Here is a 57,671-nt window from a genome sequence, read left to right as displayed (position 1 = left end):
ACATCGGTACCGACTTCACCGGACGTGTCAGCTCGACAGCGGGCACGCTACGTCTCCTTTGTCCGCTCTCAAGACCCCAGATCTGTTCGTCGGGCAGCCTAGCGGTCACTATTGCCGGCCGCCAATGGCCAACCGGTCGCCCCTGCGGTACTACTTGTCGAACCGTCGTCGCCACCCGCCGCCAGAACGCCAACCCGGCGGCGAACGGGCCGCCGACCGCTCCACCCCGGCCTCGCCGACACCCGGCCGTCCGGGGTCTTCGCCGCCGAGGTCCCCATCCCCCGCGTAGGGCAGCACCCCGGGTTGCCGGTTCGGGAGTTGCCCCAGGTCAGCGGGTCGCTCGGCCGGTACACCACCGGCCGCCGGGGCAGGGAAACGCCGTCAAGTGCCCGAAAGCCCCAACCGCTCCAACTTGGACAGGCCGGTCGCCCCAGCCATCGAACGGACGGCGCGCCCCGTATCCTCTGCTCGTTCGCGCGCAGTAACGAGCGAGGGTTACGGATCACGATGAAAATGTGAGGTTCATCACGGTCAGGAGTCTTGCGCATATGTAGGGTGGTGCGGATTGCCCCCGGGGTCGCCACCGCCAACCCTCGCGACGGACGCAGCGCCCACAGAAGGCGCGATGTCCACAATGGGCAATCCACGGAGACGTATGTGATCAGCGGAGACGGGTCGAATGCCGGGTAACTTGGATCTGACCGCCGAATTCAGGATGCCGAAGTCCGCGTTTCGTGTACCACAGCAGCGATCGAACGATCGCCAACGAAACGGGCACGTGCGTCCGGCGTACGCGCCGGTCCCGCTACCCCCGACGGACCACGAGAAGTACCTCTACCGGAGCAGGCGGCTCTGGATCTTGATGCTGAGCTCGTTGGTCAGCTTCGGTTGCCTCATGGTCAGCCAGGTGCTTCTGCTCAGGCTGTCGCCGTACCTGTGGATCCTCGTCCCGTTCACCGTTTTCACGGTCATTTATTATCTTATTTCGTTGGTAGTGAACGCGTTCACGCCGCGCTTCCGGCTCGACCGGCACAAGACCCTGGTGAAGGACTGGAAGCCGGACCGCTACCCGACGGTCGACGTATTCCTGCCCGTCTGCGGTGAACCGCCACACGTGCTCTCCAACACCTGGGCGAACGTGCGCGACATGGCGGCGCACTACCCCGGACGGGTCGAGGTGCACGTACTCGACGACTCGCCCGAGGACGATCTCTACCGGCTGGCCGTGGCGTTCGGGTTCAGCTACCAGCGGCGCCCCAACCGTGGCTGGTTCAAGAAGGCCGGCAACATGCGGCACGCGTTCGAACGTACGGGGAACGACTTCATCCTGATCCTCGACGCGGACTTCGCCCCCCGCCACGACATGCTCGACGAGATGCTGCCGTACTTCGACGCCGAACCGGACCTGGGCATCCTCCAGTCGCCGCAGTTCTTCCGGGTGCACGGCGGGCAGGGCTGGCTCGAACGCGGCGCCGGTGCCGTACAGGAGCTGTTCTACCGATCGGTCCAGGTCTCCCGTAACCACCACCAGGCGGCGATCTGCGTCGGCAGCTGCGCCGTCTACCGGCGGGCGGCGCTGGACACCATCGGCGGTACCGCGCTGATCGAACACTCCGAGGACGTGCACACCGGCTTCAACCTGCGGATGAAGGGGTGGCGGCTGCGCTACATCCCGGTGGCGCTCGCCGCCGGACTGTGCCCGGCCGACATCGACTCCTTCTACACCCAGCAGTACCGCTGGTGTGCCGGCTCGATGAGCCTGCTCGGATCACGGAAGTTCTGGCAGACCCCGCTGGGCTTCCGCGGACGGCTGTCGTACATCTCGGGCTTCTGCTACTACGTGCACACGGCCCTGTTCACCTTCGTCGCCCCCATCCTGCCGGTGGTCCTGTTGCTGGCCATGCCCGAGGCGATCGCGCTGACGAACTACCTGCTGGTCCTGCCCAGCGTGGTCTACAACCTGCTGATCTTCCCGAGGTGGCACCGCACCCGGTTCGGCTTCGAGGTGTTCGGGGTCAAGCTCATCTACGGCTGGGCGCACGCCTTCGCCATCATCGACATCCTGCGCCGCCGGCCGATGGGGTGGCAGCCGACCGGCGGCAAGGCCAAGAAGACCAAGACCCGCCGACTCTGGCGCGGTCTGCGCTACTGGAGTGCCGGCATCGGCTTCGTCTGGACCGGGCTGGCGGTCTTCCGGATGTTGACGGCGAACCCGCTCGACTTCGTGCCGATCTTCGCCACCGGCGTCTTCTTCCTGGCCATCGCCCTGCTGCCGCTGCTCGTCGACCCACACGAGGACACCGAGGTCATCCTGTGAAGACCAAGCATGTGGTCGTTGGTGCGCTCATCATCGCCACGGCGGTGGTGGAGTTCACCGTGTTGCGCAAGGTGGACATCCGAGCCGACCTACCGGCCGGCGTCCCCCAGGCCGAGGCCGTGGTGTCGCCCACCGGGCCGCCGCCCGCGTACGACGTGACCGCCCTGCGCGCCGCCACCAAGGACTACCTGGGCGTGGCGCTCAAGGGCGGGGTCGGCGACCTGTCCCAGTTCAAGACCTTCACCGGGCGGATCGACAAGCAGCCGAACCTCATCACCATCTACGAGAGCTTCGACGACGGCTTCGCCGCCGCCCAGGTCCGTCTCGCGCACAACGCCGGCGTGATGTCCGTGATCCGGTGGGAACCGTTCGACGTGCCGCTCAAGGACATCGCCGCCGGCAAGCACGACGCGTACATCACCGAGTTCGCCCGCGCCGTACGCCGGCTGAACCTGCCGATCGTGCTGACGTTCGCGCACGAGATGAACGGCGACTGGTACTCGTGGGGGCCCAAGAAGAACACCGCCGCCGACTTCGTCGCCGCCTGGCGGCACACCCACGACATCTTCCGCCAGCAGGACGCCACCAACGTCATCTGGACCTGGACACCGAACGTCATCGGACCCGTACCGCACGTGAAGCTCAAACCCCTCTACCCGGGCGACGAGTACGTCGACTGGCTCGGCGTCGACGGCTACTACACGCTCAAGGGACCGAAGACCTTCGAGACGCTGTTCGGGCCCACCATCCGCCAGATCCGTACCTTCTCCACGAAGCCCCTGCTGATCGTGGAGACCGGGGCGGAGCCGGGGTCCGGGCGCCCGAACCAGATCAAGGACCTGCTCTCGACCGTCGCCACCCGACCCGACATCATCGGGGTCGTCTACTTCAACATCAACGGCTCGGGCAAGTGGAACATCGACGCCGACAGGTCGGCGCTGGAGTCGTTCCGCAAGCAGGCGGCGACCGCCACGTTCGGCTTCGACATCAGGAAGGGCTCGTGACCCTCACGATGGACTCGAAGGAGTCGACGTCGGTGGCACCGCAGTCCCCGAAACGGCGTCGCGAGCCCTCGCGTACCACCGACGGCAGCGACCTCAGGCCCGCCGCGTCACTGCTGGCAGCCGTACCGGCGGTGGTGATGCTCGCGCTGGCGTACTGGGGCGCCGCCGGCCGGGAGATGTGGAACAACGAGTACGCGACCTGGCACGCGGTCACGCTCGACCTTGCCGACCTGCGTCGGTTGCTCGGCTTCACCGACCTCGTGCACACCGAGTACTACCTGCTCCTGCGCGGCGTCACCGCGCTCTTCGGCGACTCCCCGCTCGCGTTGCGGGCACCGTCGATCGTCGCCATGGTCGTCGCCGCGGCCCTGGTCACGCTGATCGGACGCCGGCTGTGGGACACCCCGACCGGGGTGGTCGCCGGCCTGCTCTTCGCGGTGCTGCCGACCGTGACGCGCTACGCGCAGGAGGCCCGTTCCTACGCGCTCGTCACGATGGGCGTGGCACTCGCCAGCTGGCTGCTGCTGCGCGCCTGGGAACGCCCCACCCGTACCCGATGGGCCCTGTACGGGGTCGTGCTCGCGCTCACCGGCCTGCTGCACTTCGTCGCCTTCATGGTCCTCGCCGCGCACCTGTACCTGGTCTTCAGCAGCCGTCCGGTGAGCAGCACCGGGGAGCCGACCCCGGACCCGCGCCGTTTCCAGTGGCTCGGCGCGATCGGTTCCGCCGCCCTGGCGGTCATCCCGCTGCTCGCCCTCGCCGAGAAGCAGTCCGGATCCATCTCGTGGATCAAGGCCGACGTGGCGGCGGTACGTGGTTTCCCCGGACTGCTGTTCGGATCGTGGCAGCTCGCCGCGCTGGTCTGCGGGCTCGGCGTGCTCGCCATCGCGATCGCCCGCCAGCGTCGGTCGGTGGTCTGGATGCTCCTGATCTGGGCCGCGCTGCCGCCGCTGGTCGGCTACGCGACCTTCACCTGGCTACACCTGTTCCTGCCCCGGTACTTCGTCTTCACCCTGCCCGCGTGGTGCCTGCTCGCGGCGATCACCGCAACCGAGTCGGCGCGGGCCCTGACCCGATGGCGGGTACGCACCATGTGGGTGCTGGGCATGGCCGTGCTGCTGCCCGTCGCGGCGTTTCTCTCCCTCCCGCAGCAGCAGGAGGTGCGCAGCAGCCCGGTGGCCGGGCAGCCGAGCTACCGGTCCGCGCTCGACCACATCCGGGACCGGGCCCAGCCCGGCGACGGCGTCGCGTTCAACGACGTGTTCGGCAAGCTGTCCGACCTGGCCCGCGAGGCGAAGGACTACGAGTGGCGCCGGCAGGACGCTCCCCGGGACGTCTTCCTGCAATACTCCGGGGCGCAGCGGGGCTCGTTCTCCGCGCTGGAGTGCACCGACTCGGCGGCCTGTCTCGGCGACACCAAGCGGATCTGGCTGATCGTGGTCAACTACGCCGACGACCCGTTCGACGGCCTGTCGGCCGAACGGGCCGACCTGTTCAAGCTCCGGTTCGCCATCGGCGAGCAGCAGCGGTTCGGGCAGGTACGGGTGGTCCAGCTCACCCGCACGTACTGAGCGAGCGGCTGACGGAGGGTCCCGGCGAGGTCGCGCGGCTCGGGTGGGTGCCCGGCGTCGCGCGGGCCTGTTCCGGCGCGGCGTCGGGCACCGGTCGGGCCCGCTCCGGGAAGTCGCGACACGCCGGCTCCCACCAGGGGACGCCTGACCGGTGATCGTCGACTTTGGACAAATTACCTACAATTCCTATCCTGTGGTGAACTCGGCAGGGGGATGGCCTTGGCTCGTCAGGAACGGCCCGTGGATCCGACCGCCGGACCGCTCTCGTCCTTCGCGTACGAGCTGCGCAAACTTCGCGCCGAAACCGGTAATCTGACCTACCGCAGGTTGGCCGGGCTGGCCGGCTACAGCCCGTCGACGCTCTCCGCCGCCGCCAGCGGAACCCGCCAACCGAGCCTCGACGTGGTGCTCGCCTACGTCGGGGCCTGTGGCGGGGACACCGCGCAATGGCGCCAGCGCTGGCTCGACCTGGACGCGGCACTGCGAGCCGCCGCTCCCACCGCCGCGAGCGACCCGCCCACGGCGCCGACCGAAACCGGTCCCGCCGAAAGCGGCGAGCAGCCGCAGCCGGCAACCCCGGAACAGCCGGCACCCCTCCCAGCGGCCGACGCCGAGATCCCCACGACCGACCCCGGGCGGGCGGATGCCGAGCCGGGCAACCCCGGACGACCGCCCGCCGAGCCGACCGACCCCGGACAGGCGGACGGCCACGGCGGCGTACCCCGACGACGCAAGGTCCGACGATGGCTGGCGCTGGCCGGGGTCGCGGTCGCCGGTCTCGCCGGCACGGCCGCCGTCGTGCCTTCCATGACCGGGGTACGGTGGCCGTCCGGCGCCGAGCCGACAGCCCACGCCCCCACCACCGCCCCGACCACGGCCACCGCCTGCCCGCCACCGGCGGCGAACCCGACGTTCACCGCCGTCACCTACGGCAGCGGGGCGCACGTACGGGGAGAACCCCGGCGCGACACCCGGATCATGTTCACCCTTCCGCCCGGCTGCACGGTCGGCTTCACCGGCTACTGCCTGGGCGAGAAGATCTCCGACTCCACCGCCCACACCCCCGATGTCCGGTGGTTCGCCCTCGCCGGCGGCGGATACGTCGCCTCCGGCGTGGTGCACGGAAACCCGCCGGCCGACCTCGGGCCGTCCCGGTGTGCGGGCGACCGGCCCGGCCCGGCCTCGATCACCCTCATGATCGCCCCCGATACGAGCGGGCCGGACCGGCTCCGGGTGAGCGCCACCGGCACCCACCTGGAGATCGTCGGGTTCGCCGCCTACTACGCGGACGACCCCGCGCTGCCGGCCGACCGCCGGTGGCACCAGCTCGCGCTGACCGGCACGGCCACCCCGGCCTTCGAGGTCACCTGGCCGCTGGACCGGCTACCCGCCCGGCCCGGACCCGGCGACGGGATTCCGGTGGCGGCTGTCGCCTGCCTCGGCGGTGGTGCACCGACCGACGTGGTCGACCTCCGGCTGGCCCGTGCCGACGGCACCGGCGCCCCGGAGCCGTTCGAGCCAACCGCCGACCAACTGCTGGCGGCACGCCGGACCGCCTGCCTCTACCCCTGAGATCGGGCGGACGGCCCAGCGGGACGGCTCCCACCGGGCCACCCGCCGGACGTGCGGGCTCAGCAGCCCTGACGGCCGGAGCGGATCCAGTACGTGCTGTCGGCCCAGTCGATCTCGCCGTACGCGTTGACGCAGTTGTTCGCCGTGCCGGTGACCCCGCGGGGCCCGGCGTAGTAGGCGTAGCTGCCCTCGTCCTTGCTCGACACGGCGGTCGCGGTGCAGGTACCCGACCCCGCCCCGGAGGTTTCCGCACACCGGGTGATCTGCACCGAGGTACGCACCGAGACGCCGTTTGCCGTGCCACGGTGGTACATGCAGGCGCTGTTCGTGCCGCCGTTGCTGCTGTTGTAGTAGATGACCAGCTCGGCGACCGGGTTGCTCACCGGCCACGCGTAGCTGTACGTGATGGTCCCCGAGCAGGCCACCGCAGCCTGCGACGGTGCCGCCGCGCCGACCAGCACCGTGCCGAAGGTGACCAGTGCCAGCAGGGCTCCGAACGCTCTGCGCAGGATCATGTCGTCCGCTCCTCCGGGACGGAGATGGATGAGTGCCGTCCCGATGTCCATTCCACGAAGCGGCGACATTGTTCGCCACACCGACCAGCGGCGGTCAATCAACGTCGAACAATTTTCCCCGGCCGTACGTCTCCAGCAGGCGCAGCCAGATCTCGCTGACGGTCGGGTACGCGGGCACGGCGTGCCACAGCCGGTCGAGCGGCACCTCGCCGACGATCGCGATCGTCGCCGCGTGCAGCAGCTCGGCCACGTCCGGGCCGACGAAGGTGACGCCGAGCACGACCTCACGTCGCGTGTCGACCACCATCCGGGCGGTGCCCGCGTAGCCGTCGGCGTACACGCTGGCCCCCGCGACCCGGCCCATGTCGTAGTCGACCACCCGGACGTCGTAGCCCGCCTCGCGCGCCGCCGACGCGGTCAGCCCGACGGCGGCGACCTCCGGGTCGCTGAAGGTGACCTGCGGCACCGCCCGGTGGTCGGCGGTCGCGACGTGGGCGCCCCACGGTGCGTCCGAGACGCCCGACCCGGTGGCCCGGGCCGAGATGACGTCGCCGGCCGCCCGAGCCTGGTACTTGCCCTGGTGGGTGAGGAGCGCGCGGTGGTTGACGTCGCCGACGGCGTACAGCCAGTCGAAGCCGGGTACGAGCATCGTGTCGTCGGTGCCGATCCAGTCGCCCGGGGTGAGTCCGATCGTGTCCAGGCCGATGTCACCGGTGCGCGGCGTACGGCCGGTCGCGACCAGCAGCTCGCGGGCGGTGACCGTGGGCCCGCCCTCGGTTTCGACGGTCACGCCGTCCTCCTCGCGGGTCACCCGCGCGAGCCGGGTGTCGAGCAGCACGGTGACGCCCCGCTCCCGCAGCGCCTTCGCGACCGCCTCACCGGCGAACGGTTCCATGCCCCGAAGCAGTCCGCCGCGGGAGATCAGGGTGACCGTCGTACCGAAGCCCGCGTAGGCGGTCGCCATCTCGACACCGACAACACCGCCGCCGACTATCACGAGGCTCGCCGGAACCGTCTCGGCGCTCGTCGCCTCGCGGCTCGTCCACGGCCGGGCGTCGGCCAGCCCGGCGACCTCCGGGAGGTACGCATCCGAGCCGGTGCACACCGCCACCGCGTGACGTGCGGTGAGTACGCTCGCCCGGCCGTCCGGGGCGGTGACGGTGACCTGCTTCGGGCCGGTGATCCGCCCGTGCCCGCGTACCAGCGAGATGCCCGCACCCTCGACCCACTGCACCTGGCCCTCGTCGGACCAGTTGCTCGCGACCGTGTCGCGGCGGGCGAGCACGGCCGGCACGTCGAGTTCGCCGGTCACGGCCTGCGCCGCACCGGGAACCTGCCGGGCGGCACGCAGTGCCTGCGCGGAGCGCAACAACGCCTTCGAGGGCATGCAGGCCCAGTACGAGCAATCGCCCCCGACGAGTTCGTGCTCCACCAGTACGGCACGCAGGCCGCCCTGCACGGCCCGGTCCGCCACGTTCTCGCCGACCGCACCGGCGCCGAGCACGATGAGGTCATATTCGGCTGATTCCATTGCCCTACCCTCTCAGGTCCGGGGTCCGGTCAGCCGACAGAGCCGCGCTCGACGCCGCCCGAGCCGCGCCGAGGCGACGAGCACCCGGCCCCGCTCGCGCCGCCCGCCCGCCGGCCCGGACAACCCGACAGGTGGTTCGTTCGAGAGCCGAACCCACGACGATTGCACCAGAGGGTTGATACAAGTACGCGACGATGCTTAACTTGTTGCAACCGAGTGGTACAAGTGGGGAGAGTAGATGGATCGCGGGCGACTTCTGCGGCTTGCCGGCCTGTCCACCGGTCTACTGGTGGCGATCCTGTTGTCAGCCGGTTCGGAGCCCGGTGTCGGTCCGGCTGCCGCGATGCCCGTGATGGCCGCGATTCTCACCGCGGGTTTGTTGGCGGCGGACCGTACGGTGCCCCGGCCGGCCAACATCGGTGTGCGGACAGCACGTCTGGTACGGCGCCGCACGCTCGACATCGTGCCGATCGGGCCGGCCGCCGGGGTGGTCGCGCTCGTGGTCGGCCTGACCGGCCTGCTCTGCATCACCGGTGCCGCGTCAACGCCGCACAGTTTCTCGCCGATAGCGTCGCCGAACCCGGACGATGGACGGCACATCGGATGCATCTCCGGAGGTGTGACCCAATCAGGTCCGTGGCCGGGTTGGTACTACGCGATCCCGGTGCTCACGACGGTCGCGGTGGCGATCGTGGTGGCGGTCATCGCCCTGCGCGGGGTCGTCGCGCGCCCCCTGACCGACTCCGCCGCGCACTCGGGCGAGACCTACCGTCGCCGGACCGCGTCCGCGATCGTTGCCGCCCTCGGCCTCCTCGTCGCCGTGCCGCTGGCCGGTGCCGCCTACTTCACCCACTCGGTGCTCGGCCAGCCGCTCGTCTGTCAGGAACCGGTGATGCCGCAGACCCGACCCTGGCTCATCGCGCTGCTGATCATCGCGTTGACCGCCGCCGCCTACTACGCGGCACGACTGGTGTTCCCGACCCCCGCCCGGTCCGAACTCCGGTCAACGTCCATGGTCATCCGATGAGCGCAGAACCACTGATCACCATCGACCCGAGTCAACCGGTGCCGCCGTACGTGCAGATCCGGGCCCAGATCGCCGACCTCGTAGTCGCCGGCGAGTTGGCGGAAGGCACCCGGCTACCGCCGGTACGACAGCTCGCCGCCGACCTCGGGTTGGCCACCGGCACCGTCGCGCGGGCGTACCAGGAACTGGAAGCCGGCGGCTATGTGACCACGCGCCGGGGCGGCGGCACCCGCGTCGCCCCCCAACCGGGCGCCACCAGCCGGCGCCGAGCCGCGATCGTCCAGCAGCGTGCCCGCGAGTACGTCGACAGCCTGCGTCGGCTCGGCGTCAACGCCGACGAGGCCGTCGCCGCCGTACGGGACGCGCTCGGCGAGCGTTGAGCAACTGTCCGCAGGGGAGCTGGAACCACGAATAAGGCTTCTCAGTCCTTCAGGAGCTGTCGCGCGATGACGATCCGCTGCACTTGATTCGTGCCCTCGTAGATCTGGGTGATCTTGGCATCCCGCATCATTCGCTCCAGCGGGTAGTCGCGGGTGTAGCCGTAGCCGCCGAGCAACTGCACCGCGTCGGTGGTGATCTCCATGGCCGCGTCCGAGGCGAAGCACTTCGCCGCCGCGCCGAAGTAGGTCAGGTCGGCGTCGCCGCGCTCGGACTTGCCGGCCGCCGCGTACGTCAGCTCGCGGGCGGCGGCCAGCTTCATGCCCATGTCCGCGAGCATGAACTGGACGCCCTGGAACTCCGCCACCGGCTTGCCGAACTGCCTGCGCTCCTTGACGTACCCGAGGGCGTAGTCGAGGGCGCCCTGGGCGATGCCGAGCGCCTGGGCGGCGATGGTGACGCGGGTGTGGTCCAGGGTGCGCATGGCGGTGCCGAAGCCGGTGCCGGGAGCGCCGATCAACCGGTCGGCGGGAATCCGTACGTTGTCGAGGTAGACCTCGCGGGTCGGCGAGCCCTTGATGCCGAGTTTCTTCTCCGGGGCGCCGAAGCTGACCCCGGCGTCGGAGCGCTCCACCACGAACGCGGAGATGCCGCGCGAGCGGGCGCTCGGGTCGGTCACCGCGAAGACGGTGTAGTACTCCGAGACGCCGGCGTTGGTGATCCAGCGCTTCACACCGTCGAGCACGTAGTGGTCGCCGTCGAGCACCGCGCGGGTGGTCATCGAGGCCGCGTCGCTGCCCGCCTCCGGCTCGGAGAGGCAGTACGAGAACATCGCCTCGCCCCGGGCGACCGGTGGCAGGTAGCGCGCCTTCAGCTCGTCCGAGCCGGCCAGCAGCAGCGGCATGGTGCCCAGCTTGTTCACCGCCGGGATCAGCGAGGACGAGGCGCAGGCGCGGGCCACCTCCTCGATCACGATCGCGGTGGCGAGCGCGTCGGCACCGGCGCCGCCGTACTGCTCGGGGATGTGCGGGGCGTGGAAGTCGGCGGCCCGCAGTGCCTCGTACGACGTCTTCGGGAACTCGCCGGTCTCGTCGGCCTCGGCGGCGTACGGCGCGACCTTGGCGTCACAGACGGCCCGGACCGCCTCCCGGATCGCCCGGTGTTCCTCGGGCAGTTGGTAGACGTCGAACGCTTCGGTGCTCATCGCGGCCCTCCCCTGGGGAACACTTCCGTGAACCCAGTTGTACCGCGCGCGGGTGGGGCGGGGCTACTGAACGGTAATAAAGTTCACTAGCCCCGCCCCCGGTGGGCCCCGGTCCAACCGGGGCCCACCGGTGTGTCCTACCGGGTGTCGCGGGTCAGCCGACCAGCGACCGCACCGGGATACCGGCCGTACGCAGCTCCCGGACCAGGTCGCCCAGGTACGGGTGCTCGTCGGACTGGAGCCCGTCCGGGTTCGGGATGACCACGAAGGTCGAACCGTTGGCGACCGACGCGCGGGCGTCACCGGTGTACTTCCCGATCACGGCCTCGGCCTTGGCCTGGTCGGCGGCGGCCACCTCGATGGTGATCGGCCGCCACTGGCCGCCCAGGTTCTCCGGCGCGGGCGCGGCGGCAGCCGCGGCCCGGTCCGGCGACACCGCGTCGGTCATCCGGCGCAGCGTCTTCGGCGCGTCACCGGACGGGTAGAGCAGGGCGTTGGCGACCAGGTGCAGGCCGCTCTCGTTGTACGCCCGGAACAGCGGGTTGAACGCGAAGAGCACCGCGTGCCCGTCGCCGGTCGGCTCGTCGACCAGCGCGACCGTGCCCTTGAGCAGGTCCTCGCCGACGGTGTAGCCGTTGTGCCAGAACCGGTCGTCCGACGGGTAGGTGAGGACGTTCACACCGGTCGTGCTCGGCCGCAGGACCGAGTCGCCGTTGTTGAACTCGAAGTCCTCCGCCGGCCGACCCAGTGCCACCGGGCTGTCGTGGTCCACGTCCACCCGCAGGTGCGAGCCGACCATGGTGTAACCCGCCGGCTTGGTCACCTCGGTGGTCGAGGTGAGCCCGGCCGAACGGGCCATCCGGGTGCCCTGGTTGCGCAGCCCGACGTAGGTGCCGCCGGCCGAGATCCAGGCCCGCAGGTTGGCCTGGCCGGTGGCGGTGAGCCCACCGGTGGCGTTGCTGCCGTCCGGCACCAGCAGGGTGGTCCGGCCGGTGAAGACCTCGGTGTTGTCGTTGATGTCGGCGGTGGTCACCGGGGTCAGGTCGAGACCCCACTGGTTGCCGAGCACGAACCGGGCCTCGCCGTACGAGCCGGAGGTGGTGTTGATCCCGGTGCCGGCGAACAGGCCGACGTCGGGCTGGGTGAGCTTGACGCCCGTGGCCGGCTGGCGGCTCGGGTACAGGGTCACGCCGTACGAGGCGGCGAGCTTGTCCAGCTTCGGGGTGAGCCGGGCGGACCGCATGCCGACCAGGTTGGTGTTCAGGTCACGGACCAGCGGGACGCCCTTGTCGAGCAGCGCGAAGGTGAACTCCGCGGCCCCGGCCGAGTCGAGCTTCCACGAGTACGATCCGCCGTCCGGCACGATCGAGGTGGTGCCGCCGCGGATCTCCTTGACCCGGTTGACCTTGGGGAACACCACGTCGCCGGTGGTGATCGTGTTGATCCCCATCAGCAGCGGGTTGCTCCAAGACGACACGTCGTAGAAGTACGGGAACGGGGTGTACGGGTCCTCGCCCAGGGTCGCCTGGATCCAGTGCTTCTGCGGCTGGTCCATCTTGATCCAGTACGCGCCCGCGGGCACCACCACGTCGGTCGCGCTACGCCCGCCGAAGACCTTCGCCGTCGGTACGGTCACCGGCTCCTTGAGCTCGTAGACCTCGACGTCCATCTTCCGCAGCCGCTCGACCAGCGCCCGGACGTCGGCGAGCTGCCGGTCCGGAAGCAGGAAGTACGACTTGATGTTGGTGTCCGGCACCGGGAACTGGACCTCGTTGGTGGGCTGTACCACCTCGTTCGGCTCCAGCGTGCCGGCCGCGCCCTCGGCCAGGGCGTCCTTCCAGATCTTGTAGTAGCTGTCCAACACCTCGCGCTTGTTCGCCGCGGCCCAGCCGAGCGTCGACCACTGCGTGTTGAACTGCTGCTGCACCCGGTCCTGGACCGCCGAGGAGCTGCCCTTCTCGAAGGTCATGCCGGCGGCGCCGAACCCGGTGGCCGGGACGGTGTCGCCGTAACCCATGAAGAACATGTCATAGGTGTCGTAGTTGAAGTAACACTCGGTGGTGACCGTGGCGGTGCAGGCGCCGTTGTAGCCGAAGCCCGCCTTGTTGGCCTCGCCGATCCGGTTGATCCAGTCGACTACCTCACCGGAGATCTCGTGGTGGATCGGGTCGGCGTTCGGCGGGAAGAAGTACTCCCGGCCGCCCATCTCGTGCGCGTCGATGTAGACCTGCGGCGGGTACTCCCGCAGCATCTCCAGCTTCGCGTCGGTCTCCGGCTGGGTCCGGGCGAACCAGTCCCGGTTCAGGTCGAAGCCGTAGTCGTTCTGCCGCCGGTTGGCGTCGCGCCCGTCCGGGTTCTGGGTCGGCACAATGACCGTGACCAGTTCCTGGTTGCGCTTCTCCACGTCACAGGAGAGCCCGGCGGCCAACTCGTACAGGGTCTTCAGGGCGGCGTCGGCGCCGCTCTTCTCGCCGCCGTGCACGTTGCCGGTGACCCAGACGATCGCCGGACCGCGCTGGGCGATACCGGCGGCCTTGGCCGGGGTGGTCACGCGCGGGTCGCGCAGGTCCTTGATCCCCTCGACGATCGCGTCGAGGGCGGCGGGCTTGACGTTGGCCGAGTTCGAGACGATCGCGTACGGCAGGGTCTGGCCGGTGACGCTGGTCGCCATGGTGCCGGTGATGACCCGGTCGGAAGCCGCGTCGACCGCGCCGAGGTAGGAGCGGATCTCGTCGTCGGTGACCACCCGCTCCTGCCCGACGCCGAGCGGGAAGCCGAGTGCGGTCTCCGGGCTGGGTACCGAGTCCAACCGGGCGGTCGGGTCGGGCACGCAGGCCGGCGCCGGGGCGGCCGCCCCGGCGGCGCTAACGTTGAGCAGGGGTAGGAGCGAGGTCGCCAGGGCGATTGCCGCCCCGGCGGCCAGCCGGCGGCGGGCCGGCAGGTAGATAGCGCGGGATCTTCTCATGTAGTACTTTTGTCCCCTTCTGCGAAGCGTGCGTCAGGTGGATCGGAGCCTAAGTCCCTTACATAGAGGGGGCAAGATCAATTTGGGCGAGATGGGCATCGGGCGAACGGCCGCACCGGGCGACCGACGCACACCCACGGTTACGTCGCACGGGATTGTGAAGATGCCGACCGAACGGGCGGCGGCCCCGCCCGGCCGCGTAAGCTCTGCCTCTGTCGTTGCCCGCGTAGTCGGCATTCCAGCCGGACCCTCGCAGTAGCGCACGAAAAAGGTAATACCAACTGTTCTGTCCCAATTGGCGTCGTGGTGACGCCGCCCTGCCCACCGCGACGCAAGGAAGCGCCGCCCAGTGCGAGCGGAGAGAAAAGGCGTGACAATCCCGTACCCGAGCACACAACCCAAGCCGGCAATCGTCGCGGTGAGCCCTCCTTCCGGCGCGGCGCGGCCGCGGCTGACCTTTCTCGGCACCGGCTACCTGGGCGCGACGTACGCCATCTGCTTCGCCGAACTCGGCTATGAGGTAATCGGGTTCGATGTCGACGCGGACAAGATCGCCAAGCTGTCCGGCGGCCAAGTTCCCTTCCACGAGCCCGGCCTCGACGAGCTGCTGCGGCGCAACCTGGCCGCCGGCCGGCTCCGCTTCAGCACCTCGTACCAGGAGACCGCCGAATTCGGCGACGTCCACTTCATCTGCGTCGGCACCCCGCAACGGGCCGACGGCATGGGCGCCGACCTGTCGTACGTCGAGACCTCGGTCACCGGGCTCGCCCAGCACCTGAACCGCAAGGCCCTGATCGTCGGGAAGTCGACCGTACCGGTCGGCACCGCCGAGTGGATCGAGCAGCTGGTCGGCAAGCACATCCCGGCCGACCTGGGCGTCGAGGTCGCGTGGAGCCCGGAGTTCCTCCAGGAGGGCTTCGCCGTCGAGGACGTGCTGCGCCCCAACCGGATCGTCGTCGGGGTCAAGAGCGAGTGGGCCAACGGCATGCTCTACGCCGCCCACAAGGGCGTCTTCGACCTGGCCGCCACCGAGGACCGCGAGGTTCCCCTGGTGGTCACCGACTTCGCCACCGCCGAACTGGTCAAGGTCGCGGCCAACGCCTTCCTCGCCACCAAGATCTCGTTCATCAACGCGATGGCCGAGGTCTGCGAGGTCGCCGGCGGCGACGTCACCCAGCTCGCCCGCGCGATCGGCTACGACCCGCGCATCGGCAACCGGTTCCTCCAGGCCGGCGTCGGCTTCGGCGGCGGCTGCCTACCCAAGGACATCCGGGCGTTCCAGGCCCGTGCCCAGGAACTGGGTGCCGGCGAGGCGCTCCGGTTCCTGCACGAGGTCGACCTGATCAACCTGCGGCGCCGTACCCGGGTATTGCAGTTGTCCGCCGAACTGCTCGGCCGCCGCTACGGCCCGGCCGGTCCCGACCTGTCCGGCACCCGGATCGCGGTCCTCGGCGCCACCTTCAAGCCCAACTCCGACGACGTACGCGACGCCCCGTCGCTGGCGGTGGCGGCACTGCTCGCCAAGGCCGGCGCCGACGTGCGGATCTTCGACCCCGAGGGCATGGACAACGCCCGCCGGGCCCAGCCCGACCTGAACTACGAGGCCAGTATGAACGACGCCGTCACCGGCGCCGACCTGGTCTGCGTGCTCACCGAATGGGCCGACTTCCGCAACGCCGACCCGGTCGCCCTCGGTGAACTCGCCGCCGGTCGCCGGGTGGTCGACGGCCGCAACTGCCTCGACTCCGGACTGTGGACCCAGGCCGGCTGGGAATACCGGGGCATGGGTCGCCCCTGACCCGCAGGCGCCACTCCCGGACGTGAAACTACTCGGCCGGTCACGGATCCAATCGGATCCGTGACCGGCTTTTTCCGATCTCCCACCGGCGAGGGTCTGTTCAACGGTTGCCTGTTTTCGGCATGCTTCCAGTTGAGTCCACATTGCTGGGGCCGCCGGCTCGGGAGGTTGCATGAGTACGTACCGGTGCTCTTCGTGCGGCCGGGAGCTCGAAGCCGCTCCCCGCTGCCCGCACTGCGGGGCTGAGCAGGGCCAGTGGGCGGACGACCTGGCCAAGATCGAACGCTCCATCGCCGAGATCAAGATGCGCGACGCGGCGATTGCCAGCGAACAGCGCCAGCTCGCCGCCAAAATGCAGGCTGCCCTGTTCCAGCGGGACATCCTCACCCACGCCAACGACGAACGACTCAAACAGGCGACCAAACCGCGACGGGTGCTGCGCCGCCGCGCCGCGCGGCGCCCCCCGACCGCCGAACCCGGCCTGCCGCCCCCGCCCCGGGCACCCCGGTCCGCACCCACCGGCACGAGCGGCGCCGAATCTCCGCCGCCACCCCCGCCACCGCCACCCCCGCCACCGCCGCGCACCGCACCGGGCGGGATCCGCCGGCCCACCGGCCGCCCCGGTCCCGACCAGCCCGCGCCCAACCAGCCGGAAGCCTCCACCCGCGAGGTGCAGAACATCCTGCTCGGTCTCGGTGCGCTGCTGCTCGGCGTCGCCGCGGTCGCCTTCGCCGCCGTCGCGATCAGCTCCCAGAGCGACTTCAGCCGGGTGGTGATCCTGCTCAGCGCCACCGCGTTGATGCTGGTCGCACCCCTGGTGGTGGCCAGGCGCGGGCTCACCGCCACGGCCGAGACGATCGCCGCCGTCGGCCTGCTCCTGGTGCCACTGAACGGGTACGCCGTCTGGGCCATCGACGCGATCCGGTCCAGTGGCCTCTCCGGCACCTTCTTCGCCGGCCTGACCTGCCTCGTCACCGCCGGAATCGGCTGGGTGTACGGCAGCGTCACCGGCCTGCACGTCGGCCGGTACGCCACCGTGATCGTCGCGCAACCGGTGCTGCCCCTGCTGGCGTACGGGTGGATCAACGGGGCGACCGGCTGGGCACTGGTACTGGCCGCGGTCGCCGCGATCGACCTGCTCCTGGCCCGGATGTTCACCCGCGACGGCCGGCTGGTGGCCCCACCGCCGCCGGCACCCCGACGCCCCACGACACCCCGTACCGGCGCCGCGCCCGAGGACGACGCCCCGCCCGGCGGTGACCCGCGACGGCGTACCGACGACGACCCGGACGCCCTGCTGGACCGGCCGGAGTCCGCCCCGGAGGAGGCGGACGCCGTACTGATCGTGCCTGGCGAGCGAGAGGGACGAAACCGGGTAGCCCGCGAGCCGGAGCAGCCCGACCCGCCGAGGACCGCCCGGACCGCCGCCTGGACCGCCAGTGCCACCGCCGTCCCGAGCACCCCGTGGCTGCGGGAACTCACCTGGGCCCTGCACGGTGTGGCGGTCGGCGCCGCCCTGCTCTACGCGGTGATCGCCCTGGTCGGCACCGAGACCGTACCGGGCGCGTTCCGGGCCGGCGTGGTGCTGGTGCTGGCCGCCGCGATCGGCCTGGCCGGCGCGTTCATGATCGGCCGGGCACCGCTGCCCGCACTCGCCGCCGGCATCCTGACCCTCGCGGTGATCGGTGCCGCCGGGCGGATCGCCGCCGTCGCCCTGCCCGGCCGGGCCCTGCTGCTCATCGCCCTCGTCGTCGCCCTCACCGGGCTGGGCGTACGCGCCGTACCGGCGGCCGCCCGACGCGGCCCACAGCTCGCCTCGGCGGTCGCACTGGTCGTCATCGGGGTGGTCGTCGCCGGCGGTGCCCTGCGCGCGGCACTCGCCCCGATCCAGGCCGCCCTGCCGGTCTGGCGGGCCGACCTCACCGACTACTCCGCGACCCTCGCCGACACCGTCGGCCCGGCCGCCTGGCAACTCGCCGCGACCGCCTTCCTGCTCACCATCGCCGCGGTGCTCGCGCTGCCGGCGGAGGTACGCCGGGAGTTCGCCGTCACCGGCGCCGCGCTGACCGCCCTGGCCGCCCCGGCCTCGCTCGGCCTGCCCTGGATCGCCGCCCCGTGGCCACCGGTCCTCGCCGCCATCGCCATCGGCGTCGTCGGCCTCACCGCCGACACCCGGCGGGGCGCACTGGCGCACGTGGTCGCCGCCGCGGTGGTCGGACTGGCCGGAGCCGGTGCGGCGGCGTCCCGGCCCAGCCTCACCGCCGCGGTGCTGCTCACCCTGGCCGTCGCCGGGCTGCTGATCAGCCTGGCGCCCCGGGTACCGTCCGTCACCCTCGGCGAGTCGGCCCACCTGGTGACCTCCTGGGCCGCCGGTGGAGCGGCGTTCGCCCTGCCCGGCGCGGTCGCCGCGTTCGTCGCCTCGACCGTACCGGTGGACCCGACACCGACCGCCGCGTCCGTGCGCGACGCCACCGAGCCGGTGCTCGCGGCCAGCTACCTGGCCGTCTGCGCGACCCTGCTGTACGCGGCCATCGCCCAGGTGTCACTACGGCACATCAGCCTGCCGCTGACCATCGGCACCGGCTTCGGCGCGCTCGCCGTCACCGCCGCCGCCTTCGGCGCGCCCGGAGCCACGGTCGCCGACGCGTGGGTCGGTGCGCTGCTCATGGTCGCCGCCGTCCTGCTCTTCCTCGCCCCGTCGATCGACTCCGGGCGCCGGGCCGACCGGCTGCTCGACGGCTCCGACCTCGCCGCCGCCGCGGCCACCGCCGGCCTGGTCGGGGCACTCGCCCGGATCGCCGGCATCCTCGCCCCCGGCGCCGAACTCGCCGCCGCCGCCGGGCTCGTCCTGGTCGTCGCGGTCGGTGTACGGGCGCTGCCCGAGCACTGGCGCCGTGGCCCGATCCTCGGCGTCGCCCTCAGCGCCGGCGTGATCGCCCTGATCGCCGGCTACACCGCGATCAGCGGCGGGCTGCGGGTGCTGGCCACCCCGGGCCGGATCTGGGAAGCCGACCTGAACGCCTGGCCGGTGGGCGGTGCCGGCGCCAGCGCCTGGCAGGCACCGATCGCCCTGGTCCTGCTCGCCGCGGCCGCAGCGGCAGCACTGCCCCGCCCGTGGAAGTACGACGTCGCCGGGGTCTGTGTCGGGCTCGCCACCATCGGCACCCCGGCCGCGCTCGGCCTGCCCTGGTGGTCCCCGATCGTGGTCGGCGGGGCGGTCGCCACCGCGTACGGGATGGCCGCCGCCGCAGCCGCGGACCCCCGCGCCGGACTGACCCGGGCCACCGTCGCCGCCGTCGTCGCCCTGCACGCGGTCGGCGCCAGCCTGGTCCGGCCCTGGACCACCGCCGCCGCCCTCGGGGTGGTCGCCCTGGTCGGGCTCGTGGTCGCGGTGCTCGCCCGGGTGCTCGGCAACTACGCCGACCAACCCGACCTCGCCCGCCGGGAGACCGACGACCCCGATGACGACGATCTCGGGTACGACGAGACCGACCGCTCCCCCACCGCACGCCCCGAACCGATAGACGACCTGCCACCACACCTCGGCCAGATCGGCGGTGCCGCCGCCGGTGGCGCCCTACTCGCCCTGCCCGGTGCGTTCGCCGCCCTGGCCGCCGCCCTCGGCTCCTCGGCCGACATCGTGCTGACCAGTGCCCTGGCCGCGTCGAGCCTCGGCGTCGCCCTGCTCACCCTCGCCCGCCGCCGGGTGCCGCGCTACCTGCCGTACGCGACCCTCGGAGTGGTCGGCGGGGCCACCATCACCGCCCTCGCCTCCATCCCCACCGACCTGCCCACCGGCGTCTACGCCGCTGCCGCCGCGCTGCTCGGCGTACTCGCCGAACTGGCCCGGTCGGCGACCCCACCACCGGGCTCCGGAGCCCGGCCGATCCGGCGCTGGTCGGTGATGCTCGGCGGCGCCGTACGCCGGATGCCGGACCAACCGCGCGGACGCTGGGCGATCAACCCGGCGATGGGCGCGCTGGCCGCCGCCGTGGTGCCGACCCTGGTCGCCGTGGCGACGCTGGGACCGGTCCTGGTCGCCGCGCTGGTCGAGCCGTACCAGGTGCTCTCCGGAATCTGGGAGGGTGCGCCGGAGGCGATCGCCAACCCGACCGGCAGCGCGGTCAACGCCACCCACGTGCTCGCCGCCCTGCTGCTGACGGTCGCGGCGGCACTGGCCGCGACCGGCTTCACCGGCGGCCGACCCGCCCGCGCGATCCCGGTCGTGCTGCCCGGAGCGGCGATCACGGTGCTGATCGCGCCGATCTCGCTCGGGCTGGGCTGGCCGAACAGCACCATGGCCGCGCTCGCCGTGTTCACCATCGCGATGCTCGGCCTGGCACTCACCCCGCCGCCGCCGGGCGTGGAACGGGCCCGGTCGCTGCGGCTGGCCCGGAGCCTGGTCTTCGCCATCGGGCTGGCGGCCGGCGGTGCCGGACTCGCCGGTGCCCTGGCCACCCGCGAGTTGACCCTGTTCACGCTCGGTGCGGCGGTCGTGGTCGGCGGGGTCGGCGCGCTCGCCGGACGGACCCAGGCGGCCCGGATCCTCGGCTGGCTGTTCGCCTCGGTGATGGCACAGCTCTTCGTCTTCACCGTCGGGGTGGTCGTCGGGCTGGACCCGGTCTGGTCGGCGTTCGGCGTACTCGGGGTCGGGGCGGCGCTGCTACTGCTCGCCGCGACCCTGCCGAGGCTGCGCCAACCGGAGTCGCTGCGCGAGGCGGCCACCGTCGAGTGGACCGGGTACGGTGCCGCGCTCATCGCCGGCGCGCTGGCCTTCGACTCGCCCCGGCACATCGCCGCCCTGCTCGCCGCCTGGGGTGCCGTACTCGGGGTGGCCGCCACCCGGCCGGGGCGTCGGGTGGTCGCCCGGCGGATCCTGTTCTGGGCCGCGGTGGGCTGCGAGATCACCGCCTGGTGGTTGCTGATGAGCGTCGCCGACGTGGCCCTACCGGAGGCGTACACGCTGCCGTTCGCGGCGCTCGCGCTGCTGGTCGGCATCCTGGAACTGCGCCAACGCACCGACCTGAGCAGTTGGGTCGCGTACGGTCCGGCCCTGGTCGCCGCGTTCCTGCCGACGCTGGTGATCGTCCTGTTCAGCTCGGGCGGCGACCTGCGTCAGGTCCTGCTCCTGCTCGGCGGCGTCGCGGTGCTGATCTTCGGCTCGTGGCGGCGACAGCAGGCGCCGGTGATCGTCGGCGCGGCGGTGACCGTGATCGCCACCCTGCACCTGCTGACCGTGTTCGGCCCGTGGCTGGTGCTGATCCCCGTCGGCATAGTGCTCCTGGTCCTCGGCGGCAGCACCGAACGCCGTACCCAGGCCCAACAACGCCTCCGCGGCGCCCTACGCAACATGCGCTAACCCCCTCCCCCTCCCCCCGCGCGTCGCTCTAGCCGTCGATCTAGGGCAAATGGTGGTGATCGGAGATCCACTAACACGTATTTGCCCTAGATCGGCGAGGGGTCCCGGGCGCGGGGGCACCACACCAGGGGGTTTAGGGGGTGAGGGTGGCTTGGAGGGCTTTTTCCTTCTGCTCGACCAGGGTCTCCAGGGACTCGGCGAACGCAACCACTCTGGCCTGCAAGGCTTCGTCGGCGGTGGCGAGGATGCGTACGGCGAGCAGCCCCGCGTTGCGCGCGTTGCCGATCGACACGGTCGCCACCGGGATGCCGGCCGGCATCTGCACGATCGAGTAGAGCGAGTCGACGCCGTCGAGGTGCTTGAGCGGCACCGGGACGCCGATCACCGGCAGCGGGGTAACCGAGGCGACCATGCCCGGCAGGGCGGCGGCCCCACCCGCACCGGCGATGATCACCTTCAGGCCACGGCCGGCGGCCCGCTGGCCGTACTCGATCATTTTGACCGGCGTACGGTGCGCCGAGACGACGCGGACCTCGTAACCGATGCCGAACTCGTCCAGCACGTCGGCGGCGGCCTTCATGGTGGGCCAGTCCGAGTCGCTGCCCATGATCAGGCCAACCCGAATCGTCGCCGCTTCCGCAGCCGTCATCGCCCCTCCTGGAGCCACTGTGCGGCGCGCGCGGCGCGGGCGCGTACCTGTTCGAGATCGTCACCGAGCACGGTGACGTGGCCGATTTTCCGACCGGGGCGGACCTGCTTGCCGTAGAGGTGCACCTTGGCGCCGGGGTCGGTGGCGAAGAGGTGGTGCAGCCGCTCGTCGATCGAGATGCCGCCCTCGGCCCCGCCGAGCACGTTCGCCATCACCACCACCGGCGCGGTCAGCGCGGTGTCGCCCATCGGGTAGTCGAGCACCGCCCGCAGGTGCTGCTCGAACTGCGAGGTCCTGGCTCCCTCGATGGTCCAGTGCCCGGAGTTGTGCGGCCGCATGGCCAGCTCGTTCACCACCAGCGCCGGACCGCCGTCGGGACCGGTCACCTCGAAGAGTTCGACCGCGAGCAGGCCGACCACGTCGAGCGTGGTGGCGATGTCGATCGCCAACTGCTGGGCGGCCAGGGCCAGCGACTCCGGCAGGCCGGGGGCCGGGGCGAGCACCTCGACGCAGATGCCGTCCCGCTGCACGGTCTCCACCACCGGGTACGCCGCCACCTGCCCGAACGGCGAGCGGGCCACCTGTACGGCCAGCTCGCGGCGCAGCGGCACCCGCTCTTCCACTATCAGTTGGGCGCCGCCGTCGAGCAGCTTCGTCACCCGGGCCGCCCCGTCGGCGGCGTTCGCCACGACCCAGACGCCACGCCCGTCGTAGCCGCCCCGGGCCGCCTTCAGCACCACCGGCCAGCCGACCTCGTCACCGAACCCGGTCAGGTCGGTCGGGTCGGTCACCGGCCGCCAGCGCGGCACGGGTGCACCGAGCGCGCTGAGCCGCTCCCGCATCGCCCGCTTGTCCTGCGCATAGAGCAGGGCGTCGGCCGACGGATAGAGCGTCACCTCCTCGGCGGCCAGGGCGCGGATGTGTTCGCTGGGCACGTGCTCGTGGTCGAAGGTGACCACGTCGCAGCCCTTGGCGAAGATCCGCAGCGCGGAGAGGTCGGTGTGGTCGCCGTACCGGACGTCGGCGGCGACCAGCGCGGCACCGTCCTCCGGGGTCTGGGCGAGGACACGCAGCGACTGGCCGAGGGCGATCGCGGCCTGGTGGGTCATCCGGGCGAGCTGACCGCCCCCCACCATGCCGACAACGGGCAGACCGGTTCGGGAATCCATAACGCCGGCAAGCCTAGCGGGCGGTGGTGCCGCCGGCCGCCGCACCCGGTGCGCGGGTGCGGCGGCGTCCGCCGGCTACCGGCGGGAAAGCTGGGCGATAAGGTCTTCCACCGTACGGACAGGGCGATCACAGACGAAACCCCGGCAGACGTACGCCGTGGAGCCGCCCTCCAGCAGCGGCCGGTCCGCCAGCAGCGGCACCCCCTCCTGGTCCGGGGCGCCAGCCACCACCACCGCCCCCGGCGGGGCGTGCCGGCGAGCCGCCGCCACCAGCGGGTCACCGACCGGATCGGTGGTGACGATCGCCACCTCGTACGGGCCGGAGAGCAACGCCTCACCGCTCGCGGCGGCGTACCCGGTGAACCGGGCGTGCCGGGCCACTATCGGTGCCACCGTCGCCAGCGCCGCCTCGGCCACCTCCCGGTAGCGCGGCTCACCGGTCAACGCCGAGTACGCCACCAGCCCCGCCACCACCGCCGACAGCCCCGACGGGGTGGCGTTGTCGGTCGGGTCGGCCGGGCGGGTGATCAGCTTCTCGGCGTCGTCGGCCGTGTCGTAGAACCCGCCCCGGCCGGTGGCGAAGTGCGCCAGCGCGACGTCCAGCAACTGCCCCGCCAGGGTCAGCCAGCGGCCCTCGCCGGTGAGCTGGTGCACCGCGCAGAACGCCTCGGCCACCGCGCCGTAGTCCTCCAGCACCCCGGCCGGCTCGCCGACCCTCCCGTCCCGGGAGACGCGGCGCAGCCGCCCGTCGACCATGTGCCGCTCCGCCAGCACCCCGGCGAGGTCCCGCGCGGCGGTGGCGGTCACCGGGTCGCCGGTCAGGGTCGCGTACTCGACCAGGGCGGTGATCGCCAGCCCGTTCCAGGCGGCCACCACCTTGTCGTCCCGGGCCGGCTGCGGGCGCAGATCGCGTACGGCCCGCAGCTCGGTGCGTACGCGCTGCCAGCGGTCGGCCACCTCGGGGTCGACGTCGTCGATGTCGCGGGCGAGTTCGAGCACGCTGGTGCCGTGTTCAAAGCTCCCGGTGTCGGTCACCCTGAACAGGTCGGCGGCGAAGCGGCCGTCGTCGGTGCCGAGCGCCTCGATGAGCTGGGCCGGGGTCCAGGCGTACGTGGCGCCCTCCACCCCGTCGGTGTCGGCGTCCAGGGCGGAGGCCAGCCCACCGGCCTCGGTGCCGAGATCGTCCAGCAGGAAGGCCGCGGTCTCGCCCGCGATCCGCCGCGCCAACCGGTCCCCGGTGAGCCGCCAGAGCTGGGTGTAGACCCGCAGCAGCAGGGCGTTGTCGTAGAGCATCTTCTCGAAGTGCGGCACGGTCCAGTGCCCGTCGACCGAGTAGCGGGCGAAACCACCGGCCAACTGGTCATAGATGCCGCCCCGGGCCATCGCCTCGGCGGTGTGCCGGACGATCTCCAGCGTGCGTTCGGAACCGGTCCGCTGGTGGTGCCGGAGCTGGAACAGCAGGTTCATGTGCGGTGGGAACTTCGGGGCACCGCCGAAGCCGCCGTTGACGGAGTCGTACTCCCGGCCCAGCTGGTCGGCGGCGGCGTCGAGCAGCTCGGCGGTGAGCGGGGCGGTCGGACCGCCGACGGCCTGGGCGCCACCGATCGCCTCGACCACCGCGGCGCCCCGCTGCAACACCGCCTCGCGCTGGTCCCGCCACGCTGTGGTGACCGATTCCAGCAGCCGGACGAAATTGGCCCGGGGAAAGTACGTGCCGCAGAAGAACGGCGTGCCGTCCGGCGCGGCGAGTACGGTCATCGGCCAGCCGCCCTGCCCGGTCATCGCCTGGGTGGCGGTCATGTAGACCGCGTCGACGTCCGGCCGCTCCTCCCGGTCCACTTTGATCGACACGAAGTTGTCGTTGAGCAGCTTCCCGACCGCCGGGTCCTCGAACGACTCGTGCGCCATCACGTGGCACCAGTGGCAGGCCGCGTACCCGACCGAGATCAGCACGGGTACGTCGCGGCGCCTCGCCTCGGCGAACGCCTCGTCGGACCACGGCCACCAGTCAACCGGGTTGTCCGCGTGCTGGAGCAGGTACGGGCTGGTCGCGCTCGCCAGTCGATTCACCCGACGACCATATCCAGCGGTTGCCGGCGGCGGGCGACTGTCCCCCCGGCTGCTACGACACGCCGTCGGCGCGCAGCGGGAAGATCCGGGCCTGCTGGGAGCTGTGGAGCTGGGTCTGCAACACCGTGACGATCTTGTCCGATCCCATCGGGCGGAAGAAGTGGTAGCCCTGGGCGGCGGTGCAGCCGAGTTCGGCCAGGGCGGCCCGCTGGTCGGCGGTTTCCACGCCCTCGGCGACCACTCGCAGGCCGAGTTCGCGGCCCAGTCCTACGGTGGACCGGACGATCGCGGCGGCCTCCGGCGAGTCGGCCATCGCCATCACGAAGGAGCGGTCCACCTTCAGCTCGTCCACCGGAACCCGGGTCAGGAAGGTGAGCGACGAGAAGCCGGTGCCGAAGTCGTCCACCGCCAACTGGATACCCATCGCCCGGAGTTCGGAGAGCACCTCGTCGATCACGCCCAGCTCGCTCATCACCACCGTTTCGGTGATCTCCAGGACCAGCCGGTGGGCCGGCACCTGGTGCCGGCGCAGCGACTCGGCCACCTCCGAGGGGAGCCGGGGGTCGAGCAGGCTGCGAGCGGAGAGGTTGATCGAGATGGGTACGTCGAGCCCGTGCCGGGCCCAGTCGGCGGCCACCGCGAGGGCCTTGTCGATGACGTACCGGGTGAACGGGCCGAGCAGTTCGCTGCCCTCGACGGTGCGGACGAAGTCGACCGGGCCGAGCCGGCCGCGCCGTGGATGCCGCCAGCGGATCAGCGCCTCCACCCCGGTCGGCGCACCGGTGGCGAGGTCGACGGCCGGCTGAAGGGCGAGCATGAGCTGGTCGTCGGCGGCGAGCGCCTCGCGCAGCTCGGCCAGCAGCGCGAGCTGGTCGGTGCTGGCCGCGTCCTGGGTGCTGTCGTAGCTGGCGATACTGCCGCCACCGGCCTTGGCCTGGTACATCGCGATGTCGGCCCGGCGCAGCAGCTCGGTCATGTCGGCGGTGCCCGCACCGGCCACCACCACGCCGACCGACGCCTCGACCGACATCCGTACGCCGGCCACCTCGGTCGGGAGGGCGAGTTCCTCCACGATCTCGCGAGCCCGGCGCAGCGGGTACGGCAACGAGGCGGGCCATTCGCCGAAGACGCTGAGTTCGGTGGCCACCGGCAGTTGCAGCGCCGGCACCGCGGGCGTCGGCAGCGGGGTGGCCGGCAGGGACGTGACGAGCAGCGCGAACTCGTCGCCGCCGAGCCGGCCGAGCACCTCGCCGTCGCGGCGCAACTCCTGTAGCCGGCGGGCGGTCACCTGGAGCAACTCGTCCCCGGCGGCGTGGCCGAGGGTGTCGTTGACCTCTTTGAAGTTGTTGATGTCGAGCAGGAGCAGCGCCACCGGGTGGTCGTGGCCGAGCCGGTGCAGCGCCAGGTCACCCTTGCTCAGCATCGCCGCGCGGTTGACCAGTTTGGTCAGTGGATCGTGCACCGCCTCGTACGACGACTGGGCGGCCATGATGCGCAGTTCCTGGTGGGTGGCGGCGTCGTGCAGCGCGGCGGCCAGGGCGTCGGCGAACGCCGAGAGCACGTCCCGGTCGCGCTCGCCGGGCAGCACCGAGCGGGGGAACCGTACCCGGAGTTCGCCGACCGGTTTGGCGCCGACTTCGAGCGGGCGGGTCAGCAGGTGGGGGCCGCTCTCGGCCTCGGGTGCCCCGGTCAGGTCGTGCTCGGTGGCCGGTTCGCCGCCCCCGCCGCCGTAGTGCCGCCACCGGCCGCCGTCGCGCGCCACGTGGAGGTCGACCCGGTCGGCGCCGAAGACGGCGAGCGCTCCCTGTACCCCGGCGGTGGCGACGTCGCGCTCGTCGAGCTGGTTCAGCGCGCCGGTGGCCTCGGCAAAGGCCCGCCAGGTCCGACGTTCGTCGTCGGCCCGCAGGCGCTGGCTGTACGTCTGTTGGAGCAGCCACCACAGTGGTGGCAGGAGCAGCAGCCAGCGGAGGCTGTGTTCGAGAATGGTGATGACGGCCAGGCCGACGAGCACGTTGCCGACGAACATCGGCAGCTTGCCGCGCAGCGCGCGCAACAGCAGCGGTCCCATCGGCAGCCGGTGCCGCAGCGACATGGTCAGCGCGGCCAGCCACCCGCTCACGAGCAGGTAGGTCAGCGAGCCCAGGAGGAGCGCGCCGGCGAGCGCGGGCGTCAGTGCGGCGCCGAGCGGCGCACCGAATGCCGTGGTGACGGCGGTGGCCAGGGCGACGGCGGCGGTCAGCGAGCCGGCGATGTGCAAGATCTCGACTATCGAGCGCCGATCGGAGAAGATCGACAAGAGTCCCCAGCCGAGACCGGTGCCGACCAGCGTGGCGGCCGGCAGCCAGCCGGCGGGTGCCAGGTAGAGACCGATGACGAACGCGGCCTCGCCCCAGGTGACGCTGACCGTGCCGGCGGCGACCCGGAAGCGGAGCCGGGCCAGTTGGGCGAGCGCCAGCACACCGGCCACGATGGCCAGCCGGGCCAGCGGGTGGACGGCGTCGAGCGGGTCGTCCGGTGGCAGGTCGGCCGGGACGGCAAGCCCGACCGCTGCGGCGGCGAGCGCGGCGGCCAGCACGGCGGCGGTGAGGACGAGCATCCGCCGAGGCGTTTCGGAGATGCCGACCGGGGCCGTGGTCCGTGAGGCGACCGGTCGGCCGGCTGTCACGGGCTGCCTCCGCCCGCCGTCCGTCGACGCGGCGCCTGCTCGGGCCGCGCACCGCGTCGGGCGTCGGGTCTGACTCTCATCGGCGCCCCCTCCCGCGCACGGTGCGGGGACTTTTGGTCCCCGGCGGAAGGCTAAGCCAAACCGGTTTGACGCAACAGGGGGCGCCCGGCCGGTTTAGCCGGGATCATGCCACCGAATGACCGTTACCGTGCAGGTGGGAGGCCCTGGGAACGCTTCCATCAGATTCCTCGGCCAAGTCCGCTTCGACCGCTGCCGGAACGGACGAATCGACCCGACCGGGCGCATCGTCGGGGCCCTGGTCGGGGAACCGCTCCGGCAACCGGCGCAGTCGCGCGTTCATGTTGCGGATCAACAGAACCGTGGCGATGGCCAACACCACGATCAGGAACAGGCCCATCGGGCCGGCCAGGCCACCGGTCCGGGTGTCCCCGAAGTTGTTCGCCGCGAGCACGTCAACAGCGGTCAGCATGGCTGGGATCCTTCGATAGGCGAGCTGTCACCACAGTACGCCCCGGCCAGGTCAGCGGGCACGGGCGGTCTCGCGTACTCCGGCGAACAGGTCGGATTCCGGCATCGGGGTCTCCACCAGCGACTTGACCAACTGGAAGTCCTCGGTCGGCCAGGCCCGCTGCTGGATCTCCATCGGCACCTGGAAGAAGAAGCCGTCCGGGTCGATCTGGGTGGCGTGCGCCCGCAGCGCGTCGTCGCGCACCGGGAAGAACTCCGCGCAGTCCACCCGGGTGGTGATCCGGGGCCCCTTGTCCGGACGGTCCTCCCAGTTCTTGAGCCAGTCCGCGTACGGCGACTCCCGGCCGGCCGCCAGCACCGCCTCGTGCAGGGCCATGAACCGGGCCTTGGAGAAGCCGATGTCGTAGTAGAGCTTCAGCGGCTGCCAGGCCGGCCCCAGCTCCGGGTACTGATCGGGGTCACCGGCGGCCTCGAAGGCGGCCACGGTGATCCGGTGGCACATGATGTGGTCGGGGTGCGGGTAACCGCCGTCCTCCGGGTAGGTGGTCACCACCTGCGGACGGAACTCCCGCATCAGCCGGACCAGCGAACCGGTCGCCACGGCCACGTCCTGTAGGGCGAAGCACCCCTCGGGCAGCGGCGGCAGCGGATCGCCCTCGGGCAGCCCGGAGTCGACGAACCCCAGCCATGCCTGCTCGACGCCGAGGATGGACCGGGCGGCGTCCATCTCCCCCCGGCGGATGTCGGCGATGTTCGCCCAGACGTCCGGCCGGTCCAGCTTGGGGTTCAGCACGCTGCCCCGCTCACCGCCGGTGCAGGTCGCGACGAGCACACTCACGCCCTCGGCGACGTATTTCGCCATGGTCGCCGCACCCTTGCTGGACTCGTCGTCCGGGTGTGCGTGTACGGCCATGAGACGCAGTTGCTCTGCCAACGAATGCTCCTCGTCCGTGCTGCCGCCGAGCCCCCGCGGCTCGACCGGCTGACCTGCCGGTATCGTTCGGTAACCGCTTGCGAAAGATGGACTCTGCCATTCTGGCCGATGCCACCGACAACGCCCCGCAGGAGATGTGCCCGGTGACCGAGACGAACGCCACTCGTTCCTCCGACGCGCCGGTCTTCCCCGCTGGCCGGTACGGACACCGGCGCGCGCCCCGACGTCGCCGGCCGTGGCTCAGCGCACTGCTGGCGATCGCCCTGCTGGCCGTCCTGGGACTGGCTGCTACCCGGCTGTACCGACAGTACGGCGACCCCACCTACGACGCCCAGGTGATCACCTACACCGACATTACCGACAGCCGGTTGCGGTTGGTGTTCCGGGTAACCGTACCGGCGGGTGGTTCGGCGATCTGCGCGGTACGCGCCCGTTCCCGCGACGGTGCCGAGGTCGCCCGCGAAGAGGTACGGGTCGACGCCCCGCCCGGCGAGCGCCAGCCGGTGGTCGAGCACCAGCTCACGACCACCGCCGAGGCCATGATCGGCGAGGTGCTGCGCTGCCGGGCGGCCGACTGAGCCGCGCCGGGTCGGTCCCGGACCAACCCGGATCGGAGGGGCCCCGAACAGCGGCTCTGTGCCGATCGGGGTTGTTCAGTTCGGTTCGGCAATAAATCATCACCCGTCCGGTGTGTATCGCACTGGTAACTTGGTACTTCGTCCCTGTCCGCAGCAGTCCGTTTACCCAAGGAGATCGTCTGTGTCCACGACCGACCGCGAGGCGCCCGCCACCTGGCTGTCCCAGGACGCGCACGACCGCCTGCAGGCCGAGCTCAACGAGTTGATCGCCGGCCGGCCGGTGATCGCCGCGGAGATCAACGCCCGCCGTGAAGAAGGCGATCTGCGGGAGAACGGCGGATACCACGCCGCCCGCGAGGAGCAGGGCAAGCAGGAGGGGCGCATCCGCTACCTCCAGGAACTGCTGCGCACCGCCTCCGTGGGTGAGGCACCCAACGCCGACTCGGTCGCCCCCGGCACCGTCGTCACGATCCACTTCGACGACGACGAGGAGGACAAGGAGACCTTCCTGCTCGGCTCCCGGGAGATCGCGGCCACCACCGACCTGACGGTCTACAGCCCGGAGTCCGCCCTCGGCAAGGCCATCCTCGGCAGCCGCGCCGGCCAGACGGTCACGTACACGGCGCCGAGCGGCGCGGACATCAAAGTCACCGTGGTCGGCTTCGAGCCGTTCGCCGGCTGACCGTCGACCCGTAGCGCGAGATCGACCGGGATCGGAAACTCCCGATCCCGGTCGAACAGCCCGAGGCCGACACGAACAGCTCGAACAGCTCGAAGCCATCATGAACCGGCCGGGCGGCGGTCCTAGTCGGCCGTCTCGCCGAACGCCACCTGGTACCCGCTGGCCCGCAACGCGCTGATCAGCCGGTCGCTGTGCTCCGCCCCCCTGGTCTCCACCGAGAGGGCCACCTCGACCTCGCCGAGGCGCAGGTGCGGATTCTGCCGCTGGTGCACCACGTCGACCACGTTGCCCCGGTGCTCGGCGATCTGGCTGAGCAGCAGCGCGAGCTGCCCCGGCCGGTCGTTGCAGCGCACCGTGAGCCGCAGGTAGCGTCCGGCCGCGGCAAGCCCGTGCTCGATCACCCGCAGCATCAGCAGCGGGTCGATGTTGCCGCCGGAGAGCACCGCGACCACCGGCGTCTCCACCTCCACCGCACCCGCCAGCAGCGCCGCCACCCCGGCCGCGCCGGCCGGCTCGACCACCTGTTTGCCCCGCTCCAGCAGCATCAGCAGGGCCCGGGAGATGTCCTCCTCGGAGACCGTCACCACCTCGTCGACCAGCTTGCTCACGTGCGCAAAGGTGAGATCACCGGGCCGCCCCACGGCGATGCCGTCGGCGATGGTGGTGAATGCCGGCAGCCGTACCGGCCGGCCGGCGAGCAGTGAGGGCGGGAAGGCCGCCGCGCCGGCCGCCTGCACCCCGATCACCCGTACGTCGGGGCGGAGCGCCTTGACCGCGACCGCGATGCCGGACACCAGGCCGCCACCACCGACCCCGGCGATGATCGTCTTCACGTCCGGGCACTGCTCCAGGATCTCCAGCGCGACAGTGCCCTGGCCGGCGATCACGTCCGGGTGGTCGAACGGGTGGATGAACACCGCCCCGGTACGGTCGGCGAAGTCACGGGCCGCGACGAGGGACTCGTCCACGGTGTTGCCGACCAGCTCGATCCGGGCGCCGTAGCCCTTGGTCGCCGCCACCTTGGGCAGCGGCGCGCCGACCGGCATGAAGACCGTCGAGTTGATGCCGAGCAGCCCGGCGGCGAGCGCCACGCCCTGGGCGTGGTTGCCCGCACTCGCCGCGACCACCCCACCGGCTCGCTCGGCCTCCGACAACCGGGCGATCCGCACGTACGCACCACGCACCTTGTACGAACCGGCCCGTTGCAGGTGCTCGCACTTGAGCCAGGCCGTCCCGCCGAGCGCGGCACTGAGCGGCCGGGACGGCTCCAGCGGGGTGGTCCGGGTGATGCCGGCAAGCAGTTCCCGCGCGGCGTGCACGTCGGCAAGGCCGACCAGGTCCGTCATGTCCCGATCGTCGCACCCCACGCCGGAGCGGTCGCCGGGGGCGGCCCGGCGATGCCCGGCATCACAGTCGGGGCACCGGCATGGTCGGGCCCGCCGCCGGAGAGGAACGCCCGGCCGGCCCCGGAAGCCGGCGGCACGGTTGGGCCGCTGGCACGGTCGGGGTGGCGCTGCCGGTCAGCTGATGGGTTGCGGCACCCGGGGCCAGCCGGGGGCGTGCCGGGGCCACGGTGCGGCCATCTCGAACTGGCCGGCCACGCCGAGCAGCAGCAGCTCCGAACCCGGCGGACCGACGAGCTGCACCCCGACCGGGAGCCCGTCCGGTCGCAGGCCGACCGGGACCACCAGCGACGGCAGGCCGGCGATGTTCCACGGTGCGGCGTACGGCGCGTACCGGATGTTGGTCATCATGTTGGCCCGCCAGGAGCGCCCGGCCCATCCCTCCGCCCGCGGCGGGGTCGCCGCCAGCGCCGGGGTGAGCAGCAGGTCGACCGAGTTGTCGGTGAAGAACCCGATTGACCGCTCCCGCCAGCCGGCCCGGTCGGACTCCCGGACGTAACCCCGCCGGTACGCCCAGTCGCCGAGCCCGACGTGCCGTCGGCTGCGCTGCTGGAGCGCCCGCCGGTCGAGTCCGGCCAGTTCGGCGTCGCGGGCGGCGGCGGCCAGCCAGGTGGCGATGCCGCGCAGGCCGAGTGAGGTCGAGTAGACCGGGTCGGCGGTGACGGTGTCGTGCCCGGCCGCGGCGAGCAGCCGGGCACCGGCGGCGACCGCGTCGGTGTTGGGCGCGTCCGGGCGTACGCCGCTGACGGGTGAGCGCAGCGAGACCGCCACCCGGAGCCGCTGCGGCGGCACCAGCTTGTCCGGCCGCCGGCCGGCGAGTACGGCGAAGCCGATCGCGGCGTCGGCGACGGTGGTGGCGAGGATGCCGTGTTCGGTCAGCCCGAACCAGTCGTCCGCGCCGAGTTGGCAGGGCACCACCCCGGAGCCGGGCTTGAGCCCGACCAGCCCGCAGCAGGCGGCGGGGATGCGCAGCGAGCCGAGCCCGTCGTTGCCGTGCGCGATCGGCACCAGCCCGGAGGCGACCGCGGCCGCCGCACCGCCGGACGAGCCGCCCGGGGTGCGGTCGAGGTGCCACGGGTTGCGGGTGACCGCGCTCTGGTCGTCGGTCGATCCCCAGAGGCCCAGTTCCGGCATCCGGGTCACGCCGACGATCACCGCACCGGCCCCGCGCAGCCGCCGGACCACCTCGTGGTCGGACTCGGCGACCGCGGTACGGGCCGCGGCGGAGCCGTTCCAGGTGGGCAGGCCGGCGACGGCGGTGTTCTCCTTGACCGCGATCGGCACCCCGGCCAGTGGCAGGTTGGCCAGGTCGTCCTGCTCGTCGACCTTCTCCGCCTCGACGATCGCCTCGCCGCCCCGGACCACCCGGAACGCGGCGAGGTCGGCATCGCTGCGGGCGATGTGGTCGAGGTGGTCCGCCACCACCTGGGTGGCGGACGCGTCACCACGGCGGACCGCTCGGGCGATCTGCTTCGCGGTCGCGCCGACCCAGGACGGCCTGAGCTCCTGCACTCCCCACCCCTCCCGAAAGGTCAGCCGAGCGCCTGCTCCAAATCGGCGAGCAGGTCGTCAGCCGTTTCGATGCCGACAGACAGTCGCACGAGATCGGCGGGAACTTCAAGCGGCGAGCCGGCGGCACTCGCATGTGTCATCCGACCGGGGTGTTCGATCAGTGATTCGACCCCGCCCAGCGACTCGGCGAGCACAAACAGCTTGGTCCGGTTGCAAATGTCGATCGCCTGTGCCTCGCCGCCGGCCGCCCGGAACGAGATCATGCCGCCGAACCGGCGCATCTGCTTGGCCGCCACCTCGTGACCGGGGTGGTCGGGCAGGCCGGGGTAGCGAACCTCGGCGACGGCCCGGTGCGCGACGAGGTAGTCGACGATCCGCTCGGCGTTGTCGCAGTGCCGGTCCATCCGTACGCCGAGGGTCTTGATCCCGCGCAGGGTGAGCCAGGCGTCGAACGGGCCGGGTACGGCGCCCATCGCGTTCTGGTGGTACATCAACTCCTCGCCGAGGGCGCGGTCGGCGGCGATCAGCGCCCCGCCGATCACGTCCGAGTGGCCGCCGAGGTACTTGGTGGTGGAGTGCACGACCACGTCGGCTCCGAGCGCCAGCGGCTGCTGAAGGTACGGCGAGGCGAACGTGTTGTCGACCACGAGCAGGGCCTGCGCGTCGTGTGCGATCGAGGCGAGGGTCGACAGGTCGGCGATGTTGAGCAGCGGGTTGGTCGGCGTCTCCACCCAGATGACCTTGGTCTGGCCGGGGCGGATCGCGGCCCGTACGGCGTCCGGGTCGGAGAGCTTCGCCGCGGTCCAGTTCAGCCCCCACCGGTGCAGCACCTTGGCGAAGAGCCGGTAGGTGCCGCCGTACGCGTCGTCCGGGATGACCACGTGGTCACCGGGCCGGCAGACCGTACGCAGCAGGGTGTCCTCGGCGGCGAGACCGCTGGCGAAGGCGAGCGCGACCGGGCCGCCCTCGATGGCGGCGAGGCATTCTTGCAGGGCAGTGCGGGTCGGGTTGGCCGACCGGCTGTACTCGTAGCCCAGTCGCGGCGCCCCGACCTCGTCCTGGGCGTAGGTGCTGGTCGCGTATATGGGTGGAACCACCGCGCCGGTCTGCGGATCAGGTTCCTGACCGGCGTGGATGGAGAGCGTCTCGAAGCCGTAGTTCATTGTGGTGACGTTAGTCTGCCCCCGTGAAGCCTTGCGTGTTCTGTGGCATTGTCGCGGGCTCCGTACCGGCCTTCACCGTCGCCGACGAGCCGGACGGGGTCGCGTTTCTGGACACCAGACCGGTTTTCCGGGGTCACGTGCTGGTCGTACCACGCGCACATTGCGAGGTTCTAGCTGATCTGCCTGTTTCTTCGCTTTCTGGATACTTCGGGCTGGTACAGCGAATCGCCGTCGCGGTCGAGACCGGACTCGGCTCCGGCGGCACCTTCGTGGCCATGAACAACCGCGTCTCCCAGTCCGTCCCCCACCTGCACACCCACGTGGTTCCCCGGACCAGGGGCGACGGCCTGCGCGGCTTCTTCTGGCCCCGAACCACCTACGACGACGCCGACTCGGCGACCGGCTACGCGGCCCGGATCGCCGCCGCACTCACGGCCGCCTGAGGCCCGCCCGAACCGCCGGGCCAGAGGCCGCCGGGCCGCCTGAGGCGACCGGCGGCGGGTAGTCCGGGGGTACGGGAGGAGCGGGTAAGGATCCCGACCCGCACGGCGTTACACCCGGCAGAGGTACGAGAGGAGACCTACCGTGTTCCTACGGCGAATGAAGGCCAGCCTGCCCAGCCCCGACCAGGTGCTGCCCGGGCGCGGTTTCCCGATCCCGGTGGCCGACCGGCACGCCGTCCTCGGCACGCCGTTGCAGGGCCCCTGGCCCGAGGGCAGCCAGATCGCCGTCTTCGGCATGGGCTGTTTCTGGGGTGCCGAGCGGATGTTCTGGACGCTTCCGGGTGTGATCTCCACCTCCGTCGGTTACGCCGGCGGACAGACCCCGAACCCCACGTACGAGGAGGTCTGCTCGGGCTTCACCGGGCACACCGAGGCCGTTCAGGTGGTCTACGACCCCACGAAGATCAGCTACGAGGACCTGCTCAAGGTCTTCTGGGAGAACCACGACCCGACCCAGGGCATGCGCCAGGGCAACGACGTGGGCACCCAGTACCGCTCGGCGATCTACACCACGACGCCGGAGCAGTCGAAGGTGGCACAGGAGTCCCGCGAGGCGTTCGCCCCGGTGGTGGCGAAGGCGGGCCTGCCGGAGATCACCACCGAGATCGGCGAGCTGGGTGACTACTACTACGCCGAGGACTACCACCAGCAGTACCTGGCACCGACCAAGAATCCGGACGGCTACTGCAACCACGGCCCGAACGGAATGAGCTGCCCGGTCGGTGTGGCGCGCGTGAGCTGACGCGCACGTCAAGCAGCAACACCCGAGGGGCGCCCTCCAGAGGGCGCCCCTTCGGCAACCTAAGGCTCTTTCACCAGAACATCGAATGCGTCGGGCGCGTAGAAGCGACGGCCAGACCCGCCAGCAGCGGCGTCAACCTCGGCAAGGATCCCCAGGTGAACCATCTGCTGGACAAGTCCATTGGCGCGACCATAAGAGATTCCAAGGTGCTTCTCAACATCTCGAACGGTGAAGGCCGTCCGGGCAATAGCGAAGTCGACCAGCGTATGCGCGGTATCAGCCCTCAGCGGAGACTTTCGAATACGCTCCTTGAACGACTCCTGGACCGCCACCAATGCTTTCATACGTTCATGCGTGGTATTCGCGGACGACTCAAGGCCGGTGGCGAAGAACCTTACGTACGGGTCCCACGCCCCTTCAGTACTGACGGCAAGTAACCGGTCGTAGTACTCCGACCGTCGGGCTTCGAACCACGGTGAAACCGTGAGCGTGGGTTCGAGGAGGACGCCTTGCTTCAGCAGGTGCGCCACAATGAGGAACCGACCGATACGGCCGTTCCCGCCATGAAACGGGTGAAGCGTTTCAAACTGATAGTGGGCAAGCGCTGCCGCCACCACAGGATCGGTCTCCTGCATCACTTCGCTGTCGGTCATCCAATCGAGAAGACCACGCAGATTCGCGGTGAGATCCAAACCCGGTGGCGACGGAACGAACCGAGCCGAATGCGCCGCCAGCGCGCCTGGCGGGGCATTCATTCGCTGACCGACGACTACCTGATGGTTGCGAACGGCTCCGGAGTTGGCGGTCTCGCCCCGGGTGCCCCTGACGAGCATCGCTTGCAGTTGCTCCAGCATTCCCACCGTCAAGGGCATACCTTCTTCTATCCAATCGAAGGCAGCGTCACCCATGCGAACGTAGTTCAGGACCTCGCGTAGATCTAGAGTCGTCGGTCGTTCCTCGTTAGCGATGAGGACTTCGCCCAACGGTGCGTAGGTGCCCTCCAGTGCCGACGTACTCTGCGCCTCAGCCTGTAGCGCAGGCCGTCTAAAGATTCGTGGGTCCGGCAGGCGTCGCGCCGTACTGTCGAGAGCTCCGAGCGCCGCGCGTGCGTCGGCAACCATCCGGTAGGTCCGCGCACTGAGGTCCGGAGGTAGCTTGGGCAGCGGATGCGGCACGAACGCCACGTGTTCCCACTCACCGTGGCGGGGATCGACACCATTGATCCTGACGAGGTCTCCGGGCGCCTGGGAAGTGAAGATCGAAACGTCCACCATGCCATCATACGTAGGCTTGCCAGACATCTGCACGTTGACTGACATTCCCCGCATTGCAATGAACGGCCAGATCACTGACATGGACAGGGCTGCCGTGTCACTGAACCGAGATGCGGTCACATAGTCCCAGGCCCGCCTCCAACCACCCGTAACCGGGGCCACCCGGCTCCGGCCCGGGTGGCCCCAAATTCTGTACAGACTTCGCGCCAGTAAGTGCCTATACTTCGAGCATGACCGTCGTGCCGTTCACTGACGCCCGCAATCGCCTGTCGGAGCTCATCGACGAGGTGACCAGGACGCACGAGCGGGTGGAGATCACCAGACACGGCCACCCGGCCGCAGTCCTGATCTCGGCCGATGATCTCGCGGCGCTGGAAGAGACCCTGGAAGTTCTGTCCAGCGCGGAGGCCATGCGACAGCTCGCCGAGTCCCGTGCGGCCATTGAAGCCGGTGACGTCCTCGACGCCGACGAGCTCGCGTCGTTGATCGCCAAGCGGTCGAAGAAGGCACGGTGACCGATCCGGACCCCGGCCGCTATCGGCTCCAGGTGGCGGGACCCGCAGCACGCGCGCTGGCCGGGCGGATGCCGGAAAAGGTCGCCGCGGCCGTCTACGAGTTCATCACCACGGCGCTTGTGGAAAATCCGCACCGCGTCGGCAAACGACTACTCCTTCCGCCGTTCGAAGGCACCTGGTCAGCCCGGCGCGGCACGTACCGCGTCCTCTACGAGATCGACGAGGACGACCTCGTCGTGACGGTGACGGCAATCGAACACCGCGCGGACGCATACCGGTCGCGCTGACTCACCGCCAGATGCCGACCGAGACACATACACGGAGCCTCTGCCCCAAACGGCATGATCTGCCCGTGGGCGTGGCCGGTACCGGCTCCTGATCAGTGATCTAAAACCATTGGCGGGACGGCCCTCGGGTGGTTAACGTGGCCGTACACGTGAGAGGAGGTGGTCCAAGCTTTGTGTAGCAACGGGACTCGTGAGGTGGCTGTCCGCTAGCCGCTGTCCTTGACAGTGCAACATCGTCGAGACCGTGTGGCAGCGGTGCGGCGAAACCCAGGCAGCCACCCGACCCCCGGGGTGCCGGCTTTGTCCAGCCGGCCCGCGCAACCGCGCGGAAGCCCCGGGGGTCGTTCCATATCCAGCGTGATCCCATCTCCGACCGGGAGGCCCCGGTGACCCGTGAACTGGTGGTTCTGGGCACCGCCAGCCAGGTACCCACCCGGCAGCGCAACCACAACGGTTACCTGCTGCGCTGGGACAACGAGATGATCATGTTCGACCCCGGCGAGGGCAGCCAACGGCAGATGCTCCGGGCCGGGATCTCGGCCACCGACCTGACCCGGATCTGCATCACCCACTTCCACGGCGACCACTGCCTCGGCCTGCCCGGCATGATCCAGCGCCTCTCCCTGGACCGGGTACCGCACCCGGTCCCGGTGCACTTCCCGGCCGGCGGCACCGAATACTTCGAGCGGCTACGGCACGCCAGCGCCTTCCACGAGACCGCCGACGTCCGCCCCGAACCCGTCGAATCCGACGGCCAGACCATCCCGATCAGCGGCGCGACGATCACCGCCCGCCGGCTGCACCACCCCGTCGAGGCGTACGGCTATCGGCTGGTCGAGCCGGACGGGCGCCGGATGCTGCCGGAACGGCTGGCCGCGTACGGCATCTCCGGGCCGGCGATCGGCGAGCTGATCCGCGCCGGGGAGATCGAGTCCGGCGGACGTCGCGTGCCCCTGGACGCGGTCAGCGAACCGCGCCGGGGCCAGCGGTTCGCCTTCGTCATGGACACCGGGCTCTGCGACGCCGTGTACCACCTCGCCGACGGAGCCGACCTGCTGGTGATCGAGTCGACCTTCCTGGCCGAGGACGCCGCGTTGGCCGCCGAGGCCGGGCACCTGACCGCGGCCCAGGCCGCGCGGGTGGCCACCGAAACCGGCGTACGCCGGCTCGTGCTGACCCACTTCTCCCAGCGCTACCCCGACCCGACCCGGTTCGAGGCGGAGGCACGCGAGCACTTCACCGGCGACCTGGTGATCGCCGAGGACCTCGGCCGGGTCCGGGTGCCCCGGCTATCCTCGGCCGGGTGACCCCCACCCTGCGCCCGGCGACCGCCGACGACCTGATCGCCGTCGGAGCGCTGCACGCGCGCTCCCGGCAGGCCGCCTACCGGGACTTCCTGGCCGCCGAGGCGCTGGCCGCCGACTCCGGCGACATGCTCGGCCTGTGGTGGAGCGAACGCTGGAAGTGGGAACGCGACACGCACCGGATGACCGTGGTCGACGCCGGTGACCGGCTGGTCGGCTTCAGCTACGTCGGACCGCACGAGCTAGACCCGATCGGGTACGGCGAACTCTGCGCCATCCACCTGGAGCCGGACCAGCAGGGTCGGGGCCTCGGCCGGGCGCTGATGGTCGACGCGCTCGCCACCCTGCACACGCTCGGCTGGCACCGGGCCGCCCTCTGGGTGCTGACCGGCAACACCCCGGCCCGGGAGTTCTACCGCCGTGGCGGGTGGACCGCCGACGGGGTCGAACGGACCGAGCACGTCGGCTCCGCCCTCGCGGCGCAGCTGCGCTACGTCCGGGACCTGCCCTAACCACCGCTGCCGCGCGGCCTGTTCGCTGTCGGCGGAGCCCGGTCGGGCATCGAAGCGGACCGCTGGTTGTTGTCCGCGACATGGACGGCGAACAGATCCAGCCACCTCCCACCGAATCCGACGCCCTGGACGCGTACTCCCGGGTGGTCACCGGCGTGGCGGCCCGGGTCCTGCCGAGCGTTGCCGCGCTGGCGGTGCGCTCCGCACGGGGCAACGGGGCCGGCTCGGCGGTCACCTTCACCGCCGACGGTCTGCTGCTCACCAGCGCGCACGTGGTCGACGGAGCGGAGGGCGGTAACGCCACCTTCGCCGACGGCACCGAGTCCCGGTTCGACGTCGTCGGCGCCGACCCCCTCTCCGACCTGGCCGTACTCCGGGTCCGGGCGACCAGTGTGCCGCCGGCCGAACTCGGCGACGCCGACCGGCTCCGGATCGGCCAACTCGTGGTGGCCGTGGGCAACCCGATGGGGCTGGCCGGCTCGGTGACCGCCGGGGTGGTCTCCGGCCTGGGCCGCTCCCTGCCCGCCCGCGACGGCCGGCTGGTCCGGTTGATCGAGGACGTGATCCAGACCGACGCCGCCCTCAACCCCGGTAACTCGGGCGGGGCGCTGGCCGACTCCGCCGGCCGGGTGATCGGGGTGAACACCGCCGTCGCCGGGTACGGGCTCGGGCTGGCCGTACCGATCAACTCCACCACCCGCCAGATCATCGGCGACCTGGTCTCGACCGGTCGGGTACGCCGGGCCTGGCTCGGCGTCGCCGGGGTGCCGGTGCCGCTGCCCCCGGAGGTGGCCGAACGCACCGGTCAGCGCCGAGGACTGCGGGTGGTGGAGGTGGTGCCGGGCAGTCCCGCCGGCAGCGCCGGGATCTACCTCGGTGACGTACTCGTCTCGGCCGGCGGCCGACCGGTGCAGAGCGGGCAGGGTCTGCAACGCCTGATGCTCGGTCCCGCGATCGGCAGCCGCCTACCCGTCACCCTCCTCCGCCGAGGAGCCTTCGTCGACGTAATCACCATCCCAGCAGAGCTAACCCACTAGCCCCCACCCCCCTCGCCCCCGCCCCCGCCCCGCCCCCTCGCCCCCGCCCCGCCCTCCCGCCGCCCCCTCGCCGCCGATCTTGCACTTGTGGCGCCCGAATTAAGGCTCTAGTCCGGATTTATGTACGACCACAAGTGCAAGATCGGCGCGCTGGGTGGGGGGTGGGGGTGGGGGTGGGGGTGGGGGTGGGGGTGGGGGTGGGGGTGGGGGTGGGGGTGGGGGTGGGGGTGGGGGTGGGGGTGGGGGTGGGGGTGGGGGTGGGCTTAGCGGGCGCCGAGGTGGGCGAGCAGGTCCTGTCGGGTTAGTACGCCCCGTGGTTTGCCGTCCACCAGCACCAGCGCGGCGTCCGACTTCTCCAGCAGGCCCACCGCCTCGCTCACCGGCTGACCGCCACCGATCATCGGCAGCGGCGGGCCCATGTGCCGCTCGATCATGTCGTGCAGGTGCGCCTGGCCGGTGAAGAGCGCGTCGAGCAGGTCCCGCTCGGCGATCGAGCCGGCGACCTCGCCGGTGACCACCGGCGGTTCGGCCTTGAGCACCGGGAGCTGGGAGACGGCGTACTCGCGCATGTAGTCGATCGCGTCCCGGACCGTCTCGGTCGGGTGCACGTGGATCAACTCCGGCACTCCGCCCGGCTTGCTGGCCAGGGCGTCCGCCACGGTCGGCTCGGCGTTGCCGGTCTCCAGGAAGCCGTAGCGGGCCATCCAGTCGTCGTTGAAGATCTTCGACAGGTAGCCGCGACCACCGTCGGGCAGTAGCACCACCACGACGTCGTCCGGGCCGGCGTTGCGGGCCACCTCCAGCGCCGCGACCACGGCCATTCCGCACGACCCGCCGACCAGCAGGCCCTCCTCGCGGGCCAGCCGCCGGGTGAGGTCGAACGACGCCTTGTCCGACACCTCGATGATCTCGTCGGCGACCGACCGGTCGTACGTGTCCGGCCAGAAGTCCTCGCCCACCCCCTCGACCAGGTACGGCCGACCGGTACCGCCGGAGTAGACCGAGCCCTCCGGGTCGGCGCCGATGATCTTCACCGCCCCGCCGGAGACCTCCTTGAGGTAGCGGCCGATCCCGGAGATGGTGCCGCCGGTGCCCACCCCGGCCACGAAGTGGGTGATCCGCCCCTCGGTCTGCTCCCACAGCTCCGGACCGGTCGTCTCGTAGTGCGACCGGGGGTTCGCCGGGTTGGCGTACTGGTTGGGCTTCCAGGCGTTCGGGATCTCCTCGGCGAGCCGGTTGGAGACGTTGTAGTACGAGCGCGGGTCCTCGGGCGCGACGCTGGTCGGGCAGACCACCACCTCGGCCCCGTACGCCCGCAGCACGTTGCGCTTGTCCTCGCTGACCTTGTCCGGGCAGACGAACACGCACTTGTAGCCCTTGAGCTGTGCGACCAGGGCCAGCCCGACACCGGTGTTGCCACTGGTCGGCTCAACGATGGTGCCGCCCGGACGGAGCAGGCCGGCCTGCTCCGCCTCCTCGACCATCCGCACTGCGATCCGGTCCTTGACCGAGCCGCCGGGGTTGAAGTACTCCACCTTGGCGAGCACCGTCGCGGCGATGCCGGCGGTGACCTGGTGCAACCGCACCAGGGGCGTGTCCCCGATCAGATCGACGACATTGTCGTAGTAGCGCACCTCGTTGTGCCTTTCCGCGTGGCCCGTCCGGCTCGTGGCCGGGTGATGGTCCGTGGCTGTGCCAGGTCAGCCGGCTTGGCTGTGAGATCAGCCTACGTGCCTTCGGGGCACCACATGAGCGGGGACTCAGGGCACCACGTGACCGGGTACCACGCTGTCCCGGCGCGCCTCCCAGAGCAGGAAACGCTCGGTCTCGGCGAGCACGCTGCCGGCCAGCCAGGTCACCATGAGCGCGTCGTCGGCCAGCCCGAAGACCGCCAGCAACAGCTCCGGTGCCAGGTCCACCGGCGAGACCACGTACGCGGTCGCCGCCGCCATCAGGGCCAATCGCAGGCCGCCGTCGTACTCGCCGCGGGCCGTCGCGCGGATCATCCGGGGCAATGCCGCCAGCCGGGCCCCCAGCGACGGTCCACCCCGCGACCCGGATGTCAACGCCCGGGCCAGCGCCGCGAACGCCGCCGTCCGCTTCAGTGTCTTCGCCATGTCCGCACCCTCCTTCCGCCCATGATGCACATGGGGGCAAGTTCCCCGCAGCACGGGGAAAGGGGGCACCGTCGCCTCCATGTCCGTGAGGAGCCGGAACGCCGACAGCGCGGGAGGACCCACCGAGATAGCCTCGAAGGCCGCAGGATGTCCGCGAAGGCGGGGGGCGCTTGATGAGTATGGCCGGTTCGGTGGTGGCGGAACGGGCGCCGCGGCGCCTCGCGCGCCGGGTCGCGAAGGTGACCGTCCTGGGTGCCGGGGTGACGGCGGCGACGACGGTGGCTGCCTGGGTAGTGCTCAAGGGCCAGGCCCGGCAGGCCCGCCGGATCATCCCACTCGCCGAGGCTCCGCCGCCGCGCGGCAACGGGGTGTACGGCGCCCGCTTTCCGGGCAAACCGCTCACCATGGTCATCCTGGGCGATTCGTCCGCCGCCGGGTACGGCGTACACCGCCCTCGGGAGACGCCCGGCGCCCTGCTCGCCACCGGCATCTCCCGCCGCCTGCGCCGGCCGGTACGACTGCACCGGTTCGCCGTCGTCGGCAGCCGCTCGGCCGGGCTGGCACCGCAGGTCGAGGCGGCCCTCGACGTACACCCGGACCTGGCCGTGATCCTGGTCGGCGGCAACGACGTGACCGCGCGTACGCCGCTGTCGATCGCCGTACGCTATCTGGTCGACGCGGTCCGCGCGCTGCGCGGCGCGGGCGCCGAGGTGGTCGTCGGCACCTGTCCCGACCTGGGTGCGATCCGGCCGATCAAGCCGCCGCTGCGGTGGCTGGCCCGGCGCTGGAGCCGTCAGCTCGCCGCCGCGCAGACCGTCGCGGTGGTCGAGGCCGGCGGTGCCACGGTGTCCCTGGGCGACCTGCTCGGCCCGCGGTTCGCGGCCGAACCGACCCGGATGTTCGCCTGGGACCACTTCCACCCGTCCGCCGAGGGCTACGCGGTCGCCGCGGCGGCCCTGCTGCCGACGGTCCTGGTGGCCCTGGGAGCGACCGAGGAACGTCGACCGGCGCTCGCCGAGGGCGAGGGGGTCCGGTCGCTGCCGGCAGCCGCCCAGGAGGCGGCCCGGCACGCCGGTACGGAGGTCAGCGGGACCGAGGTCGGCGGACGCGAACGCGGGCCGGCGGGGCGTTGGGCACAGTTGCGCCGACGTCGCGCCTGGTTCGGCCACCAGCGCGGCGAGGAGCCGACCGTACCCGTGACAGCCGTACCCGCGACCGCCGCACCCGCGACCGCCGCACCCGCACCCGGAGCGGCCGTTGCCGGTCCGGCCGGGCCGACCGGCACAGCAGCCGGGCCATCCACAGTGGAGGAACGCGCATGACAGCGATCGGGACCGGGCGCCCACGAAGCGGCACCGCCGGCCAGATCGGCCGGACCGCCGCGCTGACGCTGATCGCCGGCACGGTCGGCGGGGCGGCTCTGCTCGCCGGTGAGGTGCTGCTGGCCCGCAACCGGCGCTACGCCCGGCCGGAACTGGGTCTGGCGCTGCGCTCCGTGGTCGGTCGGGTCGACGCGCCCGCGCTCCGGCTGGTCCTGCTCGGCGACTCGGGGGCGCTGGGAGTCGGGGTGAACCGGGTCCGCGACACCGTCGGGGGTCAACTCGCCTGGCTGCTCTCCGAGGGCACCGGCTCGATCACCGGAAACCTGGTCGGCGAGGGGCACCGGCTGGTGCACCTGTCCAGCGTCGGCGTCTCCGGGTCCCGGGCCACCGACCTGGCCACCCAGGTGGCGCGGGCACTGCTCGGCGAGCACCCGGACGTGGCGGTGATCCTGATCGGCGCCAACGACGTGACCGCCCTGCGTCGACCGGGTGAGACGGCCGCCTACCTCGGTGCGGCCGTACGCCGGCTGCGTAACGCCGGAGTGGAGGTCGTCGTCGGCACCTGCCCCGACCTCGGCGCCGTACGGGCCATCGCACCGCCGCTGCGCCAGGTCGCCGGCCTGCTCGGTCGGCGTACGGCCAGGGCACAGGCGCGGGCCGTGCTCGCCGCCGGTGGGGTCGCGGTCGACCTGGGCGCCGAGGCCGGTCCCGTGTTCCGGGCCGACGCGGGAACGCTCTGCCACGACGGCTACCACCCGTCGGCCGACGGGTACCGGGTCTGGGCGCACGCCCTGCTACCGGCCGTGGCCGAGGCCGCGGCGGTCACCCGGCAGCACTGACCCGGCCCGGCGGCACCGGCCGCCGCATTCATCACAACCGCGACGACTTCCACAACAAGTTACCGGCCAGTTAAGTTAGAGCCATGTCGACCGATCCGTCCCGCACCGCCGTCATCGTCGCCACCGCCCGCTCCCCGATCGGCCGCGCCGGCAAGGGCTCGCTGCGCGACCTGCGGCCGGACGACCTCGCCGCCACCATCGTCCGGGCCGCGCTGGACCAGGTACCCGAACTCGACCCCACCGGAATCGACGACCTCTACCTCGGCTGCGGGCTGCCCGGCGGCGAGCAGGGCTTCAACATGGGCCGGGTGGTGGCCACCCTGCTCGGCCTGGACACCGTGGCGGCCGCCACGGTGACCCGCTACTGCGCCTCCTCGCTCCAGACCACCCGGATGGCCTTCCACGCCATCGCCGCCGGTGAGGGCGACGTCTTCGTCTCCGCCGGGGTCGAGTGCGTCTCCCGCTTCGCCCGGGGCAGCTCCGACGGTCTGCCGCCGGAGGCCCAGGCGCTGGTCGGCGGCGGCTGGCAGAACCCCCGGTTCGCGGCGGCCCGGGACCGCTCGACGGCCCGTACCGGTGCCGGCGCCGACCGCTGGACCGATCCCCGACTGGACGGGGAACTGCCCGACATCTACCTGTCGATGGGGCAGACCGCAGAAAATCTGGCCCAGGTGTACGACGTCAGCCGCGCCGACATGGACGAGTTCGGCGTACGCAGCCAGAACCTCGCCGAGCAGGCCATCGCGGCCGGCTTCTGGGCCCGGGAGATCACCCCGGTGACCCTTCCCTCGGGCGAGGTGGTGAGCGCCGACGACGGTCCCCGGGCCGGGGTGACCCTGGACGGGGTGGCCGGACTCAAGCCGGTCTTCCGCCCGGACGGCCGGATCACCGCCGGCAACTGCTGCCCGCTCAACGACGGCGCGGCCGCGGTGGTCGTGATGAGCGAACAACGCGCCCGCGATCTCGGTATCACCCCGCTGGCCCGGATCGTCTCCACCGGCGTCACCGGGCTCTCGCCCGAGATCATGGGACTGGGTCCGGTCGAGGCGTCCCGGCAGGCACTCAAGCGGGCCGGGATGAGCATCGACGACGTCGACCTGGTCGAGATCAACGAGGCCTTCGCGGCCCAGGTGATCCCGTCGTACCGGGAGCTGGACATCCCGCTGGAGAAGCTCAACGTGATGGGCGGCGCGATCGCCGTCGGCCACCCGTTCGGGATGACCGGCGCCCGGATCACCGGAACACTGATCAACTCGTTGCGCTGGCACGACAGGAGCATCGGGCTGGAGACCATGTGCGTCGGTGGCGGGCAGGGCATGGCCCTCGTCCTCGAACGGCTCAGCTAGCTGGCTCCCGCCGCCGGCGTACCCGTCCTGTTCGTCCGCCCTCTCAGAGCGCGCGGCGGGTGGCGGTGACCTCGGCGGCGGCCGCGGCCAGCACCGGTGCCGGCGGAGCGGCGGCGAGCAGGTCGGCGGCGACCACCCGGAGCTGATCGGGCAGGGCGAGATCGTTGTCGAGCCGGGGTACGGTCCGACGCGGCTCGCCCTCCGCGTCCGCGGCCAGGTTCGCCACCTGCTGGACCAGCCGGTGCATCAGATCCGCCCGGGACACATTGCCCGTGGTAGCCGTGGCGGCCCACCGAGGCGCGATCCAGTGCCCCACCTGACCAACCAACAACTCAACCGCCCGCCCCAACCCCTCCACACCCACCCCCCCACCCTAGCCCCCGCCCCCACCTCCCGGACCACCGCCGTTGATCATGAAGTTAGCGACGGTTTCCGGCGCGGAAACCGTCGCTAACTTCATGATCAACGAGGCGGGGGCGGGGGTGGTAGGTGGGGGTGGGGGTGGGGGGGTGGATGCAGACGCGGACGCCCGCCCCGGAGGGGCGGGCGTCCGCGTGGTGGGTGGAGGGGTGGGGTGCGGGGTTAGTCGTCGCCCTGGAAGTAGCTGATCAGGCGCAGGACCTCGAAGTACAGCCAGATCAGGCTGACCAGGATGCCGAACGCGGCGGTCCAGGAGTAACGCTGGGGCAGGCCCATGCGTACGCCCTCTTCGACCTCGTGGAAGCTCAGGATGAAGCTGAGCGAGGCGACCACGATGCAGATCAGGCTGAACCCGATCGCCAGCGGTCCACCGCTGCGCAGACCGGTGTCGAAGCCGAAGAGCGAGAGCACCAGGTTGATCAGGATGACCGCGAACAGACCCACGGTCGCCGCGATGACACCACGGATGAACTTCGGCGTCGCCCGGATCGCCTTCGCCCGGTAGAGGATCGCCATCAGGAAGAACACCCCGAAGGTGGCGACCACCGCCTGGAGCACGATGCCGTTGTAGAGCGACTCGAACGCCTTGCTCACCGCGCCGACGAGGACACCCTCGACGACCGCGTACGCCACCACGAGCGCCGGGTTGGCCATCCGCGAGAAGCTGATCACGAGGCCGAGCACCAGCCCGACCACCAGCGCACCGATCCAGGCCACGCCCAGCACCGCGTCCGGCACCAGCACCCACGCCGCAGCGGCGGAGGCACCGGTGATGCCGAGCAGGGTGACGGTCTTGACGACGACGTCGTCGATGGTCATCGGCGCCACGGTGGGGGGTGCGGCCGGATAGGCTCCCGCCGTGGTCGGGTACGGCTGCCCGTAGCCGGGCTGACCGGGGCCGGCCGGGGCGTACCCGGCGGCCCGCTCGCGCTCGGCCGCCTGGCCGAGCCGGGCGAGCACCGGGTTGGAAGTCTTCACTTTCAGGCCTCCCTCAGGGGGTCGATACACGGCGAGACCGCGTCGCGCTCAAGGGTAATGGGTCTTAGCAAACTTTGTGGGATTCGGATACCCAGATGGTATTGCACACTCTGGTGCCCGGGGCGGGGGTCGAACCCGCATGCCTTGCGGCAGCCGCTTTTAAGGCGGCCGTGTCTGCCTTTCCACCACCCGGGCGGGGGGTTCCGGAGGGCTCCTACACCCTCACGCATGTCACGGTAGCGGGTTCCGACCCACCGGGCGCACCCCGCCGACCGATCGGCACTAGGGTCAAGGCCGTGACCAGCCCCGCCCCCGCAGCGCAGGACACCGAACTTAGCGAGGACATCGCGGACACGACATCCGGCGTACCCCGGTCCCGCCCGGCCCGGTGGCTCGAAGCCACTCGACCGTACGCACCCGACCTGGGGATCTGCCTCCTCTTCCTCCTGCTCGCCGGATGGTTGACGCACGGCATGTGGCCCGACCCGGGCGCCCGTACGCTGGCGCTCAACCCCGAGGACCAGGTGCTCTACGAGTGGTTCCTGGCCAACGACGCCCGCGCCCTGCTCGGCGACTTCAGTCTGCTGACCGACCGGCTCAACGCGCCGGACGGGGTGAACCTGATGGCCAACACCACGATCATCGCGCTGGGCGTGCTGTTCGCCCCGGTGACCCTGGTGTTCGGGGTGGCCACCACCTTCGCCCTGCTGGTGGCCGGCAACCTGGGGGTCACCGCGATCGCCTGGTACCTGCTCTTCCGCCGGGTCCTGCACACCCACCGGCTGGCCGCCGCGCTCGGCGGTGGCTTCTGCGGCTTCGCCCCCGGCATGATCTCGCAGACCAACAGTCACCTGCACATGACCGCGCTCTGGCTGGTGCCGGTGATGGTCTGGCTGGTCGTCCGGCTGGTCCGCGCCGCCGACCCGACCGGCCGACCCGACCGACCGGGCCCGGACCGGCGCCGGGTGATCACGTCCGGGGCGGGACTGGCGGCGGCGGTCACCGTGCAGGTGTTCGTCGGCGAGGAGGTGCTCTTCCTCACCGCGCTCACCCTGATCATCGTGACCATCGCGTACGCGATCGCGGACCGGGCGCTGCTGCGTCGGGCGCTGCCCGGCTTCGCCACCGGCCTGGCGGTCGCGGTCGGGCTGGCCGGACTGGCACTGGCCTACCCGCTCTGGTTCCAGTTCGCCGGGCCGCAGAGCGTGCCGAACGGCATGTTCAGCCCGTACTACTTCTCGGCCGACCTGGCGAGTTGGGTGGCGATCTCACCGCTGTCGCTGGCCGGAAGCAACGCGTCCGCCCGGCTGAGCACCGGCCCGGCCGAGTACAACACCTTCCTCGGCTGGCCACTGCTGCTGGTCACCCTGGCGGCCGTCGTCTGGCTGCTCCGGTACCCCGCCCGGCGCCCGCTGCTGATCGCCGTCACGGTCGCCGGGGTGCTGATGGCGGCCCTGTCGCTCGGCCCCGATCTGGTGGTCGACGGCGCGCGGACCAGCGTGCCCGGACCGTACTCGCTGCTGCTCGGCCTGCCGGTGGTGGACGGCGCGCTGCCGATGCGGTTCGCCCTGGCGCTGATCCCGCTGGTCGCCACGGTGCTGGTGCTCGGGATCGACCGGGCCATGCGGGCCGACACCAGGCTGCCCCGGATCCTGGTGCCGGCCGTCGTCGCCGCCGCACTGCTGCCGATCTTCCCCGCACCGCTGCCGACGGCCGGCCGGCCGACGCTGCCGACGTTCATCAGCGCCGGGCACTGGCGGGCCTGTGTCGCGCCCGGTGAGGTGCTGGTGCCGGTCCCGCTGCCCACCCCCAAGGAGCCGTGGGCGATGCGCTGGGGGTCCGCCGCCAACGCGGAGTTCGGGATGCCGGAGGGCTTCTTCATCGGGCCGTACTCGGCCCGGGGCAAGGCCTCGATGGGTACGTACAAGCAGGCGACCTCCGCCCTGCTGGCCGAGGTCGCGAAGACCGGCGTGGTGCCACAGATCACCGACGAGCACCGCCAGCGGGCCCGACAGGACGTGGAGTTCTGGAACGCCTCCTGCGTGGTGCTGGCCGGCGACGCACCGCACCCGGAGAGCCTGCGGACCGCGCTGGAGGACCTGTTCGGTCCGGGCACCCGGATCGCCGACGCCTGGACCTGGAAGGTCGGCTGAGCCGAGCGCACCGACAGCGAGCCCCCCTCGGCGGATGCCGGGGGGCGCTTGGCGTACGGGGGTCAGGCGCGGGGGGTGATGCGGGGGGTGGCCTCCACGAACTCCTCCCGGGGGTCGTGCAGCTGGCCCAGCGCCACCACCTCGCGGCGCAGGACGAAGGCGAGCAGCCAGTCGACCAGCACCCGGATCTTGCGGTTGAACGACGGGATCCGCCCCAGGTGGTACGCCCGGTGCATGGCCCAGGCCGGCAGGCCGGTCAGCTTGATCCCGTACACCTGGGCGACGCCCTTGTGCAGGCCCAGGCTCGCCACGCTGCCCGCGTGCTTGTGCTTGTAGTTCTTCGGCACCCGTTGGCGGATCACCGCGCGGATGTTGTCCGCCATGGTGACCGCCTGACGCACCGCGTGCTGGGCGCTGGGCGAGCAGAACGTGCCGGGCGGGCCGGTCAGATCCGGCACCGCGGCGCAGTCGCCGGCGCTCCACGCCCCGTCCAGCACCCGGTCACCGTCGACCACCTGGAGGGTCGGCAGGCAGGTGACCCGACGCCGGTCGTCGCGCGGCAGGTCGGTCTGGTCGAGCACCGGCGAGGGCTTCACCCCGGCGGTCCAGACGATCGTGTCGGCCCGGAAGCTGTCCCCGTCGGAGAGCTTGACCACGCCGTCCACGCAGGATTCCAACCGGGTGTCGAGCCGGATGTCCATCTTGCGCTTGAGCAGCTGCTGCACGGTGTACGCGCCCATGTCCCGGTCGACCTCCGGCAGAACCCGCAGGGTGGCCTCGACCAGCACCCAGCGCATGTCCTCGGCCGAGAGTTCCGGGTAGTACTTGAGCGCGTCCCGGGCCATGTCCTCCATCTCGGCCAACGCCTCGATGCCGGCGTAGCCGCCGCCGACGAAGACGAACGTCAACGCGTTCCGCCGGGTTTCCGGGTCGGTCGTGGCGGCGGCCACGTCGAGCCGGGCCAGGACGTGGTTGCGCAGGTAGATGGCCTCGCCGATGGTCTTGAAGCCGATGCCCTGCTCGCGCAGGCCGGGGATCGGCAGGGTCCGCGACACCGACCCGGGCGCCACCACTATGTGGTCGTACGGGATCTCGCGGGGCGGGCCGATGATCGGCTGTACGGTCGCCGTCTTGCGGGCGTGCTCGATCCGGGTCACCTCACCGGCGACGATCGTGCAGTTACGCAGTGCGCGCCGCAGCGGCACCACCGCGTGCCGGGGGGAGATGTTGCCCGCCGACGCCTCGGGCAGGAACGGCTGATAGGTCATGTGTGGTTGGGGATCGACCACCATCACCTCGGCCTCCCACGAGCGGAGCTTCTTCGACAACCGCAGGGCCGCGTACAACCCGACGTGCCCAGCGCCAACTACGAGGATCCGTTGTTTCACTCTTCTATCTTTCCCCGGTCGGAGAATTTGTGTGCGGTAGATGCCCTTGTTGTGATGGAGAACGCCGCAGTGAGTTGCCCTACCCGGTCCGGCTGCGACCCGCGTCACTCCGTCCGGGCGCGCCGGAGCAGCCAGGCCAGCAGAGACGCGGCCAGCACGGCGACGGCCATGCCGGCGATCGCGGCGACCACGAAGCTCCCCCGGTCCCACCGCTCGGCCAGCGCGATCAGCAGCACCGCCAGTACGGCCGTGGCGAGCACCACCGCCAGCGCGTTGCCCACCCAGCTCGCGAACACCTCGGGCGCGACCGCCGCGTCGTACGGCAGTTGGGCGGCCAGCGCGCAGAGACTGTGGGTCAGGTAGAGGAAGGTGGCCAGGCCGAGCAGTCGCCACAACGCGACCGGTTCGCCGTAGTAGCTGGTCTGGGCGACCCAGCCGGCAACGGCGGCGAGGGCGGCCAGGGTGGGCCAGGCCCGGCCCGGTGCCACCGCCGGCAGCAGCGCCGCGAGCAGCAGCAACGCGATGCCGCGCCCGCCCAGGACCGGTACCGGGTACGCGAGCACGAACGCGGCCAGCCCGCCGAGGAAGATCGCGCAGCGCAGCAGCAGCGGAGCCAGCGTCGCGCGGACGATCATCGTGTAGATCGACCGGATCCGCTCCGAGATCGCGTTCACCGGGTCCGCCTTTCGCGTACGAACGTCGCGTTCACCGGGTCGGGGTTTCGGCGTACGAACGTCGCGTTCACCGGGTCGGGGTTTCGGCGTACGGGCGTGCTCATCGGCCGACCGCCCGGGGTGCGGAGGCGAGGCGGGCCACGTCCCGCAGGACCAGGTCGAGGCTGCCCGCGCCGGCCCAGGCCACCACCGGTACGCCGTGCTCACGCAACTGGCCGACGGTGTTCTCCCGGTCCAGCCGCCACAGCCGGTGCGCCACCTCGGTCCACTGGCCGCGCCGGGGCGGGTCGGTCTTCTCGGGCAGGGTGTCCACCGCGACGACGAACCGGCCGGACCGGGCCAGCCGGGCCAGCATCGCCGCCGAGCGGGGGTCGACCAGCGGGGTGAGCACCACCACCAGCGCGTTCGAGGAGAGCAGCTGCGGCCCGAAGACCTGGTCGTACGGTTCGTGCTCGGAGTTCGCGGCGGTGACGTCGAGCAGCCACTCCAACGCGATCAGGTACTGCCGCCGGCCGGTGGCGGGACGGAGCCGGCGGGCGGCCGGACCGTACTCCAGCAGCGAGACCCGGTCGCCCCGGTGCAGGTAGTGCTCGGCGATAGCGGCGGCGGCCCGGACGGTGGTGTCCAGCACCGAGGCGGAACCGCGTACGCCGCCGGAGCGGCCGGCCTCGGCGAGCACGTCGAGCAGGAGCACCACCTCGGCGTCCCGGTCGGAGAGGGTGGCCGCCACGTGCAGTTGCCGGGCCCGCAGCGACACCCGCCAGTCGATCCGACGCAGCCGGTCACCGGGGCCGAAGATGCGTACGCCGGCCAACTCGCCGCCCTCGCCGGGCCGGCGGGAGCGGTGCCCGCCGACCAGTCCGGCGGCCCTCGGCATCGCCTCGTCGGCGTCGAACGGCTCGGTCTTCGGATAGATCGGCACCGGGTGCGGGTCGATCAGCACCGGTCGGCTGGCCAGCAGACCGGCGCAGGCGACCGCCCGGATACCGGCCGGTCCGAGCGGGTGCCGGCCCCAGCGCAGCGCCTCGCCGCGCAGTTCCAGGTCGACCGCCTCACCCGCTGACACGGTGAGCGCGAGCGGCCGGTCCACCCCGGCCGGACCGGCGAAGCCGACCTCGGTGAGCTTGAACCAGGGCGAGACCCTGGTCCGGACCAAGGCCAGGTCGTAACCGACGAGATCCGGGTTGCCGACGGTCACCGCGCCGGTGATGTCGCTCCCCTCGACCAGCGCCCCGTCCTGCGCCCCGACCGCGATCCGCGGTGCCTCGGTGGGCCGGCGACGCAGCGCGTACGCGGTGCCGAGCGCGAACGGCGCGGCGAGCACGACCAGGTCGACCCGGCCGAACAGCACCGCGGCCAGCAGCAGCAGGCCGGTGAGCAGCACCGCCCGGCCGAGCGCCCGGGTCGGCGTCCACCACTGCGGTACGGGCTCCGCCCGCTGCTCACCGACCGCCGGACGGCGACGCGGCTGCGGTACGGCGGCCCGCAGTGGCCCGGGGCTGCTGGTCATACCGCGCGTGCTCCGGCGGCGTAACTGGGCAGCGCGCCGCTGGCCGGAGCCGGGGTCCGGTCCAGCACCTCGTGGACGACGAAGGACGGGTCGACCCGGCGCAGCCACATCTCCGGGCGCAGGGTGATCCGGTGCGCGAGCGCGGGTGCCGCCACCTCCTTGACGTCCTCCGGGATGACGTAGTCCCGGCCGGCGAGCGCGGCCTTCGCCCGAGCCAGCAGCAGCAGCGCGAGCGAGCCACGCGGCGAGGCCCCGACCAGCACCGACGCGTGCTCGCGGGTGGCCGCGGTGAGCTCGACGATGTAGCGGCCGACCGAGTCCTCCACCACCACGTCCTCCAGGGCGGCCTGCATCTCGCGCAACCGCGCGGCGTCGACCACCGGGGCCAGTTCGGCCTCCTCCTGGCGGCGGGACATCCGGCGGCGGAGCACCTCGCCCTCCTCCTCGCGGGTCGGGTAGCCGAACGAGACCCGGAGCAGGAACCGGTCGAGCTGTGCCTCGGGCAGCGGGTACGTGCCCTCGTACTCGATCGGGTTGGCGGTGGCCAGCACGTGGAACGGCGGGTCGAGCCGGTACGTGACGCCCTCGACCGACACCTGCTTCTCCTGCATCGCCTCCAGCAGCGCGGACTGGGTCTTCGGCGGGGTCCGGTTGATCTCGTCGGCGAGCAGCAGGTTGGTGAAGACCGGGCCGGCCCGGAAGGTGAAGTCGGCGCTGCGCTGGTCGTACAGGAAGGAGCCGGTGACGTCGGCGGGCAGCAGGTCCGGGGTGAACTGCAACCGGCGGAAGTCCAGCCCGAGCGCCTGCGCGAACGACCGCGCGGTCAGCGTCTTGCCCAGCCCCGGCAGGTCCTCCAGCAGTACGTGACCGCCGGCCAGGATGCCGGCCAGTACCAGTTCCAGCGAGTCCCGCTTGCCGACCACCACGGTGCAGACCTGGTCCAGCACCGCCCGGGCCAGTCGGGCCACCTCGAAGATGGGCGTGGTCTGGACCTGGTCCGCGTCGTTCATAGCTTCTCCAATTGAGCGACGATCACCGCGAGGTCACGCGGTGCGGGCGTCCGCTTCGGGGGGCTGTCGAGGAACTTCCACACCTGTTCGCCGAGCAGGCTCCGGGCCCGCGCCGGGTCGCTGGCCCGGGTCAGTCCGTGCCGCTGGCGCAGCCGCTCGTCGACCAGGTCACCGAGGTCCGGGTGCACGCCCTTGGCGTACCGGCCGGTTTCGGCCTGGGACCAGATCAGCCTGTTCTCCCACCGGTCGACCACACCGCGCAGGGAGTCCAGGGCACCGAAGTTGTACATCCCGTCCTCGGTGGCGGACGAGCGCAGCGGCTGGGCCGTACGCCGGGCCGGCGCCTTCACCTGCCCGGTGGCCCGGTGCAGCAGCAGCAGGGCCAGCCAGGCCGCGTAGGCAGCCGGTACGGAGATCCCGAGCTCGAAGATCCGGAGTGCGACCACCGTCACGGCGGTGAACCCGGCTGCGGTGAGCCCGGTCCAGAGCCACCGGCCCGGCCGGAACCGCCGCCTGCGGGGCGACGCCTCCGGTTCCTCCTCGTGGCCGAGCGGGTCACCACTGCCGAGCAGGTCGTCGATGCTGGCGGTACGTTCGCTCACGACACCACCCCGGCGGTCAGTTCCGTACGCAGCCGCTGGAGCGCGGACCGGGCCTGGGTCCGCATCCGCTCGTCCACGCTGCGGGTGGCGTACCTGGCCTCCCGGTAGACCTGGGCGAACGCGGCCAGCACCTCGGCGCTGACGACTCCGGTGCCGTCCCGGAGCAGGCGGGTTACCAGGTCGGTCGGGGTGTCGCCGACCCGTCGGGGCATGCCGGCGGCGGCCGCCGCCTGTTCCAGCCGCACCCAGCAGGCGATCACCGCGCTCCGTGGGTCGGTGTCGGAGTCGGAGAGGTCGACCAGTCCGGCGTCGAGCGCGGCGACCACCGCCTCGGCGGTCTGCGCGGCAGACGCCTGGCCGGCTCCGGCCGGCATCTTCGCGCGCCGCCGCCGGGCCAGGTCGCGGAGCAGCCGCCGGGCCAGCACGACGATCAGCGCCAGCAGGGCGAGGGCGGCGAGGCCGATCGCGCCGTTGATCAACCAGCCGGGAACCGTCCACGGCGCGGCCGGGGCGAGTTCGATCGGGGGTTCGGTCGGCTGCTCGTACTCGGGGATGATGATGTCGGGGGGCGGGGCCTCCTCGGCCTGCTCCAGCCGGTCGATGCGCAGCGACGACTGGGCGGTCGACAGCGCGGCGAGGGCGAGCAGCAGTGCCACCGCCGCCAGCGGCCACCATCTGCGCAGAGCGGAACTGGCCATCCCGCTTACCGCCCCCGAACTTCTCGCCGATGTCTCAGTCCAACCCGGCCAGACCCTTGGCCCGGGTGAATATCTCGTCCAGCATCGCTGGTGTCAACCGTCCGGTGAAGGTGTTTTGCTGGCTGACGTGGTAGGAGCCCAGCAACTCCGGACCGGTTCCGCCGGACCAGTGTGCCCCATGCCCGAAGCCGGGACGCGGACTGGGCGGGCGGACGCCGTACACCTGGTGGAGCACCGGCCACCACGCGGCCCAGGCGAAGGCACCCAGGGCGACCACGACGCGCAGCGTCGGTCTGATCAACTCCACTTCCCGGTGCAGCCAGGGTGCGCAGTTGTCCCGTTCGACCGGGGTGGGCTTGTTGTCCGGCGGCGCGCACCGGACCGCGGCGAAGATCCGGGTGTGCCGCAGGCTCAGCCCGTCGTCGGCCGCGACGCTGGTCGGTTGGTTGGCCAGCCCGGCCCGGTGCATCGCGGCGAACAGCACGTCGCCGGACCGGTCGCCGGTGAAGATCCGTCCGGTGCGGTTGCCGCCGTGCGCGGCCGGGGCCAGGCCGAGGATGGCGATCCGGGCGTCGGCGACGCCGTAGCCCGGCACCGGCCGACCCCAGTACTCCTGGTCCCGGAACGCCGCCCGGCGCACCGTGGCGACCTCCTCGCGCCAGGCGACCAGGCGCGGGCAGGCGAAGCAGTCGGCGATGGCGCCGTCGAGGTCGGGCAGGTCACCCGCCCGCGCGGCGCGGGCGAGGACCTGACCTGCGGTACGGGGCTCAGCCAAGCCGGCCCCGGAAGAATTCGAGCGTACGGGCCCAGGCGCTGGCTGCCGCCTGCCGGTCGAAGACCTCCGGCCGGTCGTCGTTGAAGAACGCGTGCCGGGTGCCCGGGTAGTCGTGCAGCGAGCACTCGCCGCCGGCTTCCTTGATCGCCCGCTGGGCGGCCTGTACGCCGTCGCCGGCCGAGGTGCCGTCCTCTTCGGAGCAGTGGATGATGGCGGCCTTGCCGGCGTAACCGGACCACTCCGGGCGCATCCGCTCCCACGGCAGGGCCGGGTAGAAACCGACCGCGGCGACGATCCGCGGGGAGATCGTCGCGGACCAGAGGGCGAGACTGCCGCCGGCGCAGAAGCCGACCGCACCCACCTGGCCGGTGACCTCCGGGCGGTCGGCGAGGTAGTCGGCGGCACCGGCGATGTCCCGACCGGCCTGGTCCATCGCCAGGCCCATCAGCAACCGCTGGGCCTGGTCCGGCTCGGTGGTGGAGGCGCCGTGGTAGAGGTCGGGGGCGAGCGCGACGAAGCCGGCCTCGGCGAACCGGTCGGCGACGGCGGTGATGTGTGGGACCAGGCCCCACCATTCCTGGATCACGATGACAGCCGGGCCGGCCGCACCGCTCGCGGGTAGGGCCAGGTATCCCTCGCTGGTCCCACCATTGCTCTGGTAGGTCACCTTTTCGCCCATCGGCCGGCCTCCTGTCGGTCAGTCATCATTGGCTGGTCGCACAGTTATCGTTCCGTTGCGTGCGGGTAGCCTGCCATGCCTGACCGTCAGCGGGGAAGACGGCGTGGCGTACGCCTCCCGTATCGGTAGACGTCCACCCCGCCGTCCGCTCCGTCCGTCACCCGTGGGTCGAGTCTGTCCGACTCCCGCCTACGGGATGCCTCCAACGGCTAGATCCGTACCCGCTCAGGCCGCCTTCGGCTTGAGGCAGAGCACGTACCCGGTGCCACCGGCGGGGATGGCGTAGTAGATGGAGTACTCCTCGCCCTCGGCGGCGTACTGCTCGCAGTCCGTGGTGGCCTTCGCCTGTGCCTCGGTCTGGTTGTCGATCCGGCCGACGACGTTGTACGCGGCCTCGGTCGAGGTGCACTCGACCACCTTCGCGTTCGGGG

At 71.6% G+C, this 57,671-nt stretch carries 49 protein-coding genes and 1 tRNA gene (2 of these 50 running past the window's edge); 21 read left to right on the top strand and 29 right to left on the bottom strand.

Annotation, left to right across the window (positions count from 1 at the left end; all coding sequences use genetic code 11):
• Positions 1-46 carry the 5' end (the start) of a galactose oxidase early set domain-containing protein gene (locus OG792_RS04180; protein WP_329107492.1) on the bottom strand. Its footprint begins 2,066 nt before the window's first position, so the window shows 46 of its 2,112 coding nt (coding positions 1-46); the start codon lies at positions 44-46; its stop codon lies beyond the left edge, outside the window.
• Between the two features lie 861 nt (positions 47-907).
• Here OG792_RS04180 and OG792_RS04175 point away from each other — a divergent pair.
• The 4 genes from OG792_RS04175 (at position 908) to OG792_RS04160 (ending at position 6,464) form a co-directional block, all read left to right on the top strand.
• Positions 908-2,317, top strand: coding sequence for a glycosyltransferase family 2 protein (locus tag OG792_RS04175; protein ID WP_329107490.1), 1,410 nt, complete (start codon positions 908-910; stop codon positions 2,315-2,317).
• On the top strand, positions 2,314-3,321 hold the full coding sequence (locus OG792_RS04170) for a glycoside hydrolase family 26 protein (protein ID WP_329107488.1): 1,008 nt from the start codon (positions 2,314-2,316) through the stop codon (positions 3,319-3,321). Before OG792_RS04175 ends, OG792_RS04170 begins: the two co-directional genes overlap by 4 nt.
• Entirely contained in the window at positions 3,318-4,892 is a 1,575-nt protein-coding gene (locus OG792_RS04165) for a glycosyltransferase family 39 protein (protein WP_329107486.1), read from the top strand. Before OG792_RS04170 ends, OG792_RS04165 begins: the two co-directional genes overlap by 4 nt.
• A 240-nt stretch (positions 4,893-5,132) precedes the next feature.
• Positions 5,133-6,464, top strand: coding sequence for a helix-turn-helix domain-containing protein (locus OG792_RS04160; protein ID WP_329107484.1), 1,332 nt, complete (start codon positions 5,133-5,135; stop codon positions 6,462-6,464).
• Positions 6,465-6,523: 59 nt separating this feature from the next.
• Here the strand turns inward: OG792_RS04160 and OG792_RS04155 are convergent, their stop codons facing one another.
• Both OG792_RS04155 and OG792_RS04150 read right to left on the bottom strand, forming a co-directional pair.
• Positions 6,524-6,979, bottom strand: a complete 456-nt coding sequence (locus OG792_RS04155) for a hypothetical protein (protein ID WP_329107482.1) — start codon at positions 6,977-6,979, stop codon at positions 6,524-6,526.
• A 94-nt stretch (positions 6,980-7,073) separates the two neighbouring features.
• Positions 7,074-8,510, bottom strand: a complete 1,437-nt coding sequence (locus tag OG792_RS04150; protein ID WP_329107480.1) for a dihydrolipoyl dehydrogenase family protein — start codon at positions 8,508-8,510, stop codon at positions 7,074-7,076.
• A 238-nt stretch (positions 8,511-8,748) separates the two neighbouring features.
• Here OG792_RS04150 and OG792_RS04145 point away from each other — a divergent pair, with 238 nt between their 5' ends.
• Both OG792_RS04145 and OG792_RS04140 read left to right on the top strand, forming a co-directional pair.
• Positions 8,749-9,537 (top strand): hypothetical protein, encoded by a 789-nt coding sequence (locus OG792_RS04145; RefSeq protein WP_329107478.1) that lies wholly within the window; start codon positions 8,749-8,751, stop codon positions 9,535-9,537.
• Positions 9,534-9,917 carry a GntR family transcriptional regulator gene (locus tag OG792_RS04140; RefSeq protein ID WP_329107476.1) on the top strand — a complete coding sequence of 128 codons (384 nt, stop codon included), beginning with the start codon at positions 9,534-9,536 and terminating at the stop codon, positions 9,915-9,917. Before OG792_RS04145 ends, OG792_RS04140 begins: the two co-directional genes overlap by 4 nt.
• A gap of 41 nt (positions 9,918-9,958) precedes the next feature.
• On the opposite strand, the gene OG792_RS04135 is transcribed toward OG792_RS04140, so the two are convergent.
• Entirely contained in the window at positions 9,959-11,119 is a 1,161-nt protein-coding gene (locus OG792_RS04135; RefSeq protein ID WP_329107474.1) for an acyl-CoA dehydrogenase family protein, read from the bottom strand.
• A 154-nt stretch (positions 11,120-11,273) separates the two neighbouring features.
• The gene (locus OG792_RS04130) at positions 11,274-14,084 is read right to left on the bottom strand and encodes a M14 family zinc carboxypeptidase (RefSeq protein ID WP_329107472.1); all 2,811 of its coding nucleotides are present in this window, start codon (positions 14,082-14,084) and stop codon (positions 11,274-11,276) included.
• Between the two features lie 370 nt (positions 14,085-14,454).
• Here OG792_RS04130 and OG792_RS04125 point away from each other — a divergent pair, with 370 nt between their 5' ends.
• Both OG792_RS04125 and OG792_RS04120 read left to right on the top strand, forming a co-directional pair.
• On the top strand, positions 14,455-15,882 hold the full coding sequence (locus tag OG792_RS04125; protein ID WP_329107471.1) for a UDP-glucose dehydrogenase family protein: 1,428 nt from the start codon (positions 14,455-14,457) through the stop codon (positions 15,880-15,882).
• A gap of 172 nt (positions 15,883-16,054) precedes the next feature.
• A complete protein-coding gene (locus tag OG792_RS04120) occupies positions 16,055-21,241 on the top strand; it encodes an SCO7613 C-terminal domain-containing membrane protein (protein WP_329107470.1) in 5,187 nt (1,728 codons plus the stop codon).
• Positions 21,242-21,374: 133 nt separating this feature from the next.
• Here OG792_RS04120 and purE read toward each other — a convergent pair whose 3' ends face one another.
• From purE to mca, 6 genes are all read right to left on the bottom strand, one after another.
• Positions 21,375-21,890, bottom strand: coding sequence for a 5-(carboxyamino)imidazole ribonucleotide mutase (purE, locus tag OG792_RS04115; protein WP_329107469.1), 516 nt, complete (start codon positions 21,888-21,890; stop codon positions 21,375-21,377).
• Positions 21,887-23,059, bottom strand: coding sequence for a 5-(carboxyamino)imidazole ribonucleotide synthase (locus OG792_RS04110; RefSeq protein ID WP_329107468.1), 1,173 nt, complete (start codon positions 23,057-23,059; stop codon positions 21,887-21,889). Before OG792_RS04110 ends, purE begins: the two co-directional genes overlap by 4 nt.
• A 75-nt stretch (positions 23,060-23,134) precedes the next feature.
• On the bottom strand, positions 23,135-25,129 hold the full coding sequence (locus OG792_RS04105; RefSeq protein ID WP_329107466.1) for a thioredoxin domain-containing protein: 1,995 nt from the start codon (positions 25,127-25,129) through the stop codon (positions 23,135-23,137).
• A 52-nt stretch (positions 25,130-25,181) separates the two neighbouring features.
• Positions 25,182-27,725 (bottom strand): putative bifunctional diguanylate cyclase/phosphodiesterase, encoded by a 2,544-nt coding sequence (locus OG792_RS04100; protein WP_329111110.1) that lies wholly within the window; start codon positions 27,723-27,725, stop codon positions 25,182-25,184.
• Between the two features lie 253 nt (positions 27,726-27,978).
• Positions 27,979-28,284: a hypothetical protein gene (locus OG792_RS04095; RefSeq protein WP_329107464.1), complete on the bottom strand. Its 306-nt coding sequence runs from the start codon at positions 28,282-28,284 to the stop codon at positions 27,979-27,981.
• Positions 28,285-28,335: 51 nt separating this feature from the next.
• The gene (gene mca / locus OG792_RS04090) at positions 28,336-29,217 is read right to left on the bottom strand and encodes a mycothiol conjugate amidase Mca (RefSeq protein WP_329107463.1); all 882 of its coding nucleotides are present in this window, start codon (positions 29,215-29,217) and stop codon (positions 28,336-28,338) included.
• A gap of 143 nt (positions 29,218-29,360) precedes the next feature.
• Here mca and OG792_RS04085 point away from each other — a divergent pair, with 143 nt between their 5' ends.
• Both OG792_RS04085 and greA read left to right on the top strand, forming a co-directional pair.
• Positions 29,361-29,795, top strand: coding sequence for a DUF4307 domain-containing protein (locus tag OG792_RS04085; RefSeq protein ID WP_329111109.1), 435 nt, complete (start codon positions 29,361-29,363; stop codon positions 29,793-29,795).
• Positions 29,796-29,976: 181 nt separating this feature from the next.
• On the top strand, positions 29,977-30,477 hold the full coding sequence (greA, locus tag OG792_RS04080) for a transcription elongation factor GreA (RefSeq protein ID WP_329107461.1): 501 nt from the start codon (positions 29,977-29,979) through the stop codon (positions 30,475-30,477).
• 122 nt (positions 30,478-30,599) lie between these two features.
• Here greA and ilvA read toward each other — a convergent pair whose 3' ends face one another.
• The 3 genes from ilvA to OG792_RS04065 all read right to left on the bottom strand — a co-directional run bounded on the left by ilvA (position 30,600) and on the right by OG792_RS04065 (position 34,555).
• A complete protein-coding gene (gene ilvA, locus OG792_RS04075) occupies positions 30,600-31,823 on the bottom strand; it encodes a threonine ammonia-lyase (RefSeq protein WP_329107460.1) in 1,224 nt (407 codons plus the stop codon).
• 174 nt (positions 31,824-31,997) lie between these two features.
• Positions 31,998-33,392 (bottom strand): amidase, encoded by a 1,395-nt coding sequence (locus OG792_RS04070; RefSeq protein ID WP_329107458.1) that lies wholly within the window; start codon positions 33,390-33,392, stop codon positions 31,998-32,000.
• A 20-nt stretch (positions 33,393-33,412) separates the two neighbouring features.
• Complete coding sequence (locus OG792_RS04065; RefSeq protein ID WP_329107457.1) at positions 33,413-34,555, bottom strand: cystathionine gamma-synthase; 1,143 nt, start codon at positions 34,553-34,555, stop codon at positions 33,413-33,415.
• 23 nt (positions 34,556-34,578) lie between these two features.
• On the opposite strand from OG792_RS04065, the gene OG792_RS04060 reads away from it, so the two are divergent.
• Together OG792_RS04060 and msrA are read left to right on the top strand one after the other, a co-directional pair.
• The gene (locus OG792_RS04060) at positions 34,579-34,998 is read left to right on the top strand and encodes an HIT family protein (protein ID WP_329107455.1); all 420 of its coding nucleotides are present in this window, start codon (positions 34,579-34,581) and stop codon (positions 34,996-34,998) included.
• A 142-nt stretch (positions 34,999-35,140) separates the two neighbouring features.
• Complete coding sequence (msrA, locus tag OG792_RS04055) at positions 35,141-35,800, top strand: peptide-methionine (S)-S-oxide reductase MsrA (RefSeq protein WP_329107453.1); 660 nt, start codon at positions 35,141-35,143, stop codon at positions 35,798-35,800.
• 59 nt (positions 35,801-35,859) lie between these two features.
• On the opposite strand, the gene OG792_RS04050 is transcribed toward msrA, so the two are convergent.
• Positions 35,860-37,071, bottom strand: a complete 1,212-nt coding sequence (locus tag OG792_RS04050) for a Fic family protein (protein WP_329107451.1) — start codon at positions 37,069-37,071, stop codon at positions 35,860-35,862.
• 233 nt (positions 37,072-37,304) lie between these two features.
• Between OG792_RS04050 and OG792_RS04045 the strand changes: the two genes are divergently transcribed.
• The 5 genes from OG792_RS04045 to OG792_RS04025 all read left to right on the top strand — a co-directional run bounded on the left by OG792_RS04045 (position 37,305) and on the right by OG792_RS04025 (position 40,729).
• A complete protein-coding gene (locus OG792_RS04045) occupies positions 37,305-37,589 on the top strand; it encodes a type II toxin-antitoxin system Phd/YefM family antitoxin (protein ID WP_329107449.1) in 285 nt (94 codons plus the stop codon).
• A complete protein-coding gene (locus OG792_RS04040) occupies positions 37,586-37,876 on the top strand; it encodes a type II toxin-antitoxin system RelE family toxin (RefSeq protein WP_329107447.1) in 291 nt (96 codons plus the stop codon). Before OG792_RS04045 ends, OG792_RS04040 begins: the two co-directional genes overlap by 4 nt.
• A gap of 386 nt (positions 37,877-38,262) precedes the next feature.
• Complete coding sequence (locus OG792_RS04035) at positions 38,263-39,183, top strand: ribonuclease Z (protein WP_329107445.1); 921 nt, start codon at positions 38,263-38,265, stop codon at positions 39,181-39,183.
• The gene (locus OG792_RS04030) at positions 39,180-39,692 is read left to right on the top strand and encodes a GNAT family N-acetyltransferase (protein ID WP_329107443.1); all 513 of its coding nucleotides are present in this window, start codon (positions 39,180-39,182) and stop codon (positions 39,690-39,692) included. Before OG792_RS04035 ends, OG792_RS04030 begins: the two co-directional genes overlap by 4 nt.
• An 80-nt stretch (positions 39,693-39,772) precedes the next feature.
• Entirely contained in the window at positions 39,773-40,729 is a 957-nt protein-coding gene (locus tag OG792_RS04025) for a S1C family serine protease (RefSeq protein ID WP_329107441.1), read from the top strand.
• A 263-nt stretch (positions 40,730-40,992) separates the two neighbouring features.
• Here OG792_RS04025 and OG792_RS04020 read toward each other — a convergent pair whose 3' ends face one another.
• Both OG792_RS04020 and OG792_RS04015 read right to left on the bottom strand, forming a co-directional pair.
• On the bottom strand, positions 40,993-42,363 hold the full coding sequence (locus OG792_RS04020) for a cystathionine beta-synthase (protein WP_329107439.1): 1,371 nt from the start codon (positions 42,361-42,363) through the stop codon (positions 40,993-40,995).
• 126 nt (positions 42,364-42,489) lie between these two features.
• Complete coding sequence (locus tag OG792_RS04015) at positions 42,490-42,846, bottom strand: YkvA family protein (protein ID WP_329107436.1); 357 nt, start codon at positions 42,844-42,846, stop codon at positions 42,490-42,492.
• 173 nt (positions 42,847-43,019) lie between these two features.
• Here OG792_RS04015 and OG792_RS04010 point away from each other — a divergent pair, with 173 nt between their 5' ends.
• The 3 genes from OG792_RS04010 (at position 43,020) to OG792_RS04000 (ending at position 46,353) form a co-directional block, all read left to right on the top strand.
• Complete coding sequence (locus OG792_RS04010) at positions 43,020-44,168, top strand: SGNH/GDSL hydrolase family protein (RefSeq protein ID WP_329107434.1); 1,149 nt, start codon at positions 43,020-43,022, stop codon at positions 44,166-44,168.
• Positions 44,165-45,007, top strand: a complete 843-nt coding sequence (locus tag OG792_RS04005) for an SGNH/GDSL hydrolase family protein (protein ID WP_329107432.1) — start codon at positions 44,165-44,167, stop codon at positions 45,005-45,007. Before OG792_RS04010 ends, OG792_RS04005 begins: the two co-directional genes overlap by 4 nt.
• A gap of 83 nt (positions 45,008-45,090) precedes the next feature.
• Positions 45,091-46,353 (top strand): acetyl-CoA C-acetyltransferase, encoded by a 1,263-nt coding sequence (locus tag OG792_RS04000; protein WP_329107430.1) that lies wholly within the window; start codon positions 45,091-45,093, stop codon positions 46,351-46,353.
• A 43-nt stretch (positions 46,354-46,396) separates the two neighbouring features.
• Here OG792_RS04000 and OG792_RS03995 read toward each other — a convergent pair whose 3' ends face one another.
• The 3 genes from OG792_RS03995 to OG792_RS03985 all read right to left on the bottom strand — a co-directional run bounded on the left by OG792_RS03995 (position 46,397) and on the right by OG792_RS03985 (position 47,946).
• A complete protein-coding gene (locus OG792_RS03995; RefSeq protein WP_329107428.1) occupies positions 46,397-46,717 on the bottom strand; it encodes a hypothetical protein in 321 nt (106 codons plus the stop codon).
• Positions 46,718-46,935: 218 nt separating this feature from the next.
• The gene (locus OG792_RS03990; protein WP_329107426.1) at positions 46,936-47,751 is read right to left on the bottom strand and encodes a Bax inhibitor-1/YccA family protein; all 816 of its coding nucleotides are present in this window, start codon (positions 47,749-47,751) and stop codon (positions 46,936-46,938) included.
• 111 nt (positions 47,752-47,862) lie between these two features.
• Positions 47,863-47,946, bottom strand: a tRNA-Leu gene (locus tag OG792_RS03985).
• A gap of 101 nt (positions 47,947-48,047) precedes the next feature.
• Here OG792_RS03985 and OG792_RS03980 point away from each other — a divergent pair.
• Positions 48,048-49,904 carry a hypothetical protein gene (locus OG792_RS03980; protein ID WP_329107424.1) on the top strand — a complete coding sequence of 619 codons (1,857 nt, stop codon included), beginning with the start codon at positions 48,048-48,050 and terminating at the stop codon, positions 49,902-49,904.
• 62 nt (positions 49,905-49,966) lie between these two features.
• Here the strand turns inward: OG792_RS03980 and OG792_RS03975 are convergent, their stop codons facing one another.
• From OG792_RS03975 to OG792_RS03935, 9 genes are all read right to left on the bottom strand, one after another.
• Positions 49,967-51,292 (bottom strand): NAD(P)/FAD-dependent oxidoreductase, encoded by a 1,326-nt coding sequence (locus tag OG792_RS03975; protein WP_329107422.1) that lies wholly within the window; start codon positions 51,290-51,292, stop codon positions 49,967-49,969.
• A 104-nt stretch (positions 51,293-51,396) separates the two neighbouring features.
• Positions 51,397-51,966, bottom strand: a complete 570-nt coding sequence (locus OG792_RS03970) for a hypothetical protein (protein WP_442932370.1) — start codon at positions 51,964-51,966, stop codon at positions 51,397-51,399.
• Positions 51,967-52,066: 100 nt separating this feature from the next.
• On the bottom strand, positions 52,067-53,476 hold the full coding sequence (locus OG792_RS03965; RefSeq protein ID WP_329107420.1) for a DUF58 domain-containing protein: 1,410 nt from the start codon (positions 53,474-53,476) through the stop codon (positions 52,067-52,069).
• Entirely contained in the window at positions 53,473-54,486 is a 1,014-nt protein-coding gene (locus OG792_RS03960) for an AAA family ATPase (protein WP_329107418.1), read from the bottom strand. The genes OG792_RS03965 and OG792_RS03960 overlap by 4 nt, the downstream gene beginning before the upstream one ends.
• Positions 54,483-55,088, bottom strand: a complete 606-nt coding sequence (locus OG792_RS03955) for a hypothetical protein (protein WP_329107417.1) — start codon at positions 55,086-55,088, stop codon at positions 54,483-54,485. The genes OG792_RS03960 and OG792_RS03955 overlap by 4 nt, the downstream gene beginning before the upstream one ends.
• Positions 55,085-55,786, bottom strand: coding sequence for a DUF4129 domain-containing protein (locus OG792_RS03950; protein WP_329107415.1), 702 nt, complete (start codon positions 55,784-55,786; stop codon positions 55,085-55,087). The genes OG792_RS03955 and OG792_RS03950 overlap by 4 nt, the downstream gene beginning before the upstream one ends.
• 34 nt (positions 55,787-55,820) lie before the next feature.
• Complete coding sequence (locus tag OG792_RS03945) at positions 55,821-56,561, bottom strand: uracil-DNA glycosylase (protein ID WP_329107413.1); 741 nt, start codon at positions 56,559-56,561, stop codon at positions 55,821-55,823.
• Positions 56,554-57,240, bottom strand: a complete 687-nt coding sequence (locus tag OG792_RS03940) for a dienelactone hydrolase family protein (RefSeq protein WP_329107411.1) — start codon at positions 57,238-57,240, stop codon at positions 56,554-56,556. Before OG792_RS03940 ends, OG792_RS03945 begins: the two co-directional genes overlap by 8 nt.
• A gap of 225 nt (positions 57,241-57,465) precedes the next feature.
• A protein-coding gene (locus OG792_RS03935) for an LppU/SCO3897 family protein (RefSeq protein WP_329107409.1) crosses the window boundary here: on the bottom strand, positions 57,466-57,671 show its 3' portion. Its footprint extends 199 nt past the window's final position; the window shows 206 of its 405 coding nt (coding positions 200-405); its start codon lies beyond the right edge, outside the window; it ends in the stop codon at positions 57,466-57,468.

The sequence above is a fragment of the Micromonospora sp. NBC_01699 genome (assembly GCF_036250065.1).
Lineage (GTDB): Bacteria > Actinomycetota > Actinomycetes > Mycobacteriales > Micromonosporaceae > Micromonospora_G.
This window is presented reverse-complemented; position numbering and strand designations above follow the sequence as displayed.

Bases quoted from the DNA above. Each gene is read 5' to 3' on its own strand.
- OG792_RS04155 (WP_329107482.1), bottom strand. From the start codon at position 6,979: ATGATCCTGCGCAGAGCGTTCGGAGCCCTGCTGGCACTGGTCACCTTC.
- OG792_RS04150 (WP_329107480.1), bottom strand. From the start codon at position 8,510: ATGGAATCAGCCGAATATGACCTCATCGTGCTCGGCGCCGGTGCGGTC.
- OG792_RS04145 (WP_329107478.1), top strand. From the start codon at position 8,749: ATGGATCGCGGGCGACTTCTGCGGCTTGCCGGCCTGTCCACCGGTCTA.
- OG792_RS04140 (WP_329107476.1), top strand. From the start codon at position 9,534: ATGAGCGCAGAACCACTGATCACCATCGACCCGAGTCAACCGGTGCCG.
- OG792_RS04135 (WP_329107474.1), bottom strand. From the start codon at position 11,119: ATGAGCACCGAAGCGTTCGACGTCTACCAACTGCCCGAGGAACACCGG.
- OG792_RS04130 (WP_329107472.1), bottom strand. From the start codon at position 14,084: ATGAGAAGATCCCGCGCTATCTACCTGCCGGCCCGCCGCCGGCTGGCC.
- OG792_RS04120 (WP_329107470.1), top strand. From the start codon at position 16,055: ATGAGTACGTACCGGTGCTCTTCGTGCGGCCGGGAGCTCGAAGCCGCT.
- purE (WP_329107469.1), bottom strand. From the start codon at position 21,890: ATGACGGCTGCGGAAGCGGCGACGATTCGGGTTGGCCTGATCATGGGC.
- OG792_RS04110 (WP_329107468.1), bottom strand. From the start codon at position 23,059: ATGGATTCCCGAACCGGTCTGCCCGTTGTCGGCATGGTGGGGGGCGGT.
- OG792_RS04100 (WP_329111110.1), bottom strand. From the start codon at position 27,725: ATGCTCGTCCTCACCGCCGCCGTGCTGGCCGCCGCGCTCGCCGCCGCA.
- OG792_RS04095 (WP_329107464.1), bottom strand. From the start codon at position 28,284: ATGCTGACCGCTGTTGACGTGCTCGCGGCGAACAACTTCGGGGACACC.
- ilvA (WP_329107460.1), bottom strand. From the start codon at position 31,823: ATGACGGACCTGGTCGGCCTTGCCGACGTGCACGCCGCGCGGGAACTG.
- OG792_RS04065 (WP_329107457.1), bottom strand. From the start codon at position 34,555: ATGAACTACGGCTTCGAGACGCTCTCCATCCACGCCGGTCAGGAACCT.
- OG792_RS04045 (WP_329107449.1), top strand. From the start codon at position 37,305: ATGACCGTCGTGCCGTTCACTGACGCCCGCAATCGCCTGTCGGAGCTC.
- OG792_RS04025 (WP_329107441.1), top strand. From the start codon at position 39,773: ATGGACGGCGAACAGATCCAGCCACCTCCCACCGAATCCGACGCCCTG.
- OG792_RS04015 (WP_329107436.1), bottom strand. From the start codon at position 42,846: ATGGCGAAGACACTGAAGCGGACGGCGGCGTTCGCGGCGCTGGCCCGG.
- OG792_RS04010 (WP_329107434.1), top strand. From the start codon at position 43,020: ATGAGTATGGCCGGTTCGGTGGTGGCGGAACGGGCGCCGCGGCGCCTC.
- OG792_RS04005 (WP_329107432.1), top strand. From the start codon at position 44,165: ATGACAGCGATCGGGACCGGGCGCCCACGAAGCGGCACCGCCGGCCAG.
- OG792_RS04000 (WP_329107430.1), top strand. From the start codon at position 45,091: ATGTCGACCGATCCGTCCCGCACCGCCGTCATCGTCGCCACCGCCCGC.
- OG792_RS03965 (WP_329107420.1), bottom strand. From the start codon at position 53,476: ATGACCAGCAGCCCCGGGCCACTGCGGGCCGCCGTACCGCAGCCGCGT.
- OG792_RS03960 (WP_329107418.1), bottom strand. From the start codon at position 54,486: ATGAACGACGCGGACCAGGTCCAGACCACGCCCATCTTCGAGGTGGCC.
- OG792_RS03950 (WP_329107415.1), bottom strand. From the start codon at position 55,786: ATGGCCAGTTCCGCTCTGCGCAGATGGTGGCCGCTGGCGGCGGTGGCA.
- OG792_RS03940 (WP_329107411.1), bottom strand. From the start codon at position 57,240: ATGGGCGAAAAGGTGACCTACCAGAGCAATGGTGGGACCAGCGAGGGA.